Source organism: Vibrio kasasachensis, assembly GCF_050337565.1.
GTDB classification, from domain to species: domain Bacteria; phylum Pseudomonadota; class Gammaproteobacteria; order Enterobacterales; family Vibrionaceae; genus Vibrio; species Vibrio kasasachensis.
Genome location: NZ_JAKJTB010000021.1, coordinates 1 through 57671 on the forward strand (window position 1 = coordinate 1; position 57671 = coordinate 57671).

A 57671-nucleotide genomic window follows, 5' to 3' on the forward strand; every position below is an offset into this window, starting at 1 on the left:
AGAGGTACTCTATCCAGCTGAGCTAAGGGCGCACTAGGTTTCGATATCAAACTAACTCAGTGAAACACTAAATCGTATCAATATCAGGATTAACTAAAACCCTAAAAGTGGTGCGCCCTGGAGGATTCGAACCTCCGACCGCCTGGTTCGTAGCCAGGTACTCTATCCAGCTGAGCTAAGGGCGCACTAGGTTTCGATATCAAACTAACTCAGTGARACACTAAATCGTATCAATATCAGGATTAAYTAAAACCCTAAAAGTGGTGCGCCCTGGAGGATTCGAACCTCCGACCGCCTGGTTCGTAGCCAGGTACTCTATCCAGCTGAGCTAAGGGCGCAGAATGTGAAATATATCACGAATTCTTATATTTGAAACAAAAAAATTGACCTAAGGCCAATTAATGGCGGTGAAGGAGGGATTCGAACCCTCGATACGGTATCAAGCCGTATACTCCCTTAGCAGGGGAGCGCCTTCAGCCTCTCGGCCACCTCACCGTTTTAATCTTTGGTCGTAAAAAATTATGGTGCGCCCTGGAGGATTCGAACCTCCGACCGCCTGGTTCGTAGCCAGGTACTCTATCCAGCTGAGCTAAGGGCGCATAATTTTTTACTGCTTTTCCAAAAGAAAAGTTTCAATGCTAATTGTTCCGAAGAACAGCGCAAGTATGGCGGTGAAGGAGGGATTCGAACCCTCGATACGGTATTAAGCCGTATACTCCCTTAGCAGGGGAGCGCCTTCAGCCTCTCGGCCACCTCACCGTCTTGCGGAGGCACATATTACGATTTACCAAAAATAAGTCAAACACTTTCTTGGCAAAAATAGGAAAAACCCTTTCAACCGTTGGCTATTTAACCAAAGCGATGTTTATTCGTTCTTTCTTAGTAAGTTTTCCGTAATTTGCCCACAAAAAAAGCTGACAACATGTCAGCTTTTTTTAGCAATTAGTAGTTGCCCGGTGCAACATTACCATTACCTTTTTCTGCCTGAATGCGCATGTAGATTTCTTCGCGATGAACAGACACTTCTTTTGGAGCGTTAACACCGATGCGTACTTGATTACCTTTTACGCCCAGTACAGTTACAGTGACTTCATCACCGATCATTAGAGTTTCACCAACACGGCGAGTTAAAATTAGCATTCTGTGCTCCTTGAGTAATCTCTTAAATTTCTTGCTACAAAGCCATTATCCAACAAAAGTTATATTTTCGTAAACTTTATTCTTATTAGAATCTAGTTTAGAAAGGCATGTTTTTGTAGGCAATCGTGTGCTTCGCTAAGTGTTATATAAGCGTGGTGCAAAATATTTGCAGCACTATCTACACAGTCAGGGAACAATGCAATAGTAAACGACTGATTATCGAGTTTTTGATGAATTGTCACTATCTCATTATCAAGAAGTAACTGACATGAAGACTTCGCTAACTCTTCAGCTTTCGCACCAACCGCAGTCAACAAACTAATAGAATGGCGGTCTGCTACTCTTCCTTGTAGAACCAACTCTAGTTTAGAGTAAGCATCTTGCTTGACAACAATACCAACCCAATCTGGGTGCTCAATCACATCCCAAATCTCAATACCGATCATACCGCACTGTTTTTTCACCGTCGGTAACGCTTCAACTGCTATTTTGATCAAACACATATCACGCTGAAGTGCTAGTCCACATAAGGGCAATAGGCATTTGTCACCTTTGACCAAGCTACCTGTATTGGCATTAAAAGTGGATAATACTCGCAATGGAACTTGGTTTTTCCATGCACACAGCACAGAAGGAAGATGCAGTACTTTTGCACCGTGTTTCGCCATGCGAGCCATCGAGGGAAAATCAATGACGGTCAATTTTTTTGCATTTTCTACGACACGAGGATCACAAGTGTAAACACCATCAACATCAGTAAAGATTTGGCACTCATCAGCTTTCAAAGCTCCAGCTAATGCAACTGCCGAGGTATCTGAGCCCCCTCGACCTAGCGTGGTAATATCACCTTTTGCAGTAATGCCTTGGAAACCGGCCACAATGACGATCTGATCTTGCAGCAAAAGTTCGGTGATTGGCGACACATCAATATGCTTGATCACAGCATCATTGTGCTGATTGTCCGTCATTATATTCGCTTGAGCGCCCGTAAGTGAGCGTGTTGGGTAGCCCATCTTATTCAATGTAATCGCCAATAGTGCCATTGATATCTGCTCACCAGAAGATAGCAGTACATCAAGCTCTCGAGCATCAGGCACGCTATCGATCTGCTTCGCAAGACCTAACAAGCGGTTTGTTTCACCAGACATTGCTGAAACCACGACAACCACTTGTTTTCCTTGGTTTTTTGCAGTGATAATGTGCTCTGCTACTTTGTAAATTCTGTCGATAGAACCCACTGAAGTGCCGCCGAATTTCTGCACGATAAGAGGCTTTTTCACCAGTATTCACCTTCCTAAGAGCATCGTCTTATTATGCCATTCGACTAGTTTTCGAATAGCGATTCCACAAACCAGTCAGATCCGATTTGCTACAAAAAAGAACGCTCAATCAAAAATGATTGAGCGTCAGTAAGTTTTTATGGGGTTTTATAGACGCTCAGCAATCCAAGCATCTACAGATTCCAACGCTCCCGGTAGCGCTGATGCATCAGTGCCACCAGCTTGCGCCATATCTGGACGACCGCCACCTTTACCACCAACTTGCTGAGCAACCATATTAACCAGTTCACCCGCTTTCACTTTGCCGACTAAATCTTTGGTTACACCAGCAATTAAGCCCACTTTATCGTCAGCAACGTTGCCTAGCATAATGATGCCGCTACCCATTTGATTTTTAAGCTCATCAACCATACCGCGAAGTGCTTTATTGTCAGCACCATCAAGTTGAGCAACTAGTACTTTAACGCCAGCAATCTCTTTCACTTGATCGGTTAGGCTTGCGCTTGCTTGAGAAGCCAACTTGTCTTTCAATTGTTGGATTTCTTTCTCTAACGATTTCGCTTTGTTTGCCGCTTCTACTAGTTTATCTTCGTATTTCGCCGTTTGAGCTTCGATTACATCTAATGCAGCTTCGCCCGTTACCGCTTCAATACGACGGATACCAGCTGCAATACCACCTTCAGAGGTGACCTTAAACAGACCGATGTCGCCCGTGTTTTCTGCGTGAATACCACCACAAAGCTCTGTTGAGAATTCGCCCATGGTAAGTACACGTACTTCGTCGTCGTATTTCTCACCAAATAGTGCCATTGCGCCTTTTTGCTTAGCTGACTCAATATCCATCACATTGGTTTCGATGTCATGGTTACGACGCACTTGTGCATTTACAAGACGTTCAACTTCTTTGAGTTCAGCGGCTGTGACACCTTCTAAGTGAGAAAAGTCGAAACGTAAGTTTTCTGCTTTAACTAGAGAACCTTTCTGCGTCACATGCTCACCCAGTACTTTACGCAATGCTGCGTGTAGTAAATGTGTTGCCGAGTGATTCAACGTGATCGCAGCACGACGAGCGGCATTCACCAATGCTTGCGCTTTATCGCCTTTCGCTACAACACCTTCAGTAAGCTCGCCATGATGAGCAATTGCGTTGCCTAGTTTTTGCGTATCTTCTACTTTGAACAGACCTGACTCAGTTTTGATCAAACCTGCATCACCACACTGACCGCCAGATTCCGCGTAGAATGGTGTTTGCTCTAGAATAACAATCGCTTTATCGCCTGCAGATAGTGATTCAACTTCTTCACCTTCAACAAACATCGCAACAACGGCACTGTCACTTTCTGTACCTGTGTAACCACAGAACTCAGTTTGTGCATCTGTCTTAATAACTGCATTGTAATCGGTGCCGAATTGACCCGCTTCACGTGCACGTTGACGCTGCTCTTCCATTGCTTTCTCGAAACCTTCTTCGTCGATAGCAAATTCGCGCTCGCGTGCCACATCATTCGTCAAGTCAGCAGGGAAACCGTAAGTATCGTAAAGTTTAAATACTGTTTCACCGTCAAGCATTTTGCCGTCTAGATTATCTAATGCTTCATTTAGAATTGTCATGCCACGTTCAAGTGTACGTCCGAAGTTCTCTTCTTCAATACGCAGTACTTTTTCAACCACAGCTTGTTGACGCTTAAGTTCATCACCCGCAGTCCCCATGATCTCAGCAAGAACGCCAACCAATTTGTGGAAGAACACGCCTTGCGCGCCAATCTTGTTGCCGTGACGAACTGCGCGACGAATGATACGACGTAATACGTATCCACGACCTTCGTTTGATGGCATAACACCATCGACGATTAGGAATGAACATGAACGAATGTGATCAGCAATAACACGTAGAGATTGGTTAGAAAGATCGTCGTAGCCGATCACTTCTGCTGCTGCTTTAATTAGCGCTTGGAATACGTCAATTTCGTAGTTGGAGTGAACACCCTGCATGATGGCTGAAATACGCTCAATACCCATACCCGTATCAACAGAAGGCTTAGGAAGAGGTTCCATTGTGCCATCAGCTTGACGGTTGAACTGCATAAATACGTTGTTCCAGATCTCGATGAAACGGTCACCGTCTTCTTCAGGTGTTCCAGGACGACCGCCCCAGATATGCTCACCATGATCATAGAAAATCTCAGTACATGGACCACAAGGACCAGTATCACCCATTTGCCAGAAGTTATCTGACTCATAAGGCTTACCACCTTCTTTGTCGCCGATACGGATGATACGATCCGCAGGAATACCTACTTTTTCATTCCAAATAGCAAACGCTTCATCATCTGTCTCATAAATCGTTACAAGCAGGCGATCTTTTGGTAGTTGTAGAGTTTCAGTCAAGAATTCCCAAGCGAAAGCAATCGCTTCTTCTTTGAAATAATCACCAAAGCTGAAGTTACCTAGCATTTCGAAAAAGGTATGGTGACGAGCAGTGAAACCAACGTTCTCAAGATCGTTGTGTTTACCACCGGCACGTACACAGCGTTGAGACGTAGTGGCTCGAGTGTAGGCGCGTTTTTCTAAACCTAGGAAACAATCTTTGAATTGGTTCATACCTGCGTTAGTGAAAAGCAAGGTTGGGTCGTTATGCGGTACTAACGATGAACTTTCTACGATTTGGTGTCCTTTGCTTTCAAAGAACTTAAGGAACGCGTTACGAACCTCATCTGTGCTCATGTACATGCAGCTCTTCCTGAAAATAGTCGAGATAGAATTTTGCTGTATTGTACACATAAGCTAGTACTAGATGCTAGCGTGGTAATTGCTCTATTTGGTCGCTTTTTGAGATCACTTTTCGCTCAATCGGATAAAAGCGAACCAATGTACGATAAAACAAACCATTAACTGGGTTTTCCGTTACTCAATATCGCCTTGTGACACTCGCTTTCCCACTGGCTCTTGATGTATTCATCCCCAACATGCCCTTTATAAAAAGGCTAGTGAATAATCTTTAACAGTCCGTTTGATTTAACTCATTCCATGGGTTTTAGACATAAAAAAAGCCCCCCTAATAAGGGAGGCTTAATAACCAAACTAGACTATGCTAATTATGCTTCAATGTACTCGAAACGAGAAGTGAAGAAACGTAGCTGTTTTGGCTCGTATACAAAGTTTAGACCTTTGATTGAATCACGGTTTTTGTATAGCTCGATGATGCCGTCAGCAACTGCGTCCATGTGTGCGTAAGTGTAAACACGACGTGGGATAGTTAGACGGATTGTTTCTAGAGCTGGACGGAAGTGATCGCCAGTCTCACGGTTACGTCCAGCAGAAACGATACCACGTTCCATTGTACGTACACCTGTCTCGATGTATACAGACGCAGCTAGAGTTTGAGCTGGGCACTGATCTTGAGTTAGGTGTGGTAGGAAACGACGTGCGTCAACGAATACTGCGTGGCCACCGATTGGTTCAATCATTGGAACGCCAGCTGCACGTAGCTTGTCACCTAGGTAACGGATTTGCTTGATACGGTGGTCAAGGTAAGGGAACTCAAGAGCCTCTTCTAGACCAAGTGCTAGTGCACCCATATCACGACCAGCAAGACCGCCGTATGAAGGCATACCTTCGTATACTACAACTAGTTCTTTTGACTCTTCGAATAGGTGCTCGTCACGTAGTGCTAGGAAGCCACCGATGTTTGCAAGACCATCTTTCTTAGAAGACATTGTTGCGCCGTCAGCGTAAGAGAACTGTTCTTTACAGATTTCTTTGATTGTCTTGTCAGCGTAACCAGCTTCTTGCTCTTTGATGTAGTAAGCGTTTTCTGCACAACGAGTTGCATCGTAGAATACTTTGATGCCAGCTGCTTTACAGATTTCGCTAACGTCACGCATGTTAGCCATAGATACTGGCTGACCACCTGCAAGGTTAACAGTGATTGCTAGACATACGTAAGCGATGTTTTCAGCGCCTTTCTCAGCGATAGCTGATTGTAGTTTGTCTAGGTCGATGTTGCCTTTGAATGGGATATCGATTTCAGCGTTGTGAGCTTCGTCACGGATGATATCGATGAATTTAGCGCCATTGTGCTCTTGGTGGAAACGTGTAGTAGTGAAGTACATGTTACCTAGAACGTATTGCTGACCTTTGTCTTTAGGGATAGCGATTTGAGAAAGGATGTTCTCAGCGCCACGACCTTGGTGCGTAGGAATTAGGTATGGGAAACCGTATAGACGCTGAACAGCTTCTTCTAGTCTGAAGAAATCTTTAGAACCAGCGTAAGCCTCATCACCAGTCATAAGAGCAGCCCACTGCTTGTCAGACATTGCAGATGTGCCTGAGTCAGTTAGTAGGTCGATGTAAACATCAGCACTATTTAGAAGGAAGGTATTGTAACCAGCTTCTTTCATTTTTTCAGCACGCTCTTCGCGACCAATCATTGATACGTTTTCGATAGTTTTAATACGAAACGGTTCAGCAGGATAACGTTTATCCATTTTAACTTACTCCAATTTATTTAATGGTCATATACTTTATTTAATTGGGTGTATTCCCAAACTTCGAAGCTATTAAAGTCTTTTTTTTGATGCAATGGAATAGCTAGCCAATCGGTATACATCCTAATTTTTGTATAGAAAAATAGACGCCCACTTTATTGCCAAAATTAGATATTGGAGGGTATGTTTATTTCAATTGTTTGATTGACTGGTATTGCACAAGACAATTCATTTTGATAGCAAGAAGCCATAATGGGAGATGGTTAACACTTTAATATGTACATTTGACTGTGCATTTAATTTTACACCTAGGCAATTTGAGTCAAAAGTCGTTCAAATGCCACCCCCTTTTACATAAAACTAACAATAACAACCTATATATTTAATGATTAATGCCGCAATAATTACATTGAAAAGATGGAAATTATGCGTTTTCTTTTGTAACTAGGTTAAAACTCTACTAACTAACTGGTCACACAACTCTAATTTATAAATTAAAGGTCAACTTATAAGGGGCTCCAATCAGGTTCTGTTGCACCGATGTTGCACCACATCGCATTGGTATTTATTATTTAAGTGAAAATAAATACCAATGCATTTATTTTACGATTGTTATTAACAATAATATTAACCCTAAACAATCCGCAAAGTTCTACGACTACTTTTATCTTAGATATTTGCCGTTCATTCCATTAAAAATAAAAACTCAAATAACAAACTGCGTATTTTATTCACTGAAAAGTTCGGTAAATAAATGCTTAAGATCACAGAAACAGTTCAATATATATACGTAAGAACTTGAAGGTGCAGGTTGGCGGCAGTAAGAAAGTCCCTGAGCATAGGTGAACTATGTGATTGGGGCGCACGAACACAGCCAACACCGCTGCAACTTCAAGTAGTAGAAAGGAATAGATTTGGCGTTGTCACTTCAAAATTCACTTGCCATGGTAGCGACTAAGGTGTGTAAGTCCATTGCTGTTAGTAAGTGATAGGAGTTAAAGAAGGTATCTAGTGATGGCAGCAGTTCTAATTGTCGTAGGGAATACCATTGAAGATGTCATGCCATACCGCTCTAGGCTTAATTTGGATCTCGGAGGTGACGAAAGGATAGTGATAGAGTTAGTGAGGCTGTTTTCAGTCGGTGAGTGAATAGTTTCGCTACCAAGCCAACTAAACGTACAACGATCTACTCTTTTGAGTTTAAGCAGATGAAAAAAAGCCCCACTTAATTAGAGCAGGGCTTTAAAACAATAAATAGAACGTATTAGAATTCTTCTTGAGGCAACTCACCCGTTTCTGGTTCTTCAGGCTGAGCTGGCGTGAGTAACATTTCACGCAACTTGCTATCAATAGTCTTAGCAGCTTCAGTATTCTCTTTTAGATACTTACAAGCATTCGCCTTACCTTGGCCAATCTTATCACCATTGTAGCTGTACCATGCACCGGCCTTTTCTACCAACTTATGTTTTACACCTAAGTCGACAAGTTCACCTTCTCGGTTAAAACCCTGTCCATACAGAATTTGAGTTTCAGCTTGCTTAAATGGCGCTGCGATCTTGTTCTTAACTACTTTAATACGAGTTTCGTTACCAACGACCTCATCACCATCTTTAATAGAACCTGTACGGCGGATGTCAAGACGTACTGAAGCGTAGAACTTAAGCGCATTACCACCAGTTGTCGTTTCTGGGTTACCAAACATCACACCAATCTTCATACGGATTTGGTTGATGAAGATACACATACAGTTAGACTGCTTTAGGTTACCCGTTAGTTTACGCATCGCTTGAGAAAGCATACGGGCTTGAAGACCCATGTGGCTATCACCCATCTCGCCTTCAATTTCTGCTTTTGGTGTTAATGCCGCTACCGAGTCAACAACAAGAACATCAATTGCACCAGAGCGAGCTAATGCATCACATATTTCTAATGCTTGCTCACCTGTGTCAGGCTGAGAAACAAGTAGCGCATCAATATCTACACCAAGTTTCTTGGCGTAGATAGGATCTAGCGCGTGCTCTGCATCGATAAACGCACAAGTTTTACCTACTCGTTGTGCAGCAGCGATTAATTCAAGAGTCAGTGTTGTTTTACCTGATGATTCTGGACCGTAAACTTCTACGATACGACCCATAGGTAAGCCACCAGCACCTAATGCGATATCTAGAGAAAGTGAGCCAGTAGAAATTGTTTCTACGTCCATGGTGCGGTTGTCACCAAGGCGCATGATTGAGCCTTTACCGAATTGCTTTTCAATCTGACCTAGCGCAGCGGCGAGGGCTTTTTGTTTGTTCTCGTCCATCACTTTCTCCAAACTACTCGCCTTAACTGACGAATAAAAAATTTGTATCGTCCTGCTCAGTGGTTACTGAACAATTAATGAATGTCATTATACTGTTGATTCATACAGTGTCCATACCTGTGTGAATTTTTTTTAAATATCTAACGATAGAGTACTGATCTCTCGACGCTTTTAAAGTTGGATAGATAAAATCACGCAGCTTCACTCATATATTCACACAAGATTTTGATCGCATGTTCAACTGCTTGCGATCGAACTTGGCTTCGATTGCCATCAAAGCAATGAGTACTGACTTTAAGCCACCCTTCTTTATTAGCCCAAGCAAAGCAAACCGTCCCTACAGGCTTATCATCACTGCCACCGGAAGGTCCCGCTATACCACTAATTGAAACTGCAATTGTCGCATTTGAGTGACGTAGCGCACCGAGTACCATCTCTTTAACGACAATATCACTCACCGCACCATAAGATTCTAAACTCGAAACTTGTACACCAAGCATTTCCATCTTGGCTTCATTGCTGTAGGTCACAAAAGCACGATCAAACCATGCCGAACTGCCTGAGATATCCGTCACCGCAGTCGCCACGCCGCCACCAGTGCAGGACTCAGCCGTTGCCAAAATTTGCTGATGTTTTAACAGCAGTTTACCTAACGATATACTCAATGTTTGATGTGATTCCATGTTCAAAATCCTTAATGTGACTTTTCGCCCGAGATCGATTCACGTATCCTAAGCCGCAATTGTCATAAACGAAAGAAGTTAGCCGTGAAAGCCGAACAAAAACACACACCAATGATGCAGCAATATCATAAGTTAAAAGCGGAAAACCCAGATATTTTATTGTTTTATCGTATGGGCGACTTCTACGAACTTTTTTATGATGACGCCAAACGCGCTTCACAATTGCTTGATATCTCGCTGACCAAGCGCGGCTCTTCGGCTGGCGAGCCAATCCCTATGGCTGGTGTTCCTTATCATGCCGTTGAAGGTTACTTAGCTAAATTAGTACAACTTGGAGAATCAGTCGCCATTTGTGAACAAATTGGCGACCCTGCTACCAGTAAAGGTCCTGTCGAGCGTAAGGTTGTACGTATTGTTACGCCAGGAACGGTCACTGATGAGGCTCTCCTGTCAGAACGCGTCGACAACTTACTCGCCGCTATTTATCATCATAACGGCAAATTCGGTTTTGCTACGCTCGATATTACTTCTGGTCGTTTCCAGTTAAGCGAACCAGAAAGTGAAGAAGCTATGGCGGCGGAGCTACAACGTACTTCTCCTCGTGAGCTACTATTCCCAGAAGATTTCGGACCTGTTCATCTGATGTCTTCACGTAGTGGCAATCGTCGTCGCCCTATCTGGGAATTTGAAATTGACACTGCAAAACAACAGCTTAATCAACAGTTTGGTAGTCGAGATTTAGTTGGCTTTGGCGTTGAACACGCCGAGTTGGGGCTTTGCGCCGCAGGTTGCTTAATTCAATATGTCAAAGACACGCAGCGTACTGCACTACCCCACATTCGCTCTTTAACGTTTGATCGCCAAGACCACTCTGTGATTCTTGATGCCGCGACTCGTCGTAATCTAGAGATCACCTATAACCTTTCCGGTGGATTAGACAACACGCTCGCTGATGTTCTTGATAAAACAGCAACGCCAATGGGTAGCCGAATGCTTAAACGCTGGCTGCATCAACCAATGCGATGCATAGAAACACTAAATCAACGTCTTGATGCGATTTCTGACATCAAAGAGCAGAGCTTGTTTTGTGAGTTACAACCCGTACTAAAACAGATTGGTGATATTGAACGTATTCTAGCGCGCTTGGCACTGCGCTCTGCTCGCCCACGTGATTTAGCTCGCTTACGCCATGCAATGCAACAACTACCCGAACTTGCGAGTGTATTGTCAGCATTGAAGCACCCATACCTAACTAAGTTAACTCAGTATGCCGCACCAATTGAAGGTGCTTGTGAGCTATTAGAGCACGCAGTAAAAGAAAACCCACCAGTCGTAATTCGAGATGGTGGTGTTATTGCTGAAGGTTACAACGCAGAGCTCGATGAATGGCGTGCTCTTGCTAATGGTGCAACAGAATACCTTAACAAGCTTGAACGTGAAGAACGTGAGCGTCACGATATTGATACGCTCAAGGTCGGTTACAACGCGGTACATGGTTTCTTTATTCAAGTTAGCCGAGGTCAAAGTCATTTGGTTCCGCCACACTATGTGCGCCGCCAAACACTGAAAAACGCTGAGCGTTATATTATTCCTGAGCTTAAAGAGCACGAAGACAAAGTACTAAGTTCAAAATCAAAAGCTCTCGCGATTGAGAAAAAGCTTTGGGATGAGTTATTTGACTTATTGATGCCGTACCTTGAACAGATGCAAAATCTTGCCTCTTCGGTCTCTCAACTTGATGTACTACAAAACCTAGCCGAACGCGCAGATAGCCTAGATTACTGTCGACCAATAATGAGCGAAACGCCGGGGATAACCATCCAAGCAGGTCGCCACCCAGTGGTTGAACAGGTTATGGATGAACCTTTTATTGCCAACCCGATCGAGCTAAATCATCAACGTAAGATGCTGATCATTACCGGTCCTAACATGGGCGGTAAATCGACTTACATGCGCCAAACCGCTTTAATTGCCTTAATGGCACACATAGGTTCTTATGTTCCAGCGGAATCTGCGCACATTGGGTCTATCGACCGTATCTTTACTCGTATTGGCGCATCAGACGATCTGGCTTCTGGTCGCTCAACCTTTATGGTCGAGATGACTGAAACTGCAAACATCTTGCACAATGCCACCGAACGCAGCTTAGTGTTAATGGACGAAATCGGTCGTGGTACTAGTACCTATGATGGCTTATCACTCGCTTGGGCAAGTGCCGAATGGCTAGCGAAACAGATTGGCGCTTTGACGCTATTCGCAACTCACTATTTTGAACTGACAGAACTACCGAGCCAAATTGAACACTTGGCGAACGTTCATCTTGATGCTGTTGAGCATGGTGATAGCATCGCCTTTATGCACGCGGTACAAGAAGGTGCGGCGAGTAAATCTTACGGTTTAGCCGTAGCGGGCTTAGCTGGCGTACCAAAAACTGTAATCAAGCACGCTCGCGCAAAGTTAACGCAACTTGAACAGCTTGCTCATGCGGGTAGCAGCGTATCTTCAGTAAGTAGTAGCGCGGTTGACATAGCCAATCAACTCAGCCTTATTCCTGAACCCAGTGAAGTGGAAGAAGCGCTCGCGAATATTGACCCCGATGACTTAACTCCTCGTCAAGCGCTCGAAGAACTCTACCGCTTGAAAAAGCTACTCTAAATTAGAAGCCGCATCCATGATGCGGTTTTTTTTACGAAACGAATGAGACTTGGCGAGCTGGGTCAAATGTCCAAAGGATTGGTCTGCAATAGTAGATTTAATTAACGAACAACCTCTCGGAATAAATTCATCTGCCCATTCATCCCCATAACGCTGCACCCTATGCTAGTTGCGAATAAACTCACTCAAAATTGAGGATTGTTATGAACAACTATTCTAGGAACTTACAACGTGGCTTTACTCTTATTGAACTGATGATAGTGGTGGCAATTATTGCCATATTAGCTGTTTTCTCAGTGCCGGCTTATCAGGACTACACCAAGAAAGCCACGCTTGCCGAGTTTCCAACGCTTGCTGCTGGGGTAAAATTATCTGTCGCTGTTTGCGCTCAAGAGAAAGCAACCGACAGCGCTTCATTTACAACCAACTGTATAACGTCCGCAGGAAATGTACCAAGCGCATCGATCAACAATGTAAATATAGTGGCGAAGATCATCTCATCGGCAGTAACCATAGAAGCTGCTGCATCAGCAGATAAAGGACCGATAAAGTCAGGTGAAAAATACCTTTTAACTGCAAAATATACTTCCAGCGGTGTCACTTGGAAGGCAAGTTGTGAAGATGCTGGTGGTACAGCACAAACAGACTACTGCCCAGACTAGTGAACCCAGCACTATTAACCGTATTGATAGAAAGCGGTGAGATTGATAGCAAACTCTCCCAGCAAATTTCGCAACTTTTAAAAATGCCAGAACTGGATGAGGAAACGGTTTTGGCAACCATTACAGCAGCAGATTTAGCACAAACCACCAGCCAGCTATTGGGGCTCCCACTCGTTAATCTTCATGAATATGATTTTAACTCTCTATGCCATAGTTTGGGGTTGAGCTCTCTTGTTCAAAAATACCGCACCATTCCGATAGATCGTGATTCTCAAACACTCACTCTCGCAACCAGTGACCCAGTTAATAATGAAATTGAAGATGAGTTTCGTTTCGCAACAGGTCTAAACATTGAGCTGGTGATTGCTGACATCAACTCGATAAAGAAAGCAATCCATTCACTTTATGGACGCAACATCCCATCAGCAGGGTCCCATAAAAAGGAAATCAACGCCCTTGATCTGGCAAAATTGGTAAACCTATCTGATGAAGAGCTGAGCAATGTTGAAAACTTAAGTCAAGATGATGCGCCCGTTAGTCGCTATATTCATCAAATACTGCTTGAAGCGATACGCAAGGGTGCCTCTGATATTCATTTTGAGCCTTACGAAGACCACTATCGAATACGCCTGCGCTGCGATGGCATACTGCTAGAAACCCATCAACCTGCCGCGCAATTGGGTCGGCGCCTTTCTACTCGAGTTAAAATTCTATCTAACCTTAATATTGCCGAAAGACGTTTGCCTCAGGATGGTCGAAGTAAGATCAAACTCAATGACGAACTCTCCGTTGATATGCGGGTATCAACACTGCCTACATTGTGGGGAGAAAAAGTGGTTCTAAGGCTGTTAGAAAGCAGCTCAGCCCAGCTCGATATCAATAAGTTAGGCTATGACGACAGACAGAAGCAGCTTTACTTAGATGCGTTAAAAAAACCGCAAGGGCTTATCTTAATGACGGGACCGACCGGCAGTGGCAAAACCGTGTCGCTATACTCCGGGCTGGCTATCCTCAACACAGCAGAGGTCAATATCGCGACCGCCGAAGACCCGGTCGAAATCAATTTACCAGGAATCAATCAAGTTCAAATTCAACCACAAATTGGGTTTGGTTTTGCTACCGCACTCCGCTCATTTTTACGACAAGATCCCGACATCGTAATGGTTGGTGAAATTAGAGACTTAGAAACGGCAGAAATTGCAATTAAAGCCTCCCAGACCGGGCACTTAGTTCTTTCTACATTACATACCAATTCAGCAGCAGAAACTTTGGTAAGACTACAAAATATGGGGATACAACCTTACAACCTCGCCTCTTCACTTAGCCTCGTGATTGCCCAAAGACTAATCAGGCTCTTATGTCCCAAATGTAAACTGAGCTACCAAATCAGCACAGAGTTAAGCCAACAAATAAGCCTGCCATGCGAGCAAACCTTGTTCCAAGCTCACAAATTGGGCTGTGAGGACTGCAACAGTGGTTATTCTGGTCGAATTGGGTTGTTTGAAGTCATGACGATCAACAGTGAACTCCATCAAGCGATACTGACTGGCGCGAGTGCACGCAACATTGAAGGCATTGCGATTAAACAAGGGATGACGACATTAAAAAACGCAGGCATAGAAAAACTCAGCCAAGGCTTAACCAGTTTCGAAGAACTACAACGAGTTCTTTATATCTCTTAAGGAGCAATGAATGATGGTCAACCGCCTAATTGAGCTGAGGAATTACCGCTGGAAGGGAGTCAACAAGCTTGGTCGCCCAGTCTCTGGTCGCATTTTAGCCCTGAGTGAGATGGAGGTGCGCGATAAACTCAAACAGCAAAAGATAACCGTCAAAACTCTTGTCCCCAAAAAAGTATCAACGCTTCGCATGCAGTTAGAGCGCGTGAAACGCAAAGATATTACCTTACTCACTCGTCAATTGGCGACCATGCTTACCACCGGAATTCCGATCGTCCAAGCGATTAAATTAGTGAGTGATAACTATCGTAAAGCAGAAATAAAGTCTCTATTACTTTCGCTAAGCAAAAACATTGAATCAGGCACGCCTTTATCCGTCGCCCTCAAAGCGAGCCGCCATTTTGATTCATTGTATGTCGACCTAATTGCCTCCGGTGAAGCCGCAGGTAACCTCGCCGATACTTTTCAACGTATTGCCGACTATCGCGAAAAATCAGAACAATTAAAATCCAAAGTTATTAAAGCAATGATTTACCCATGTATGATTTTTCTCGTCGCCATTGTCGTCAGCTATTTAATGCTAACACTGGTTATTCCTGAGTTTGAAAGCCTGTTTACTAGCTTCGGGTCTGAACTACCTTGGTTCACTCAACAGGTATTGACCGTTTCCCACTTTACTCAATCGCACAGTTTTTCGATTGCTATCGCAACTATCGGGCTATTCTTGCTAATTAAATTATTAATAACTCGTTCATTTCGATGGCAGCTCTATTTCAGTCGCCTTAGCCTTCGCATTCCTATTGTCGGATCCATTATATCAAAGGCATCCATAGCAAAATTTAGTCGTACTTTAGCAACCAGTTTTTCTGCGGGCATCCCTATTCTTGCATGTATACAAACTTCAGCTAAAACAGCCAGTAACCTCCATTACCAAACTGCGCTCGAATCTGTCTACAGGGAGACCGCAGCAGGAATGCCACTCTATTTAGCGATGCGTTATACTGATAGCTTTCCTGAAATGACATTACAAATGGTGATGATTGGCGAAGAATCAGGTCGATTAGATGACATGCTTCACAAAGTCGCGACGATCTATGAAGTCGAGATTGATGACACGGTCGATAATCTTGGAAAGATCATCGAACCCTTGATTATCATCTTTTTGAGCTTGATCGTAGGTAGCTTGGTGTTCGCTATTTACTTACCCATCTTTAACTTAATGAATGTTATAGGCTAAGATAGCCGTTCAATCATCAATTCCACCTCTTGCATATTACTGAGTTTTTTATGGCTGTCTTTCTTCACTACCCTTGGTTATTCCCGTTGTTAGCGACTATTTTTGGTCTGATCGTGGGTAGTTTTCTCAATGTCGTCATCCATCGCCTGCCCATTATGATGGAGCGTGAATGGCGTAAAGAATGCCAAGAAAGTTTTCCAGAATGTAAGCTTGAAATTGATAACAGCACCTATAACCTCAGTGTTCCTCGCTCAACTTGCCCTAGTTGTGATACTCAGATCCGAGCAATAGACAATATACCGGTGTTGAGTTGGCTAATGTTAAAAGGCAAGTGTCGCCAGTGCCACGCAAGCATTGGTGCTCGTTATCCGCTAATTGAAACGCTAACAGCCGTACTCTGTCTAGTAATGGCTTTACAGTTTGGTTTCAGTTACTTCTCTATCGCACTGCTGTTTTTCACTTTCGTTCTGATTGTCGCCACCTTTATCGATTTAGACACCATGCTATTGCCGGATCAACTGACTCTGCCATTAATGTGGGCAGGTATCAGCTTATCGTTATTTGGTATTAGCCCTGTAAGCCTTCAAGACTCAGTTATTGGCGCTATTGCTGGGTATCTCTGCTTATGGAGTGTCTACTGGGGATTCAAACTACTGACAGGTAAAGAAGGAATGGGTTATGGTGATTTTAAATTACTTGCCGCCCTCGGCGCTTGGCTTGGCTGGCAATATTTGCCAATTATTATTTTGCTTTCTTCACTCGTTGGACTGGTTTTTGGCATTATCCAACTTCGCATGCAGCAAAAAGGCATCGACAAAGCCTTTCCATTTGGTCCTTACTTAGCAATAGCCGGTTGGGTTACGCTCTTATGGGGACAAGATATCTTACAACACTATTACCGTTTCCTACTTGGAGCTTAAAATGGCTTTAGTTATTGGCTTAACTGGCGGGATTGCCAGCGGCAAAACGACTGTAGCAAATTTGTTTCGCGATCAGTTTTCGATTGATATCGTTGATGCGGATGTTGTCGCTCGTGAAGTCGTAGAACCAAATAGCGAGGGGTTAACGTATATTGCCCAGCGCTATGGGCAGAAAATTTTACAACAAGATGGTAGTTTGAATCGATCTGCTCTACGAGAGATCATCTTCGCTAATAGAGAAGAGAAGCAGTGGCTAGATGCGCTCCTTCATCCAATGATACGCAGCGAACTGAAGCGACAACTCAAACAAATTACTTCTGATTACGCACTGCTGGTAATCCCTCTTATGGTAGAGAACAACTTACAACAGCTAGCCGATCGCGTATTAGTTGTCGATGTTGACGAAGAAATACAAATTGAACGCACCATGAATCGCGATGATGTCTCCCGTCAGCAAGTTCAATCCATACTACAATCTCAAGCTAGCCGTGAGCAACGCCTAGCGATCGCTGACGATGTGATTAAAAATCATTCACAAAACCAGCAACTTTTGCCCCAAATCACAGAATTACATAAAAAGTACCTAGAAATGTGTAGGGTAAATCTGTGAGAATGAAGCTATCAATTTTCAAGGCAGCAGCTTAATGACCACGCAATATTTCGAACATCCGCTGAATGAGAAAACTAGAATCTACCTGCGAGTAGAGGCTTTGCTACATCAGCTGGATGTATCATCGAAATTTAATGGTGATTTACAGCATCTAAACTTCTTTCGCGCCTTATTCGATTTGCTCGAAATATTTGAACAAATCCAATTAAAAAGTGAATTGGCAAAAGATATCGAGAAGCAAAGATTATCCTATCGCACTTGGATTAACGTCGAAGGTGTTGATCAAGACATGCTACAAAGCATTCTGCAAGAAGTTGATCAGGCACATAGTGAATTGATGTCAGCGGAACGTTTTGGACAGAGTTTAAAAGAAGACCGCTTTCTAAGCGCTATTCGCCAACGCTTCAACCTACCAGGTGGGGCATGCTGTTTTGATCTTCCTGCACTGCATCACTGGCGTCATTTACCCAACGAAACAAAACAGCAAGATGCTCGCGATTGGATGGAAACACTAAGCTCACTGTCTAACGCACTTAAATTATGGCTACAACTCACTAGAGAGACTGGGCGATTTCAGGCAGTAGTTGCCCTAAATGCCTTCTTCCAAAGCGATGCGGAAGAAGCGAACATTCTGCGGTTAAATATTCCAATGCACTACAGTGTTTATCCCATGATTTCCGGTCACAAAAACCGCTTTGCCATTAAGTTCATTGATTTTAAATCAGGTCAAGCCTACATCGGGGATGTTGAGTTTGATCTTGCCGTATGTTGCTAACTTACCGAGTAATAGCAGAATTGCTATACTACCTTTAAATTTTTCTATTCAGATAGTGTTATGACTAAATTAACCAAAGTAGCCTGCCCTCAATGTGGCACGCAAGTTATTTGGGGTGAACAAAGCCCTTTCCGCCCGTTCTGTAGCAAAAAATGTCAAATGATCGATTTTGGCGAGTGGGCAGATGAAGAAAACAGTATAGCTGGTGCGGAAGATATGTCAGACAGCGACGGGTGGTCAGAAGATCAGTACTAGGCTATCAGATACTAATGAGAGAGGTTGATACGAAAGTGTCAGCCTTTTTTATTGGTCGGATACCAATTGCCTAAATGCCGACGAAAAAAAACGGAGCCGATTTCTCGACTCCGTTTTTTACTATGAGAACGCTAGTTATAGCATTACTTCTTAGTAAGTTTCTCTCTGATACGAGCTGACTTACCAGAACGCTCACGTAGGTAGTACAACTTGGCACGACGTACTGCACCACGGCGTTTAACTTCAATGCTATCAACAACTGGAGAATGTGTTTGGAACGTACGTTCAACACCTTCACCGTTAGAGATTTTACGAACAGTGAATGCTGAATGCAGACCACGGTTACGGATTGCGATTACAACGCCTTCAAAAGCCTGTAGACGCTCACGTTCACCTTCTTTTACCTTAACTTGAACTACAACAGTGTCACCTGGTGCAAATTTAGGTAGGCCTTGCTTCATTTGCTCATCTTCAAGAGCTTTGATGATGTTACTCATTTTAATAAATTCCTAGATTAAACTGATACTAATAAAATTAGGTTACTGTACCTGATATTCTTTAATGAATTCAGCCAGTAATTGTTCCTGATCGTCAGTCAGAGCTAGGTTTTCCAGAAGCTCTGGTCTTCTTAGCCAAGTACGGCCCAACGACTGTTTTAGTCGCCAGCGACGAATGTCCTGGTGATTGCCTGACATGAGTACCGTGGGTACTTCTTTGCCATCCAACACTTCTGGACGCGTATAGTGAGGGCAATCCAACAAACCATTTGCAAAAGAATCTTCTTCTGCTGATGCAAAGTCTCCAAGCACTCCAGGTATAAACCTAGAGACCGAGTCAATAAGCGTCATGGCTGGGATTTCTCCTCCCGTCATCACAAAATCCCCGATTGACCATTCTTCGTCAACTTCGGATTGGATGATACGTTCATCTACCCCTTCATAGCGACCACAAATAAGAAGCAAATTCTCATTAGTCGCCAGCTCTTCAACTCCTTTTTGGTCGAGTTTACGACCTTGAGGAGATAGGTAAATAACTTTCGTCTTACCCGGTGAGGTCTGTTTGGCTGCGTGAATGGCATCGCGCAAAGGCTGAACCATCATCAACATACCTGGACCACCACCGTAAGGTCTATCATCGACAGTGCGATGTTTATCATGAGTGAAATCACGAGGATTCCAAGTCTCAATAGACAAAAGACCTTTTTTAACCGCTTGACCTGTTACTCCAAAATCAGTAACGCTACGGAACATTTCAGGAAACAGGCTAATTATGCCAACCCACATTGTTCAATCGCTCCGTTACTTAGAGTTAGAATCCAGGATCCCAGTCAACTTCGATCCGTTGAGCTTCGCGATCAACTTTAATGATCACTTGCTCTTCAAGGTACGGGATTAATCGTTCCTTTTGTCCGAAAGCATCTTTAAGATTTGCTTTAACTACTAAAACATCGTTTGAGCCAGTTTCTAGTATGTCTAAAACGACACCTAGATCGTAACCTTTAGTGGTTACGACTTGCATACCAAACAATTCACGCCAGTAGAACTCATCTTCTGACAATTCTGGTAGTACTGCAGGGTCAATAGCAATTTCAAAATTGGTCATCAGTTGCGCGTCTTCGCGAACATCCAACCCTGCTAGCTTACATACATAGCCTTGACCATGACGTTTCCAGCTTTCTACTTTATGTTCAACCCACTTGCCTTTTTGGTCCAAAAACCAAGGGCTATAATCGAAAATGCTTTCAGCATTGTCTGTGTAGGAAAAAACTTTGAGCCAACCGCGAATGCCATAAGTAGCACCTAACTTGCCTACAACAATCTTGTTCTCGCTCATTGCTTCTTTACCTTTCATCGACATAAGCTAATTTCTACTTCTTAGTAAGAATTAAGCCGCTTTTTGAGCGTCTTTAACTAGCTTAGCAACGCGGTCAGAAACAGACGCGCCTTGACCAACCCAATGGTTAACGCGGTCTAGGTCTAAACGTAGACCTTCTTCTTGACCTTGAGCAGTAGGGTTAAAGAAACCTACTTTCTCGATGAAACGGCCAGTTGCTGCGTTACGGCTATCCGCAACTACGATTTGGTAAAATGGACGCTTTTTAGCGCCGTGACGTGCCAAACGAATGGTAACCATGTCGTCCTCTTTGCTTTCTCAAAAATAAAATTAACCCCAATAACCGTTTAGTTTTGCTATACAGTTTGGGGTCTCGTGCCAAAATAAAGCTCCGGAATTTTACTCTTATTCAGAAGCAATGCAAGGTCTTTAGCTATTTTTTCACCACCACAAATCTGAGAATAAATATGTGATATAGCTAACACCTTGAAAATAGGAATATGAAGGCTGGTCTATCGACCAAATGGATTAAAACCACCACCCATGCCGCCACCGCCGCCACCCATCATGCCTTGCATGTTGCGCATCATGCCTTTCATGCCACCTTTCTGCATTTTTTTCATCATTTTCTGCATTTGGGTGAATTGTTTCAGCAAGCGGTTAACGTCTTGAACCTGCGTACCCGAACCTGCGGCAATACGCTTCTTACGCGAACCTTTTATTAGTTCTGGGCGCTGGCGCTCTTTCATAGTCATCGAGTTAATGATCGCTTCCATCTGGCGGAACATTTTATCATCAACTTTGTCTTTTACATTCGCGGGCAAGTTACTCATGCCGGGTAACTTATCCATCATCCCCATCATGCCACCCATGTTTTGCATCTGACCAAGCTGCTCACGAAAATCTTCTAAATCAAAGCCTTTTTTATCTTTGAATTTCTTCGCCAGCTTTTCTGCTTTTTCGGTATCTACATTACGTTGTAGATCTTCGATCAGCGACAGTACGTCACCCATCCCAAGGATACGGGATGCAACACGATCTGGATGGAAGGGTTCTAGTGCATCAGTTTTTTCACCAACACCTAGGAATTTGATTGGCTTACCCGTGACATGACGAACCGATAGCGCAGCACCACCTCGAGCATCACCATCTACTTTGGTTAAAATGACACCAGTAAGAGGAAGTGTATCGCCAAAAGCTTTAGCTGTATTTGCCGCATCTTGACCCGTCATGGCGTCAACAACAAACAAGGTCTCAACAGGGGTAATTGCAGTGTGCAGATCTTGAATCTCTGCCATCATCTGCTCATCCACCGCTAAGCGACCGGCAGTATCCACGACTAGGACGTCATAGAATTTCTTTTTCGCATGATCTATTGCAGCCGTGGCGATATCAATCGGCTTTTGATCTGCTGAAGATGGGAAGAAATCAACATCAACTTCTGTTGCCAAAGTCTCAAGCTGCTTAATTGCTGCAGGACGGTATACGTCAGCAGACACAACAAGAACTTTCTTCTTATCACGTTCTTTTAATAGCTTTGAAAGCTTAGCGACTGATGTGGTTTTACCCGCACCTTGCAAACCCGCCATTAAAATCACGGCTGGTGGTTGAGCCGCTAGGTTCAATGCCTCGTTCGACTCGCCCATAACCGCTTCAAGCTCAGCTTGAACGATCTTAATAAATTCTTGCCCTGGCGTTAGAGATTTTGATACCTCAACACCTACGGCGCTGTCTTTTACACGCTTAACAAATTCACGCACAACTGGTAAGGCAACATCAGCCTCCAATAGCGCCATGCGCACTTCACGCAGTGTATCTTTAATATTGTCTTCAGTAAGACGTCCTTTACCACTGATGTTTTTCAGGGTACTGGATAAGCGATCCGTTAAATTCTCAAACATCGTTTCTCTTCGCTAAATTCGGCGATAAATTATTATGAGTATACCTTAGCCAACCCTTGCTTGGCACTACCCGATTAAAATTTGATATCTCATCTCTCATAATTCAACATAGATCTCTCATAGCCCAAAAGCTTGATGCAAGGTATAATTTGTTAAAAATCCACCAACTTAAACGAGAGTAATGGACAACTTAGTCGCAGTAAGCGCAGCAATTCTCTATATATTAGCGATTGCAACGATCATCCCAGGCCTTGTTCATCAAACTGGCATTCGAGCAAAAACCGTCATGGTTGGTGCAGCACTTGCGTTGACGTTCCATGCTTGGTCTCTCGGTGCTCTTATATTGTCGGGGTCAGGGCAGAACTTTAGCATCTTGAACGTTGCATCCCTCATCAGCTTTATAATCTCACTAGTGATGAGTGTGGCAATGCTAAAAACTCGAATCTGGTTTCTTTTACCCGTCGTGTACAGCTTTTCTGCCATCAACCTGCTTGCGGCAACGTTATTACCAAGTAGCTACATTACTCACTTCGAAAATGATCCCAAGCTACTTATTCATATTTCGCTGGCACTATTCTCGTACTCTACGCTGACTATCGGCGCACTGTATGCGCTGCAACTCGCATGGCTAGACAATCGTTTAAAAGCGAAAAAAGCACTCGCAATCAATCCTAATGTTCCACCTCTGATGTTGATTGAACGCCAGCTCTTCAAAATCATTCTGATCGGAAACCTACTACTGACCATGACCTTGGTCACCGGTTTCACTTTCGTGCAAGATATGTTTGTCCAAGGTAAAGCCCACAAAGCGATCCTCTCTTTCATTGCTTGGCTTATCTATTCCGTCTTGATCTGGGGACACTATCAGCGCGGTTGGCGAGGTAATAAAGTCACTTGGTTTGCAGTCGCTGGTGCCACATTACTGACAATTGCCTACTTTGGTAGCCGATTTGTACGTGAGATCATTCTCAATTAATTAAGGGGGCATTGGTGCACCTTTTTTTATACCTATGCTACAGACCCCTTACTTACAATTGACTTCCAGTGCCAGTTAGGTCATAAATTAATCTAAACATTAAAAGGAACAGGTCAGTTTTGGACGACATATCAACGGGTATCTTGTTTGCGCTACTCGCGTGTCTGATTGTAATTTCAGGTTATTTCTCAGGTTCAGAGACCGGCATGATGGCTCTTAACCGATATAGATTAAAGCACTTATCCAATAGTGGTCATAAGGGTGCCAAGCGGGTGGAAAAACTACTCGACCGTCCAGATCGATTAATTGGTCTGATCCTTATCGGCAACAACCTCGTTAATATTCTTGCTTCTGCTATTGCTACTATTCTAGGTATGCGCCTCTATGGTGACCTCGGTGTCGCTATAGCAACAGGTGCCCTTACTTTAGTGGTACTAGTGTTTGCAGAAGTCACACCAAAAACACTGGCAGCCCTTTACCCAGAACGAGTGTCATACGCAAGCAGCATCATTTTGATGATATTGATGAAACTGCTTTCCCCGCTCGTCATCTTAATAAATTTCATTACTAATGGGTTTATTCGCCTGCTTGGTGTCAAAGCTCGTCATGGCGATGACAAGCACCTCAGTTCAGATGAACTGAGAACGGTCGTTAATGAGGCTGGTAATCTAATTCCGAGCCGCCACCAAGATATGTTGGTGTCGATACTCGACCTGGAAAACGTTACCGTGAACGATATTATGGTGCCACGAAACGAAATTACGGGTATCGATATAAATGATGATTGGAAGTCCATCGTTCGTCAGTTAACACACTCACCCCATGGTCGAGTCGTGCTATATCGCGATCAAATAGACGAAGCCGTGGGGATGTTGCGCCTTCGTGAAGCCTATCGTTTGATGCTGGAAAAAAACGAGTTCACCAAAGAACGTCTTTTACGCGCAGCCGATGAAGTATACTTTATTCCCGAGGGTACACCTCTCAATGTCCAACTACTAAAATTCCAACGCAAGAAACAACGCATAGGTCTTATAGTCGATGAATATGGTGACATTATTGGTTTGATTACCTTAGAGGACATTTTAGAAGATATCGTCGGTGAATTTACGACTTCTATTGCCCCTAGCCTTGCAGAAGAGATCGTTCCTCAAGGCGATGGTAGTTTCTTAATTGATGGCAGCGCTAACATTCGCGATATTAACAAAGGTTTGAAATGGCAATTGCCTACTGATGGACCTCGCACACTCAACGGGCTTATTCTTGAACACTTAGAAGACATCCCTGAAAGCCATTTAAGTGTGCAAGTAGAAGGGCATCCGATGGAAGTCGTCGCGTTGGAAGAAAACCGAATTAGGTTGGTTAAGGTTTTTCCTAAACTCAAACAAGCTTCTTGAATTTAAGCACCTAAAATTATGGCTCCAAAAACAACAAAACGCCTTGTCCAACAAGGCGTTTTGTTATCTAGCGTAGAAAATTAGTCATCTTCTATACTGAACAGATTTTCCATGCTTAAACCCTGTTTAATCAGGATCTCACGCAGTCGACGTAGACCTTCAACTTGGATCTGACGTACACGTTCACGTGTTAAATTAATTTCACGACCAACTTCTTCTAACGTTGATGGTTCATACCCAAGTAACCCAAAACGACGAGCTAACACTTCTTTCTGCTTAGGGTTTAACTCATCGAGCCAATTGATTAGCGAGTTTTTAATATCATCATCTTGAGTCGATACTTCTGGGTCTGCATGCTTTACATCTGGAATAATATCCAGCAACGCCTTCTCACCATCACCACCAATAGGGGTGTCAACCGAACTAATACGTTCATTCAAACGTAGCATTTTGCTTACATCTTCAACCGGCTTATCTAGCTGAGTGGCTATTTCTTCTGCGGTTGGCTCATGATCTAGTTTCTGTGATAGTTCACGAGCAGTACGTAAATAGATATTAAGCTCTTTCACAACATGAATCGGTAAGCGAATAGTACGAGTTTGATTCATTAGCGCTCGCTCAATGGTTTGACGAATCCACCATGTTGCGTAAGTTGAGAAACGAAAGCCTCGTTCTGGGTCAAACTTCTCAACAGCTCTAATTAGACCAAGATTACCTTCTTCAATGAGATCGAGTAGCGCTAAACCACGATTACTGTAACGGCGAGAAATTTTGACCACTAGGCGTAAGTTACTTTCTATCATACGCTTACGTGCAGCTTCATCTCCACGCAACGCACGGCGAGCGTATAGCACTTCTTCTTCTGCGGTTAATAATGGAGAAAAGCCAATTTCACCGAGATAAAGTTGAGTGGCATCGAGATTCTTATTAGAAACTTCGTATTCTTCTTTTACGGTGTTATTTGATGATGCGGATTTTTTTGGTTTCTGCTCTTTATTTTCGAACGCTTCCATGTTCTCAATATTGAACTCTTCAACTTTTGCTGCTGTGTTGCTGATACCCATAGTGCCTCCCCCTGGCGAGCTAGCAAGACATTTAATACTTCTAATGCCCCTGTTCGTCCTCTTTTAACAAAGATTACGGTAAATAACGCTTCGGATTAACCGACTTACCTCTATAGCGAATTTCAAAGTGCAAGCGAACACTGTTGGTTCCTGAATTACCCATTGTTGCGATTTTTTGACCTGATTTAACACTTTGGCCTTCTTGTACTAGCAACTGGTCGTTGTGCGCATACGCGCTTAAAAATTTATCGTTATGTTTTATTATGACAAGGTTTCCATAACCTCTTAAAGCGTTTCCTGAATAGACGACGGTACCAGCAGCTGTAGATAATATTGATTGACCCCGCTGTCCTGCGATATCAATCCCTTTATTTCCTTGGTCTCCCGCCGAAAAATTCTTGATTACTCTCCCTTTAGTTGGCCATAACCATTTGGTAACTTTAACATTGTTTGGTGTCGTCTTGCTGACACTATTGTTAACATTTTGTTTACCTTTAGAGCCAACATACTCCTTTGGTTTAGATTGTACAACCTCTTTTGTCGCAGTTTTATGTGCTGCTTGTTGAGTATTGGTAGGGGTTTGTTTGGTAAGTTGTTGATTTGAGTTTTTACTCGAAACACTAGGCTTAGCAACTGCAACCGTAGCCGTAGTCGCTACGGCTTTAGTTGATTTTGCGCCAGCTCCTAAGCCCGCATAGGCTGGAGCTTTATAGGCAGGTTGCCACAATTTTAATTTTTGCCCAGGAAAAATGGTGTATGGAACTTGTAAATGGTTGTAACGAACTATGTCACTTACATCTCTATCTGTGACATAAGCGATGAAATAAAGCGTATCACCCTTGGCAACTTCATAGTAACTACCTCGATAGCTCCCACGAGAGATCGAGTCGTAATCTTTATTCAAACTTGATACTGGTGCAGGGGAGTGAGCTGCGCATCCAACAAGTGCGCTACTCAAAGCAAACATCAATAATGAATTAGACTTAATATGCATGATTAAGCGAGATCACCTGCAATCAATGGAACAAAGCGAACCATTTCTACTATTTCAGATAAGTATTCTTGACCTTGGCGTGTAATTTTTAACAACTGTTGTTCGTCCACACCAACTGGAATAACCATAATACCACCGTCACCAAGCTGCTCAAGTAATCCATTAGGGATACTCTCTGCCGCAGCCGTGACAATAATGGCATCAAAAGGCGCTTTAGCTGACCAACCTTGCCAACCATCGCCATGTTTGGTTGAAACGTTATAAATATCCAACTGTTTCAAACGTCGTTTCGCATCCCATTGCAATGCCTTGATACGCTCTATCGAATAAACATGATTGACTAACTGAGCAAGAACCGCCGTCTGATAGCCTGAACCTGTCCCCACCTCTAGGACTTTGCTCTCTTGTTTTAGTTCAAGAATTTCAGTCATTTTCGCCACTATATATGGCTGAGAGATGGTCTGCCCATGACCAATAGGAAGTGCATTATTGTCATAAGCTTGGTGCATCATAGCTTGAGAGACGAAGCTTTCTCGCGGTAGCTTATAAATCACATCAAGCACCGCTTGGTTTTGAATGCCACTCGCGACAAGCAACTGCATCAATTTGTCGGCATGTGGGTTTGCCATTTCTAATTACCTTTTAACCAATGAGACATTGTCGCGATAGATTCATGTGCCGTTAAATCAACTTGAAGAGGCGTTATTGATACAAAACCTGCTTCTATCGCGAAAAAATCGGTACCTTCGCCAGCATCCTGCTCTTTCCCTGGAGGACCTAACCAGTAGATATCATGCCCTCTAGGATCTTTCTGCTTGATCATATCTTCGGCGTGATGACGAGCACCTAAGCGCGTCACTACGGTTCCTGCTAGATCCGAATAGGCACGATCAGGAATATTGATGTTCAACAATCGGTTTGTTGGAATTGGGGACTTTAGATGCTGTTGCACTAGTTCCACTGCAACTTGTGCCGCTGTCTCAAAGTGCTCTTTACCAGCAAGGGAAAGGGCGATAGCTTGTACACCTAAAAAATGCCCTTCCATCGCAGCCGCTACCGTACCTGAGTACAACACGTCATCACCAAGATTTGCACCATGGTTAATACCAGATAGAACAAGGTCAGGTAAGTCTCCTTTCATTAGTTCATTTAAAGCAAAATGAACACAATCTGTTGGAGTGCCTTGTACCGAATAAGTATTCGGTACAATTTCCGTCACTCGAAGCGGCTGCTCAAGAGTTAACGAATTGGATGCACCTGAACGGTTTCTATCTGGTGCAACAATAATAATGTCGGCAATAGGCTCTAAAGCTTTAGCGAGCGTATGAATCCCCTCGGCATGCACACCATCATCATTGCTTAACAGAATCCTTAAGCGAGGTTCACTCATGAATAGCTACGCTCCACTTCAATCTCTTCAATTAGTTCGCGAACAATTGATGTTGCAAAACAACCTGAGTCTAAAGCAAAGCGCAACGTAACTTCGTCTCCGTTCACTTGCCATGATAGGTCTTGCGCTTTTAACGCTATTTCACGGCGGTCATGACGCATACGGTTGCCACGAATCAATGCCATTAAATCAGGTTCAGCATCCAATTGTGGCTGCTCTAGCAACAGAGCTTGCGCTTGCGTCGGCAAAGCATTATCCCCCGCCATCGCAGCAGTGATAAGGTAGTCGCCAGCCTTCACTTTTTCATTTACTTCAGCCGAGTCTACGCTATCCACTAGCAATAGCTCGTTGCTCGCTTGCAGTAAATCACCTTCTAACACTTGTTCAAATGCGCCTTGCTCAATACGAGAAGAAACAATTGCATTAAATATCCACGAACGAGCGGCAGAAAGGTAAAGACTACGTTTGTTTTGATTGCGTGTGCGGACATTATCACGCCCCCAACGACGCGCTTCATCGACGTTATTGCCATCATGACCAAAACGTTGACTACCGAAATAATTTGGCACGCCTGTTTGAATTATTTTTTCTAAACGAGAAACAACTTCTGGCACATCAGTCACTTCAGATAAAGTCACTACAAACTCATTGCCAATCAGATCACCCGGGCGCAGCTTTTTGTTGTGGCGATCTGTCGCCACAATCTCAATCGATGGGTATTGCGCTAGGAAAGCACTGAAATCTGGCATTTCACCTTTCGGCAAATGTACACTCAGCCACTGCTCTGTCACCGCATGGCGGTCTTTTAAACCCGCCCAGCTAACATCTTTTGATTTAACACCACACGCTTTCGCTAACTCGTTAGCAACAAAGGCTGTGTTTTCGCCCGTCTTACGGATGCGCACCATTAGGTGCTCGCCTTCTCCGGTAAAACCAAAGCCTAAGTTCTCGTTTACTTGAAAGTGCTCTGGCTTAAGTTTGAGTTTGCCTTGAGCCGTTGGCTTGCCATTTAAATAAGCGAGCGAAGATAAAATATCTGACATGATTGATTCCATCGCCTTTAACAGCGATCTAAATTAATTTTGTTTGACCAGTAGAACCACCGCTTCACAAGCGATGCCTTCTTTTCGGCCAGTAAAGCCGAGTCGCTCTGACGTTGTCGCTTTGACATTTACATTGCCGATCTCGGTTTCCAAATCTTGTGCTATTGCCGCGCACATACTTTCAATGTGCGGCGCCATCTTAGGTGCTTGAGCGATAATGGTGACATCGGCATTCCCAAGTACGTAACCTTGTTGTTTCACTCGGCGATAAACATCACGTAGTAACATCCGGCTATCAGCGCCTTTCCATTGATCATCCGTATCTGGGAAGTGTCGACCAATATCACCCGCAGCAATCGCCCCTAGCAATGCATCAGCTAAAGCGTGCAATGCTACGTCGCCATCTGAATGAGCAAGCAAACCTTGCTCATAAGGTATTGCAACGCCACCAATAATGACCGGACCTTCACCACCAAACTTGTGAACATCGAAGCCGTGACCAATTCGCATCATGGGTTATCCTTTATTTCGCTCAAGATAGAACTCTGCTAACGCCAAATCTTCCGGCTGCGTAATTTTAATATTATCCGCAGAACCTTGTACCAATGCAGGGTGAAAACCCGCCCACTCAAGCGCAGAGGCCTCATCGGTAATGATAGCACCCGCAGCTAAAGCCTCAGATAAAGTTCGCGTTAGTAGAGTAGTTCTAAACATTTGTGGAGTTAACGCATGCCACAATGCTTCACGATCAACGGTATGTTCAATATTATTATTACCGTTAGCTCGTTTCATCGTATCACGCACAGGTGAAGCCAAAATGCCTCCAACCTCATGCACTTGTGATACTTCGATCAGTGTATTTAGATCAGCTTCACGAACACATGGTCGCGCAGCATCGTGCACCATCACCCATTCACTTGAAAGGTGCTGCTGCACGTATTGTAAACCAGAGAGAACTGAATCAGCACGCTCAGACCCACCGACAACTCTCACCACATCAGGATGCGTTGCTATGACCAAGTTAGGGAAGTAAGGATCACCTTCAGTGATGGCAATTACCACTTTACTTACTCTAGGGTGAGTAAGAAGTTTGAACACTGTGTGCTCTAATACCGTGTATTCACCTATGGTTAAATACTGCTTTGGCTTATCCGCTTTCATGCGGCTGCCAACACCTGCGGCTGGTACAATAGCAACAATCGAGTGAGAAGATTTAACTACCATGACTGATCTTCTTCCCCAATCATACGGTAAAACGTTTCGCCTTCTTTTACCATGCCAAGCTCATGCCTCGCGCGCTCTTCAATGGCATCAAGCCCCTGACGCAAGTCATCAATCTCAGCAAACATTTCGCTATTTCGGGATGTCAGGCTAGCGTTTACTTGTTTTTGTACTTCAATCTCAGAGCTGACCATTTGATAGTCAGACATACCATTTTTGCCCAGCCACCAAGTGTACTGAAGCCAGCCTAAAAGTAACAATAAGATCAGTGCAAAAGCTCGCATAAAATTCTGTTAGAAAAGAGAAAAAGAAAGACCACATATATACCACAATGTCGCGTTTGGCGCGAGATTGGGTTGATATGTGGTCTTAGGCAAATAAGTTGAGTTGGTTAGTTAATCGCTAGAAAAGCAAATAAACCAACACCAAGAATGAGTCGATAAATCACAAATGGTGTCATACCCATGCGAGAAATCATCTTCAAGAAGAAGTGAATGCATATATAGGCGCTGATAAATGAGGTGATGATACCTGTTACTAAAAAACCAAAATGAATAGGGTCTCCACTTGTCACCAGTTTTACACCTAAATAACCACCGGCAAGCAAAATGATTGGGATCGACATTAAGAAGGAGAAACGGGCCGCCGCTTCTCGGGTAAAACCAAGATAAAGCGCAGCGGTAATGGTTGCGCCAGAACGAGACGTACCCGGTATTATCGCCATCGCTTGAGAAAGACCTATAACAAGTGCCTTCTTCCAATTCGCCTGGTACTCATCGTTCACCAACGCTGCGTTTTTATCGACGTACCAAAGTAATAGACCAAAAATAATGGTTGTCGTAGCAATGACCCAAGCACTACGTAAGTAGATCTCGATTATGTCTTTCATCAACAGACCAAAGATACACGCAGGAATAGTCGCAAGAAGGAGCATCCATGCAAGCTTAGCTTCTTTACTTCTATCGCCCTTGAAAATAGAGGCGAAAAAAGCCGTCAGTAGGCTAACAACCTCACTGCGAAAGTAAATCATAACAGCCGCGAGCGTTCCTACATGAACAGCAACATCAAATGCCAAGCCCTGATCCTCCCATCCAAAAACGACTGAAGGCAAGATCAAGTGGGCAGAGCTAGATATAGGCAAGAATTCAGTAAAACCCTGAATCAATGCCAATATAAACGCTTCAAAATAACTCATTTAAAACTCATCAAAGATTGATTGAAAACCATGGCGCGATCTCTTTGAGCGATTCCGAGTGATTCGCCTGTTGGAAAATTTGCGCGATAGTTTGTCCATCATTTGGTACAACCAAATTCGGACATAATTCATTAAGTGGTTTAATAACAAATATATACTTATAAATATCATCACGCGGGATCTGCGGCTTGCATTGTGAAACATGCTCACCAAATAAAATGATATCAAGATCTAATGTGCGTGGTTCAAACTTAGCGGCATCTTCCTTACGCCCCCACTTAAGCTCAATGTTACGAAGGGCGTGTGAAAAATCCGTCAATTCCATTGCGGTTTTAATTTCCACGACGAGATTGTAAAAAGCCTTTCCTTTGAAACCAACCGCTTCACACTCATAAATAGGGGAAAGACGTAAATTCTCTCCAATTTGAGACAATTCAACAACGGCGGCTTCAATATGCTTCTTTCTTTCTAAATTCGTACCAACGCCAATATAGGCGGTGATCATAGTTGTCCTCGCTCGATCACAACTCCTACACCTTTTGCTTGTGGTACAGCACCAGGCTTAGTCAATCGGATCTTGATCCAAGGCACGCTAAAGCGAGACATAACTAATTCTGCAACTTCTTCGGCTACACGCTCTACCAACTGAAAGCGTCCTTCGACAATATAATTGATGATGGCGGTGCTAACTTGCGCATAATCTAGAGCATCATTGACATCATCGCTTTTGCCCGCAGAACGGTTGTCATGAGCCATTTCGATGTCGAGCACGAGTTTTTGTTTGATCTCTTGCTCCCAATCATAAGCGCCAATAGTAGTGATCACTTCTAGTTGTTCAATAAAGACTTTATCCATGTTTAACTGCTTCCTATACAGGTCGGATACCTAATGACGAGGAAAAATAGTACTATTTAGCTATCAAATGCTCGCGGCGAGTAGTTTGCTTGTAGCAAGCGCGATATGATAACAACTACTTGCTTTTTAAACATCTGTTTCATCGAGTTACCTTCTATGACGCCACTAGTACTTGCTATGATCATTTCAGCCTATTTGTTAGGTTCGATCTCTAGTGCCGTTTTGATCTGTCGAATTCTACGTTTGCCTGATCCTCGCAAAGTTGGATCCAACAATCCAGGTGCGACCAATGTTTTACGCATTGGTGGGAAAAAAGCCGCTATCTCAGTACTGCTGTGTGACATGCTAAAAGGAACGATTCCAGTTTGGGGTGGGTATTTCTTGCAGATTGACCCGATCATGCTGGGAATTGTAGCCATTGCGGCATGTTTAGGTCATATGTATCCGCTATTTTTCCACTTTAAAGGTGGCAAAGGCGTTGCTACCGCACTCGGGGCGATCGCACCGATCGGGCTAGACCTTGCTGCAATGGTCATAGTTACTTGGATCGTTGTTGCTTTTATCTCTCGCTACTCATCTTTCGCCGCTATTGTCACCGTATTGCTAGCACCAATGTACACTTGGATCATCAAACCACAATACACCCTACCCGTAGCCATGCTGTGTTGCCTCATTGTCTTTCGTCATCATCAAAATATCCGACGACTTTACGAAGGTTCCGAGCCCAAAATAGGCGACAAGAAAATGAATCAGACCTCGAGAACCGAGACCTAATTCATTTCAAGCGATACTGGTTACTAGCTTGAGTAAACTCGTGCCAAGAAACTCTCCAGCATATTAGTCACAAACTCAGGCTGTTCTAAGTTGGAAATATGCCCAGCATTGGGGATCTGTATCAATTCGGCACCGTGAATACAATCTTGCATTAGGTAAGATTCCAAATACGGTCGCGGAATATCTTCTTGTCCTACCGCGATCAGTGTAGGCAGAGCAAACTTTTCTAATTCTTCAATAAGATCACGGCGTCCAAACACCATACGTCCAATACGAGCAATCTCTTTCGCTTTGTCACCTTCTATCTCAGCCAAACTCTGTTTGAAGTTAGCAACTAACAGCGGGTTATCCTGTAGGGCATTATTAGCGAAAAACAGCGGTACCACAGCATCAGAAATGGCTTCTGGAACACAACGTTCACTTTCAATGGTATTTAACATGGCAAAGTACTTCTTATGAATAACTTCCGGCTCTAGACCAACAAAAGTGTCCATCAAGACTAAGCTTTTAGCGCGCTGAGGTGCTAGAGCGACTAACTCCGCCCCCCACATACCACCAGCAGACAAGCCAACTAAAGTGAATTCATCAATGTCGAGATGATCAAGTAATGCCAGAATTTGCACAGCATAGTCTTTTAGAGAGCGAGTTACCTGTGGAGCAAAATCTGATTCACCATGTCCCCACAACTCAGGAACAATGCAGCGAAATGATTGGCTCAACTGCTCGACTTGTAGGGCCCACATATTGCTATCCCACAAATAGCTATGTCCAAGAACAATGACAGGACCTTGACCAACATCACGGTAAGCCATTTGACGACCATCGATCATAAATTTATTCATGCTTCTATCCATTGATTATTATTTTAAATTCAGAATATTGTTTGAGATCACGTTTGAAACTAAATAAAAAAGGTCGCTTAGATGCGACCTTTTTTATTATACCCAAGAAACTTGAAGGTGCAGGTAGGCGGCAAGTAAGAAAGCCCCTGAGCATAGGTGAACTATGTGATTAGGGCGCACGAACACAGCCAACACTGCTGCAACTTCAAGTATGACGGGTATACATACTAGATTATGCGATAGGATCAAGTTGATCAATTGGCCAGCGTGGAATTGCCTGTACAGAAAGATCCGTTATTTGACCATTTTTCAAACGTTGCATACCGGCATAAGCGATCATTGCACCATTATCTGTACAGAATTCTGTGCGTGGATAGTACACCTCGCCGCCGATTTTCTTCGCCAAGGCGCCTAATTCTGCACGCAAACGCTTGTTAGCACTTACGCCACCAGCGATAACAATCCGCTTGAATCCAGTTTGATCCAATGCACGTTTACATTTGATCGATAAAGTGGCACAAACCGCTTCTTCAAACGCCAATGCAATATCAGCACGCGTTTGTTCATCATCACCATTAGCCCTAATGGTATTGGCAGTAAATGTTTTTAGACCAGAGAAACTCATATCTAGCCCTGGCACGTTAGTCATTGGTCGTGGGAATTTAAATCGACCCGGCGTACCTTTCTCAGCAAGTTTAGATAGAAGCGGACCACCAGGGTAATCGAGCCCCATTAACTTAGCAGTTTTATCAAATGCTTCACCTGCCGCGTCATCAATAGATTCACCAAGGATCTTGTATTCGCCAACACCTTTTACTTCAACCATCATCGAGTGACCGCCAGAAACCAGCACAGCGACAAACGGAAATGGTGGTGGGTTATCTTCCAACATTGGCGCAAGTAAGTGACCTTCCATATGGTGAACAGCCACTGCTGGTATATTCCATGCGTAAGCTAGGCTACGGCCAATTGTTGCACCAACTAAAAGTGCACCAACTAAACCCGGACCAGCCGTGTAAGCAATACCATCTATATCTTTTGGTTCTAGATTCGCTTCTGCCATCGCCGCTTTGATCAACGGAATGGTTTTTTTAACATGATCGCGAGATGCTAATTCAGGAACCACACCACCGTAATCGGCGTGCAACTTTACTTGGCTGTATAGTTGATGTGAAAGCAATCCTTTCTCATCGTCATAAATGGCAATTCCCGTTTCATCACAGGAAGTTTCGATACCGATAATACGCATGGTCTACTCGGGATGTGTCTTTTATAGTGGCAAATTGGCGGCAATCTTAACCCGCCTTCGCTTTGCAAACAAATGTTGTACAAACACCCACCGAACATTGCTTACATTCGTTCTACGCGTTTTTGCCCTAAATCAATGTGAAAAAACGTTATTATTAACCGTTTTTTTCTAGCTCAGATACAGGTAAAGTCAGCCTTGATTCTTTTGCACAATGTGTGTCCTAAGATTCTGATTTAGAAATTAGAACTAACAAAGTAGCCTTAAGCCTTTCCCAGTAAAGCTTGTTACGTAAAACTACACCTTGGCACTACATGGGTATATACTCGACAAAGTGCTTTACAAAGCCCTAGTGATCGGATTAAAATTCCGCACCATTTTTGATCAAGCTGGTTATAGACCGAACAGACTTGTTTGGGCTTCAGATACCAGTATTAACGAATAACCCCTGAGGTGAAAGGCATATGCCAATAGTTAAAGTACGTGAAAACGAACCGTTCGACGTTGCCCTACGTCGTTTCAAGCGCTCTTGTGAAAAAGCAGGCATCCTTTCTGAAGTGCGTCGTCGTGAGCACTACGAAAAGCCAACTACAGTTCGCAAACGTGCTAAAGCAGCAGCTCAAAAGCGTCACGCTAAGAAGCTAGCTCGCGAAAACGCTCGTCGCGTTCGCCTGTACTAATAACTAATTCCTAAAGGAACCTAGTTATGGCTCTAATTGATACTCTCAAAGAAGAGCAAAAATTAGCGATGAAAGCCAAGGATAAATTACGCCTTGGCACTATACGTTTAGCTCTAGCAGCAATTAAGCAACGTGAAGTCGACGAGCGGATCACTCTGAACGACGACGATATTCTTGCCGTGCTGACTAAAATGGTTAAACAACGTCGCGACTCTGTCGCTCAATATGAATCAGCAAATCGTCAAGATCTCGCTGATGTGGAAAGCGCTGAAATTACCGTACTTGAGGATTTTATGCCTCAACCGCTCACTGAAGATGAAGTGGCTCAGCTCATTGAAGCTGCGATTGCTGAATCTGGTGCTGCGGGCATGCAAGACATGGGGAAAGTAATGGGCGTTCTTAAACCACAAATTCAAGGGCGTGCAGATATGGGTAAAGTAAGTGGTTTAGTTCGCACTAAGCTGGCTTAATTACCCAACCTTATTGCAGCAAGCCGTGCACTCCATTGGATCGCACGGCTTGTTTGTATCTGGATGAAGGAATTTCTGAGATACTTATCTATCTTAAATAGTAATCACACTACTCACTTTCTTTTTTGTTAGGTTTTATGGCTGGACACATCCCTCGCAGTTTTATTGATGACCTTCTAGCTCGACTTGATATTGTCGATATCATTGACGCTCGGGTGAAACTTAAGAAAAAAGGCAAGAACTACGGCGCCTGTTGCCCATTCCACAACGAAAAAACCCCATCTTTTAGCGTAAGCCAAGAAAAGCAGTTCTATCACTGCTTTGGTTGTGGAGCTCATGGCAACGCCATTGACTTCATGATGGAGTACGAACGTCTAGAATTTATTGAAGCAATTGAAGAATTAGCCTCATTTCTTGGATTAGATGTTCCTAGAGAACAACGACAAGGTGGCGGTTTTCGTAACGATCAACCACAGGCCAGTAGCGATCAAAAGCGCACGCTATATGATCTAATGGGTAGCATTGGTCAGTTTTATCGTGATCAACTCAAGCAATCCAGTAGCAAGAGCGCTATTCAATACCTAAAAGATCGCGGACTCTCTGGTGAGATCGTGCAAAAATTTGGTATTGGCTATGTAGCTGATGAGTGGGATCTAGTTCGCAAGAATTTTGGTCAACAAAAAAGTGCTCAAGATATGCTGGTAACTGGCGGCATGTTGATAGAAAACGATAAAGGCAATCGCTACGATCGTTTTCGGGGACGTGTGATGTTTCCAATTCGCGATCGACGCGGTCGGGTGATTGGCTTTGGTGGCCGCGTACTTGGCGACGGCACACCAAAATATCTTAACTCGCCAGAAACACCGATCTTTCATAAAGGCAAAGAGCTATATGGTCTTTATGAAGTATTGCAAGCTTATCGTGAACCACCTCGTATCCTCGTAGTAGAAGGCTATATGGATGTAGTTGCTTTAGCGCAATATGGCGTCGATTATTCCGTCGCATCACTCGGTACTTCAACAACAGCTGATCACTTACACGTTTTATTTAGACAAACTAGCACTGTGGTTTGCTGCTACGACGGTGACAGAGCGGGTCGCGAAGCGGCATGGCGGGCAATGGAAAATGCATTGCCTTATCTCACCGATGGGCGTCAGCTTAAGTTTATGTTCCTACCCGACGGTGAAGATCCAGACTCTTATATCCGCCAACAGGGCAAGCAAGCATTTGAGCAACAAATTGAATCAGCAATGTCATTATCCGAATTTATGTTCAGCTCGCTAATGCAGCAAGTTGATACTTCGAGTCGAGAAGGTATGGCAAAACTGACAAGCCTCGCTGTTCCTTTGATAGATAAGGTTCCGGGCGGAACGCTGCGCCTTTACCTGCGAGATTTATTGGGTAAGCGTCTTGGCTTAATGGACGAGCGCCAACTTCAGCAATTAATTAGTAAAGAGACCAAAACAGAAGCGCGCAAACTTCCGCATCAAGAGATAAAACGAACTCCGATGCGAGAGGTAATCGCTTTGCTAATACAAAATCCGAGCTATGCTGATATGGTACCGGATTTAAGTAGTGTGAAGAGTCTAACAGTCCCCGGCCTAAGTTTATTGCTTGAGGTGCTTGATTATTGTCAACTTCACCCCAATATCTCTACAGGTCAATTGCTCGAGCAATGGCGAAATAGTAGCCAATCGGCACTAATGTTGCGTCTCGCGGGGTGGCAAATCCCTCTCGATAACGACAATGAAACAGATATTTTCTTAGACTCACTGGACAGGATTTTGTCTCAGTGTGTTGAAAAACAAATTGAAAATCTGCAGGCTAAAGAAAGAAGCATCGGTTTATCAGCCGAGGAGAAAAGGGAGCTACTAGCATTGATGCTAGATTTAAAAGCGTAACCCTGTTTGTATAGGCCGCAATCATTTAATTTGTTAATATGTATGGTTTGCATCTCGCATACTAATTCCTCCACTAAATACTAAGTTGGATACCGTCTATGGATCAAAATCCGCAGTCACAGCTAAAACAACTTGTCATTAAAGGCAAGGAACAAGGCTATCTGACCTACGCAGAAGTTAACGACCACCTGCCTGCAGAAATCGTAGATTCTGAGCAGGTTGAAGATATCATTCAAATGATCAATGACATGGGTATTCGAGTGGTGGAAACTGCTCCTGATGCCGATGATCTTGCGCTCAATGATGATGATGCTATTACCGATGAAGACGCAGCAGAAGCTGCGGCGGCAGCGCTTTCAAGCGTAGAAAGCGAAATCGGTAGAACCACTGACCCAGTGCGTATGTACATGCGTGAAATGGGTACAGTTGAGCTGCTAACGCGCGAAGGCGAAATCGACATCGCGAAGCGTATAGAAGATGGTATCAACCAAGTTCAAAACGCAGTAGCGGAATACCCTGGCACAATCCCTTATATCCTAGAACAGTTTGATAGAATCCAAGCGGAAGAGCTTCGCTTAACCGATCTTATCACTGGCTTTGTTGATCCTGATTCTGACCAAACCGCTGCACCGACTGCCACACACATCGGTTCAGAGTTACAAGAGAAAGATCTTAAAGACGAAGATGGCAATCAAGAAGACGATAATTCTGACGATTCTGATGATGACGAAGAAGAAGATACGGGTATTGACCCGGAACTTGCGCTTGAGAAGTTTACCGCTCTTCGCAATGCATTCCAAAATCATCAGTTAGCAGCGAACGAACACGGTAAAGAAAGCCCGAAAGCAACGATTGCTCACGCGCTTGTTATCGACGTGTTCAAAGAGTTCCGTCTAACGCCGAAACAGTTTGATTACCTAGTCACTGAACTGCGTACTTCTATGGAGCGCGTTCGTACTCAAGAGCGTCTTGTTATGAAGGCGACGGTTGAATACGGAAAAATGCCGAAGAAGTCATTCATCACTCTATTTACGGGTAATGAGTCAAGCGAAGCTTGGTTAGATGAAGTTCTAGCCTCTGACAAGCCATACGCAGACAAAATCAGACTGAGTGATTCTGACATTCGTCGTTCAATCATGAAATTAAAAATGATTGAAGAAGAGACGTCTCTGACTGTACAAGAAATCAAAGACATCAGCCGTCGTATGTCAATCGGTGAAGCTAAGGCTCGTCGTGCGAAGAAAGAGATGGTTGAAGCTAACTTACGTCTTGTTATCTCTATCGCGAAGAAATACACCAACCGTGGTTTGCAATTCTTGGATCTGATCCAAGAAGGTAACATCGGTCTAATGAAAGCAGTTGATAAGTTTGAATACCGCCGTGGTTACAAATTCTCGACTTACGCGACATGGTGGATTCGTCAGGCAATTACGCGTTCTATCGCTGACCAAGCACGTACTATCCGTATTCCGGTTCACATGATCGAAACGATCAACAAACTAAACCGTATCTCTCGTCAAATGCTACAAGAGATGGGGCGTGAACCGTTACCGGAAGAACTGGCTGAGCGTATGCAAATGCCAGAAGACAAGATCCGCAAAGTACTTAAGATCGCTAAAGAGCCAATCTCAATGGAGACACCAATCGGTGACGACGAAGATTCGCATCTAGGTGATTTTATCGAGGATACGACTCTAGAACTACCACTAGACTCTGCGACGGCAACTAGCCTTCGAGCAGCGACTAAAGACGTTCTAGCTGGTCTTACACCTCGTGAAGCTAAAGTACTGCGCATGCGTTTCGGTATCGATATGAACACTGACCACACTCTAGAAGAAGTGGGTAAGCAGTTCGACGTTACTCGTGAACGTATTCGTCAGATTGAAGCGAAGGCTCTACGCAAGCTACGTCACCCTAGCCGCTCAGAAACTCTGCGCAGCTTCCTAGACGAGTAATTTGCAGTCTCTCAAGTTAAAAGGTGAGCAATAGCTCACCTTTTTTGTATCTAATCGGTTTAACTGGATAAAAACTAAGCGGAATTAACCTATGTAGTGGCTAGACACTACAAGGCGCATCCCCTATAATCATTCACCTAATTCGGCCCCTTAGCTCAGTGGTTAGAGCAGTCGACTCATAATCGATTGGTCCCCAGTTCAAGTCTGGGAGGGGCCACCAAATTTGAAAAGCCCGTAGAGAAATCTACGGGCTTTTTTTATGCTTAAAAGCTATCGACTAAAAATCAGATAAAAAAATGGCTGGCATATAAAGCCAGCCATCTTAGAAAGCTATTTTCTAACTATCTCTACATTCGGATTAAAGTGCCCAACCACCCGCATAGAAGACAACGAGAATCGCTGTCAGTAGCACAATGCCGAAACTTAGCTTCTTCCATTCACCAGCAACAACTCGTCCAACGACCAAGCATAGGAAGCCCAGCATAATACCGGTAACAATGTTTGCCGTTAGAACGATGAACACAGCACATACCAAGCCAGCCAGTGCATCAATCGAATCACCAAAGTCTAACTTACTAACATTACTTAGCATGAGCAAACCAACATACATTAGCGCTGGTGCTGTTGCATAATTTGGTACCAAATAGCTGATTGGTGAAATAAACAGAACCAAGAAGAACAGCAAACCAACCACAACCGCTGTTAAACCTGTTTTACCACCAGCAGCCGTACCAGCAGCCGACTCAATATATACCGCAGCAGGAGCGCCACCCACAACACCTGAGACAATGCTACTTAGCGAGTCAGAGGTAAGTGCCTTACCACCATCGATAATGTTGCCATCTTTGTCTAGCAAATCTGCTTGCCCAGCAACCGCACGGATAGTACCCGTCGCATCAAAAATCGCGGTCATCACAAGCGCTAAGACGCTAGGTAAAACAAGTGGACTAAATGCCCCCATGATATCCATGCTGCCAAAGAGTGAATTCTCACCGCCAAAAGAAGGCATAGCAAACAAACCTTGGTAGGTTACATTTGGATCAAAAATAAGACCAAAAATAGAAATCGCGACAATGACAAATAGGATCCCGCCTGGAACACGGCGCTTCTCTAAACCAAAAATCGCAGCAAGACCCAATACTGACATAATAACTGGCAGTGACGTGAAATCACCAAACTTCACTGGCAGACCTTCAGCAAGGTTTTTCTCAACCAAACCAACGCCATTCGCGGCAATCAATAGCAGGAACAAGCCAATACCAATTCCTGTACCGTGAGCAATACCGATAGGTAGATTCGTCAAAATCCATTGGCGCAAACCCGTTACGGTAATGCCGGTAAACACCACACCCATTAAGAACACTGCGCCTAAAGCCACCGGAATGGAAACACCTTGCCCTAGCACCAAGCTAAATGCCATAAATGCCGTGAGTGAGATTGCACAGCCAATCGCCATTGGCAAGTTTGCCCATAAGCCCATTAGCAATGAACCAAATGCCGCAACCAAACAAGTAGCAATAAACACTGAGCCTTGGTCGAATCCAGCCGCACCCAGCATGCTAGGAACAACAATCACCGAGTACACCATTGCTAAGAACGTTGTCAGACCTGCCAGCACTTCTTGGCGGACATTGCTTCCTCGCTGGGTAATTGAAAAGTACTGGTCCAGCTTACTTCCTGTTGGAGATAAAGCTTGTTGACTATTCTCTGGCTGAGATGGGGTCTTGTCAGACATCATTTTTCCTATTCGATTTTTGAGACTAAATACCATGAAAAGCATTAATGCGTGATTAATTCACATCAACACTTGGTTGGAACGAGTCATTTATGGGTATTTAACAAAGCAGCTATACCCAAGAAACTTGAAGGTGCAGGTAGACGGCAAGTAAGAAAGTCTCCCTGAGCATAGGTGAACTATGTGATTGGGGCGCACGAACACAGCCAACACCGCTGCAACTTCAAGTATGACGGGTATAAATCTGGTTAAAACAGAACACCCACATTAAGTAGGGCTGATTAAAGGCGGGAAAATACAGGGTAATTTTGCTGATGACAAGCGATTTAACCCGTTATAGCAAACGATTCCGTAATCAGTGTCATTGAGATTGTACTGTTCTATTTACAGTCAATTGTTACGCGGGTTTTATTCGCTGAATCGAGGCTCATACAACTCACAACGAACAACATTGAGTAACATGACGCAGAAGCGTTACAATACCGCCCCATTAAAAAATGAAGTAAGTGATGATGCCGCGCGATTACACCTTTGATTACCTATCGACCACACCTCGTGAAGAGCTAGAAGAACTGAGCCTACGTATGATTCAGCGCCTCGTGCCTGAAGAATATTTAACTGAGCTGTTCACGTTCGACAAGGAAGAGACGGAATCAGAAGAGAAGCTGCACGAAGCTCAGCTAGATGCGATGCTGCGTCTTAATGCTATTGCACTAAGTCAGTTACCAGCTTTGTTCCAAGAATCAGAAAATGCACCACAAAATACGCTTCGTATGCAACGGCTGATCCTATGGCACTTCTATGCTGTTTCATTTCACTTGGAACGAGCGATTCCGCTGGAAGTGCATTGCAACCACGTAAACGTCATTTTAAAACAAAGCCCTGAGAGCACGCTTGAGTGGGTGACAACCCTAACGGATTTGCTGCGCCAATACGCGCAAATTGCTCAGGCATAGCTCAAACCCGTCATTGAATCACCTTTACGGCAGAGTTGGCTTACTTTGCCGTGATCTTACCAACAGATATAAAAACGCGATGATTATCTAGCTCAACAGATAACGCCATGACGAACACCATGCCAACTCTTGATGAACAAAATACTCACCTGCACTTTTTCATATTCACCATAGCTTGTACTTAACAACGCTAACGTTTGTTCTATTTTGACTATTGACTGATTAAATCAGAACTTTAACTCTACTGACGATAAAGTAGTCAATACAGGAAGTGACCATAATGAATAAATGGATTAAACAAGCGTTAGTGAGCGTCATAGCTGTGTCGTTCAGCCTTGGCTCAACCAGCGCATTGGCACAAGAAAAAGTCTACCGTTTAAAATTAGCGGAAACTTGGGGAGCGAATACGCCCATCCTTGGCGACGCCTCAAAAAACTTAGCCAAATTAGCAAGTGAGATGTCTAACGGCCGTATACAGATCCGCATCGATTCCGCCAATAAGCACAAAGCGCCATTAGGCGTGTTCGATATGGTCAAATCTGGTCAATACGATTTAGGCCACTCCGCTTCTTATTATTGGAAAGGTAAAGTACCTAACACACTATACTTCTCGGCGATGCCATTTGGCATGATGTCGACTGAGCAGTACGCGTGGTTCTATCATGGTGGCGGCTTGGAGTTGATGCAAGAAGTCTACGCACCACATAACCTACTCTCTTTCCCAGGCGGTAACTCTGATATTCAAATGGGGGGCTGGTTTCAAAAAGAGATTAACAGTATCGATGATCTAAAAGGGCTTAAGATCCGCATTCCGGGCTTTGCCGGTGAAGTGATGGCTCGCGTCGGCGCTAAGCCAACCAATATTGCACCGGGTGAAATGTACACCTCATTAGAGCGTGGCACCATTGATGCGCTTGAGTGGGTGGGACCTGCTTTTGATCTGCGCATGGGCTTTCACAAAATAGCCCCTTACTACTACACCGCATGGCATGAGCCGGGCTCGGAGACTCAGTTCTTAGTCAACAAAAAAGCGTGGGAGAAATTACCCAAAGATATCCAATCGATCTTAGAAACCGCCTTCCGCGTCGCTGCCTTTGATATGTATACCCAAGCAATTGATGCCAATGCCAACAGCTGGGCATCGATGAGTGAAGAATATCCGAACATCAAAGTACTTAATTTCCCGCCTGAGGTAATTGAACGCCTCAACCAAGAAAAAGAAATCCTGCTCGATGAGTTTGCCGCCAAAGATCCACAGGCAAAACGTATTATAGAATCTCAACGTCAATACCTGACCAAGGTTCGCTCTTGGACAGACATTTCAACCAAAGCGTATCTCAACAACAATTAACCGATAATGAAAAGCCAGAGCACGATAGAATCGGCTCTGGCTTTTTTTCGGCAGTTTGTTTTACACTAAAGCGAAATTAGAAAGCGTAAATTACTGTGATACCAGAAAGCGTATCATCTTGATCGCCAGCACTTAGACCTTCTTCTTCTACTTTTCTTACTTCACCAGAGATGATGAAGTTAGGCGCTGCGTGGTAGCTCAAACCAACAGAGTAAATGCTACGCTCGCCTTGAATATCGCCATCATCAAAGTCTACGTTTGATAGGTAAACATATGGGCGAAGACCGATAGCAAAGTAGTACTCAGCATAAATATCCATGCCTTCCGCATCAGAATACACGTTATCGCTGTACGCTAAGTAGCCAGTTTCGTATGCTTTAGTACCGTCAGTATAAGCAGCTGCGACTTTAAACGCTTCGTATGAATACTTAACAGCAACCGTGGTGAGTTTTTGTTCATCACTTGGGTCAAGATTCAGAGTGGCATCTGTCGTCTCAACTTTGTTGACCAAATGTGTCGCACCTAGGCTAACTCCGCTGTCAAAGTCATAGCTTGCTGCAAATGCATAGTTTGATGTACGAGATAGAGCGCCGCCAGGAGCCGTCAGATCAGAAAAAGGCGCATTTTCTTCAAAGCCATGTTGAGCCGAAAGATTCAAGTTATCAAAGCTCTTACGGTAAGTCACTAGGTCATCACCACGAGCCGTTGCCATAAAGCCACCGTCTTTAGTATCGCTAAAGAGTGGTGTTGCATCTGGATCGAATACAATCATGTTATCCATGTAGCCTGCTACATCATGGTATGCAGAGTATTGCTTACCAAAACGTAGGCTACCGTACTCTTCATGATGCACAGAGAAGTAACCTAGACGAGTACGGAATTGATCGCTTGATTTAGATGCGCTTTCCGTAGGGGCACTGGTTAAATTATCCCATTCAAATTTCACATCAGCAGACCAGCCATTACCGAGTTGCTGCTCAACACCAAAACCCAGCGTACTGCGGCTAGTACTGAAATCATGTCCGTCAAACAATGCGACTGGCTCTGAGTAATCCAGCAAAAATGCACCCGAAATATCTACTTTAGTTGTATCATTTTCGTAAACGGTTGCAGCAAATGCTTGGCTTGAAAGCGCCAAGCTGGTTAGAAGTACTAGCTTCTTCTTATTAAATTTCATTCCACGCTCCGATATTGGATATTATTTTGTACCCTTACAAATAGGGCTTTAATTTACAGGCAACAATGTCAAAGTAATGAAATAGCAGCAAATACAAATTAAAAAATCTAAATTAAATAGATAGATTCATTTTGTAGCAAATCATCAAGAGAGTTATTAATTAAATGTTAATAAAATGATAGGGAACTAATTCCTTTTAAATTTGGTATTAACATAAATACCAAACTAGAGACTAGATATTGCGACAAGAAGGCAGGGTAGATAGTGTAAAGTCTTGTGTATACCAAGCTATAGAGCTTGAACACGACCTACTTTTATTTTTACGACCATTATTCATCTCGAATCCCACTGCTATTTCTTTAATATTTTTGACAGGTCGATATTCAAACAAAAAACTTATTAAGTGAATGAAATAAATAAGCAAATGTGATCATACGCGTTATGGATAATAATAAAGCATTCCTATTATCACAAAAAATGGGGGGTTGATGTGCAACTAGTATCTATTGATTTTTTGTTGTTTAGATAAAATTTATTTAATTAATTAATTCGTTTTTTAATTTAGAAGACTAAATTAACTCAAACAAAAAAGAATTGTTTTCTAAACGCCAAATTTTTTAAATGGAAATACACTCATTCATATAAAACAATAATAGTTAATTCAAAGTAATTAATTTAATCGCATAAGAAATARATTACATATAAATAGCTTCTATTTATTATGCTTTCTCACAAAAGCATAACTACTATGTATTTTTTATTTTGTTATCTTGCATTTATGTGTGCATCAGACATGAAAACTCCGGCTAATGCACTCTGCTTCGGTTCTGTTTTGTTCTATGATTTTCAGCTAACATTGATGCGTTGAGAAAATCGTTACCATTTTTAATCAAGACACGTCGCTCAACTATGCTCGATACAGCTTGGGGCTGTCTATCCTTATCTAAATCTGGTCTCGAGATTAAGAACTGAAATAACTGAAGGACCGAGTGGTACTGTTGGTGATCTAAACGGCAATGAATTTAGCTATGCACCTGATTTATCTGCTGGTATTGGTTTCAACCAACAGTTTGAATCCGGCCTGTTTTTGGGCGCACGAGTTAATCACGTTTCCGACTACTATGTTGATCTCGCGAACACAGAAAGCACTACAGCCGGTGATTACACCATTCTAAATCTAAATGCAGGTTATACTGTAGACGAGCTCACAGTACGTGCCTATATAAAGAACGCGACCGATTCAGACTACGTAGTACGTCATAAAAATGATTTAGTCGAAATGGGGGGACCACGCACCTTCGGTATTGTTGCTGATTATCAGTTCTAGATTCTACTGATTTAAATAGTAGAGACTAAACATTAAATACCCTCCAACGAAGTTGGGGGGTATTTAGAATCAAACTTGATGTTCCACCAGCTATCAGCAAACAATAAAAGCTTATTTGATTATTATTCTACAGTAACGGCTTTAGCAAGGTTACGAGGTTGATCGACATCAGTCCCTTTGATCAAGGCAACATAGTAAGACAACAACTGCATTGGAATGGTGTAGTAGATAGGTGCGGTAATATCGCTAACATGCGGTAATGTAATGATTTTCATCGTCTCATCAGCTTCAAAGCCTGCTTCTTCATCAGCAAAGACATACAGTAATCCACCACGTGCTCGCACTTCTTCAATATTCGATTTTAGCTTCTCTAGCAAGTCATTACTTGGCGCCACCACCACTACGGGCATGTCTGCATCAATCAACGCTAGCGGACCATGCTTTAACTCACCAGCTGCGTACGCTTCGGCGTGAATGTAAGAGATCTCTTTTAGTTTTAAAGAGGCTTCCATCGCAATCGGGTAAAACTCACCACGACCTAAAAATAGCGTGTGGTGCTTATCGGCAAAATCTTCTGCTAATGCTTCAATCTGTTTTTCAAATGATAACGCCTGAACAATCTGATTTGGTAATGCATGTAACGCTTGAACAATTTCTTGCTCGCGAGCTCTATCTATACGTCCTTGCTGCTTACCTAGTGCCGTCACCAACATTAATAAAGCCGATAATTGTGTGGTAAATGCCTTGGTCGAGGCCACCCCTATCTCTACACCAGCACGAGTCATAAAGGCAAAATCGGATTCACGTACCAGCGATGAGCCTGCCACGTTACAAATAGTCATCGCCGCCATGTAGCCTTTTTCTTTAGCTAACCGTAGCGCTGCCAGCGTATCCGCCGTTTCGCCAGATTGAGACAAGGTAATCAATAAGCTGTTAGGGCGAGTAACAAATTTTCGGTAGCGGAATTCAGACGCAATTTCCACATCACAGCCTACACCAGCAATATCTTCGAACCAGTAGCGAGCGGTCATACCTGCATTGTATGAAGTACCACAAGCCACGATCTGTACATGTTCAACGCGGCTCAATATATCCACAGCATTAACACCAATTGAATCTGTCACCACGGAATCCGCGGTAATACGCCCTTCCATAGTGTTGATCAAGGCAGTTGGCTGTTCATAAATCTCTTTTTGCATAAAGTGACGATAGTTACCTTTATCACCCGCATCATGCTCTGCATTTGACTCAATAATCTCGCGCTCTACTTGTTCACCATCTTGGTTTAATACTGTTACTTGGCGGCGAGTGATCTCTGCTATATCGCCTTCTTCAAGGTACATAAATCGACGGGTAACACTAAGCAGTGCCAATTGATCCGAGGCAAGAAAGTGCTCACCAACACCAAAACCTATAACAATTGGGCTACCCGATCTTGCAACAACGAGGCGTTCAGGATCTTTTCGATCCATCACAACCGTGCCGTATGCACCATCAAGTTGCTTAACCGTATTTTGCAACGCTTCTAATAAAGAAGGTACGCTACGTCGCTCCCACTCAACTAAGTGAGCAATCACTTCTGTGTCTGTCTGCGACACAAATACGTATCCGCGTTCACGCAGTGTGTTTCGTAATTCTTCGTGGTTCTCGATAATGCCATTATGTACAACGGTAATATCACCTGAAATATGTGGATGTGCGTTAACTTCAGAGGGTTCACCATGAGTAGCCCAACGCGTATGGGCGATACCGGTACCTCCAACAACCCCTGCGCTCTCTACTGCATCAGCCAGTTGTTGAACTTTTCCTAAACGACGAATACGAGTCAATTTTGATTCTGCATCAACAACTGCTACACCCGCAGAGTCATAACCACGATATTCCAAGCGTTTTAGACCTTCAACAAGAATTTCCGCCACATCACGCTGCGCTACAGCACCAACGATTCCGCACATAGAGTTTTCTCCGATTTATTTTTTGTTCATTAGGGCTGCAAGCAAAACCCAAATTTGATTAAGCGAGGATGACACGCACGCCGTATGATTCAATTTTCTTCTGATATTGCGCTGATAAATCACTATTAGTAATGAGCACGTCAATCACATCCCAATTCAATTCTAAATTTGGAATTTTTCTTCCAATTTTTTCAGATTCAACCATGACGATCACTTCTCGTGACACTTCTGCCATCACCTTGCTCAACCCAACAAGTTCATTAAACGTTGTCGTTCCACGTTCTATATCAACGCCATCCGCGCCAATAAATAACTGATCAAAATCGTAAGAGCGCAATACCGTCTCAGCGACTTGACCTTGAAATGACTCCGAATGCGCATCCCAAGTGCCACCCGTCATCAACAAATGTGGCTCACTTTCAAGTTCATTCAATGCATTGGCGACATTGAGGGAATTGGTCATTACAACTAAACCGCGTTTGTCGTTCAGTTGCTGAATCAACGCTGCTGTTGTACTGCCACTATCAATGACAATGCGATTGTGATCGCGAATTAATTTCGCCGCAGCAAGAGACAACTCAACCTTACGAACCGAAACTTTACCATCTAACACTTCATTCACAACTTCAGACGGTAAGGCAATCGCACCACCATATCGGCGCAACAATTGACCATTTTGTTCTAATGAAGAGAGATCCTTTCTAATTGTGACCTCTGAGGTTTCAAACTTAAGTGAGAGTTCTTCAACGCTCACCTCTCTCTTAGTGTTTACCAAGGTTGAAATTGCGTGTCTTCTGAGTTGTGTGTTTCGTTTCGACATGTATTCACTAATTTAAAGTTTCGGTTCGAAAGTTATTATAGTCAAGTTGAAAGTTTTTCGTCTATTTATTTTGACCCATAAAATAAAAATTTAGCGATGAAACCTTGTTCTAAGACAACTCTTAAGCAGTGATATTGAATTGATTCAGTGGTAGAATTCGCAACCGAAAAGAAAAAAAATTACAGAAATCATCGTTATTTATTTGCAACCTAATGCACTTAAAGTGGCATAAATCACAGTTTTGCCTGCATTAGCAAAGTCAAAATGGTCATAAAATGACTAAATTAAACGAAAGACTTTCAAAACTGGAGCAAACAAGAAAGGCGTAACTACACTGATAAGTTGCAGGCACAAAATGCAATTATTCAGCTTTTGCTTCAGGTAGAGAGTGTCGAGTGTAAGCACTGACACTCTGGGAATAACCGAATCTTAAAATGTAACTATATTATTTACCGGAGACTATCTTCCATGAAAAAGACCAAAATCGTATGTACGATTGGCCCTAAAACTGAATCAGTAGAGACGTTAACTGAACTTGTAAACGCAGGCATGAACGTAATGCGTCTAAACTTCTCTCACGGTGATTACGCAGAGCACGGCGTTCGCATTGATAACTTCCGTAAAGTAATGGGAGACACTGGTAAGCAACTCGCTATCCTTCTGGACACTAAAGGTCCAGAAATCCGTACTATCAAACTAGAAGGCGGCAATGACGTTGATCTAGTAGCGGGTCAAGAATTCACTTTCACAACTGATATCACAGTTGTAGGTAACACAGAGACTGTAGCGGTAACTTACGCTGGTTTCGCTAAAGACCTTTCAGCTGGTAACACTATCCTAGTTGATGACGGTCTGATCGAGATGGAAGTTATCTCTACCACTGAAACTGATGTGAAATGTAAAGTACTTAACAACGGTGCTCTAGGCGAAAACAAAGGTGTTAACCTTCCTGGCGTTTCTGTAAATCTACCAGCACTATCTGAAAAAGATAAAAACGACCTTAAGTTTGGTTGTGAGCAAGGTGTTGATTTCGTTGCTGCTTCTTTCATTCGTAAAGCATCTGACGTTAAAGAAATCCGTGACGTTCTAACTGCAAACGGCGGCGAAAGCATCCACATTATCTCTAAGATTGAAAACCAAGAAGGTGTTGATAACTTCGATGAAATCCTAGAGCTTTCTGACGGTATCATGGTTGCTCGTGGTGACCTAGGTGTTGAGATCCCAGCAGAAGAAGTAATCTTCGCGCAGAAGATGATGATCGAGAAATGTAACCGCGCTCGTAAAGTAGTTATCACGGCAACACAAATGCTGGATTCTATGATCAACAACCCTCGTCCAACTCGTGCTGAAGCAGGCGACGTTGCAAACGCAATCATGGACGGTACTGATGCAGTAATGCTTTCAGGTGAAACAGCGAAAGGCAAATACCCAGTTGAAGCGGTAACTATCATGGCTCAAATCGCGAACCGCACTGATTCAGCTCTAAAAGCTGAGTTAGGTTCACGTCTGGATAGCCCACGTCTACGCATTACTGAAGCAGTATGTAAAGGTGCAGTAGACACAGCTGAGAAGCTTGCTGCTCCACTTATTATCGTTGCAACTGAAGGTGGTAAATCAGCTCGCTCAGTACGTAAGTACTTCCCTACAGCAAGCATCGTTGCACTTACAACAAATGCAAAAACTGCTGCACAGCTCGTTCTAACTAAAGGCATTCGTCCAGTTCTTGTTGACTCAATCGACAGCACTGATGAATTCTACAAAAACGGTAAAGAGTACGCTCTAAGCTCTGGTTTTGGTAAGAAAGGCGATATCGTAGTAATGGTTTCTGGTGCACTAGTTGCTTCAGGTACTACAAACACAGCATCTGTACACGTTTTATAACTTAAAAATGTATACCTGCGAATAAACAAAAAGAGGGCTATGCCCTCTTTTTGTTTATACCCGCTTGCCTCACTATTTTTCACGCTGTATTATCCCGCAAAAGTACTACGTACCGTTAAAAATCAGATTCAAGGTTGAATTTAGCTCTGATTGCTGTAGCGAGGATTGTATAGTGCCAAGCCCGACATTAACTGACAAAGTCGCTAAGATGATCCGTCAAGATATCTTAGTGGGAAAATTTGCACCCAGTGAAAAACTGGTTGTTGCTGATCTAAAAAAGCGATATGAAGTTGGTGCATCACCAATTCGTGAAGCATTAGTTCAACTTTCATGGTCTAAGTTCGTGGTTGTTGAACCACAAAAGGGATGCTGGGTTGCCCCTATCTCTTCAGCTGAACTCGATGATCTACACGATAGTTTGCGAGTGATAACCCCTGTGCTTCTTAAGCAAGCAATCAATCATGGTGATGAAAGCTGGGAGCTTGAGCTACTCACTGCTTACCATAGGTTATCACGCTTAAAATCAATGCAAGAAGAGTATGATTGGGTTGAGTGGCAAGATCGTTTACGTCATTTTCATAAATCACTGCTCAATGCAGCAACGTCAAAAACAATGTTATCTTTTTTTGCTGATCTACTGAATCAGATCCAACGCTATCGATTTCATGCGATCAACAATGGGCTTAGCATCAATTCAATTGACATTGATGAGCACGAATCTATCTTGAAATGCGTACTGGCTAAAGATACTGAAAATGCCATGATCAAATACGAACGTTACCTATCAAATATGATTCTGCAACTGGGCCAAACTGTTAGCCCAGCAGCATAACACATTGAGTTATTCGGCTTGCTGATTAATCTTCAAGCCGGAAAACGACATCAACTCGATCACGAATCACGATAGTTGAATCTTGATAGCCATTGGATTCTGTTTTCATATCCATACTCATCGCACGCATCAGTACCGGCTTCGCACTGTGTGAGTTGTAGTTTATTTGCCAAACATGTCCCAACTCTTGCCCAAACCCTTGAGCTAAAGATTCAGCTTTACTCTTCGCATCATCTATCGCCGCCATTCGTGCTTTTTGCTGATATTTTGCTTCATCTTTAACTTTAAGCGTGATGTTATCTATTTGATTAATGCCTGACGTCAATGCAGTATCAAGGTAACGATTTAGCTTGGCAAGTTCCTCGACTGTAACGGTAATAGAGCGACTTGCTCGATAGCCTACTAACTCAGGCTGTCCTTTTTTGGGATAGTGATATTGTGGGGCCAAATACAAATTGGTACTCGTTATGTCTTCCGCATCAACACCTTGCTGTTCTAACGTTGTCAGAAATACCGCAACAGCTTTATCGACGCTTTGCTTAGCTTGCTCCGCCGTCATGGTCGTCTCGACCACTTTAACCGAAAACTCCGCCATATCAGGTTTTGCAACTACCTCGCCATAGCCGGCGGTAGAAAGGTGGGGAAAACTCAACTCATTTGCCATAACACCAAAGCTAACGCTGCTAGAAAGCGCGATTAACGCCAAGGATAACTTGTTCATATCTATCACCTTATTCATGTAGTTGACCAATACATAATAAGTGAATACTGCACTTTAACCAGCCATCAAGCTGTAAACTGACACAATTTTAACTCTGTTAGCTCGGCAATATTGCCCGTGAGTGAGTGATGATTGCATCTGATATTGCTTTTAAAATACCCGTTTCAAGCTGCCAATGATGCCAGTAGATACGATGAGACAAAAAGAATCCGGGGGTAATATCGACCAGAAGTCCTGAGGCTAACTCCTCTTCTATTTGCAACTTTGGTATCAAACAATATGCCACCCCAGTCAAAGCCAATTTTACAAACGCTTCAGAGCTTCTTACCGTATGTTTTATTACGCTGCCTTTCGGTAAATTAAAGTGCTGATGTATAAAACGATCATTCATATCATCATGATGATCAAAAGCGACTGTCGGGGCATGTAACAGAGACTCTCTATTCACACCATTGGGAAAATAGTGTTGATAGAATTCGGGGCTTGCAACACACAGGTAATCAACCCGCCCTAAATAATCAGCATCGCATCCCGAAATAGATTGTGAATCTAAACAGATCGCCCCAGCAACTTCACCGTTTCTCAGCTTCTCTAGTGTTCGACCTTCATCATCAACCACAAGATTGAGTGCAACTCGCTCCCGCTTAAGAAGCTGAGTTAAGGCTGGTAATAACCAGGTAGCCAAACTATCGGCGTTAGTTGCCAATGACAGCTGTAATGGTTTAAAACTGGCATCATTCATCAGCTCTGGAACCAGTTCACTCTCCAATAGCCTGACACGACGATATAAACCAAGTAATTGTTTACCGACTGGGGTCAATTTAGGTGGTTGCTCTCGCACTAACGCGGGTTGGGCAAGAAATTTTTCCAGTTGTTTTATGCGTTGAGATACTGCAGATTGCGAGATACATAGCTGCTCAGCCGCTCGTTCAAAACTGCCAAATTGGACGATGACATCGAGCGCCTCAATCCATTTATAGTCTAATCCTCGCATTCATTTTCCTTTCGATAATCCATTATAAGTAAGACTTATAATGGATTAAAATCATTAAATATACTTATTTAGTGCACAGCGTTATCTTCTCCACAATTATTACGCTTCACTTCGGAGAGAAACCGTGAATTTTTGGGTTTTACTACAGGGTTTTGGGCTTGGTGCAACCATGATCATTCCTATCGGCGCACAAAATGCGTATGTACTTAATCAAGGAATTAAACGCCAGCACCACCTCACTACGGCTATTACCTGTAGCATCCTAGATACTATTTTTATTTCTCTTGGGATCTTTGGTGGCGGGGCGCTGCTATCACAAAATGAAACCTTGTTAGCTGCGGTGACAATCGGTGGGATAGTATTTCTAACCATCTATGGTGCTTTAGCGCTAAAGAGTGCATTTCGTGATCCTGCAAAACAGGAAAATGCACAACATGTATTGGCTCGTGGTCGTCGTACCGTTATTTTAGGTGCACTCGCCGTTACCGTGCTCAACCCACATCTATATTTAGATACGGTGGTAATTTTAGGCTCAATCGGCGGACAGTTTGAAGGACAAGATAGGATCTCTTTCGCCATTGGCACAATGATGGCTTCATTTGTTTGGTTTCATGCTCTTTCATTCGGTGCGGCGAAACTTGGTCCGACACTATCTAAACCAAAAGTGAAGAAAGGTATCGATATTCTCATTGCTTTGATGATGTTTACCATTGCCTGCCTACTTACCAATCAGCTAGTCACGTTATATTGGTAACTTCTCGTCATAAAAAAGCGAGGCTAATAAAGCCTCGCTTTTTACTTCCCACTTATTTACACATCCACTTTGTTAAAGTGAACGTCCATTTGCGGAAATGGAATCTCGATACCGTTAGCATCTAACGCCTCTTTGATTGCTAGGTTTGAATCAAAATAAACATCCCAGTAATCTGCTGTTTTACACCAAGGGCGTACCACGAAGTTTACTGAAGAGTCGGCAAGTGCAACCACACCGATAGTGATATCGTGATCTTTCAAAATGCGTTCATCTTTTGCCAGTACGTCATGGATCACCTGCTTCGTCAGTTTAAGATCTGAGCTGTAAGAGACACCAATGGTTAAATCTACACGACGCGTATCATGGCGAGAATAGTTAGTAATTGGCGAACCAATAACACCTGAGTTAGGCACAACAACCATTTTGTTGTCTGGTGTTTTTAGTACAGTTTGGAAAATTTGGATTGCTTCAACACTACCCGCTACACCACCAACTTCGACATAATCACCTGACTTGAATGGGCGGAACCCCACAATCAGTACACCTGCGGCAAAGTTAGATAGTGAACCTTGTAGAGCTAGACCAATAGCTAAACCAGCCGCACCGATTACCGCGACCACAGAAGCAGTTTGTACACCAATTCGACTTAGTGCCGCGATTAAAACAATCACGAATAGAGTATAACGAACAATACCATGGAGAAACTCAACAACCGCTTTATCCATCTTCTTCTTGCCGAGCACCTTTGCGACGCTATTAGCGACCATCTTGGCGACGATATTACCGATGAATAAGATCAGTACTGCTGAAATGATATTAACACCGTACTGGATCAATAGTTCTGAGTTGCTGTTTAACCAAGTCTCAACTTTTGCTAGACCGTCTACCAATGGAGCTTCAACGCCCACAGACTCACCTGCCATATAATTTTCCTCTCAAATACATGTGACTAACTAGTCATGCTGCTTTACAAAAAACGACAATGTTCCTATCAATTTACTGAACGAGCGTCAGTTTGCCGGCAAGATAGCCCAGTTTCGAACTTTAGCAAAGTAAAGATTCTGCAAAGAAAATCAAAACAATAAGTTATCAGACCACTGTGATATTGAACGGTTAAAGCGTACGCATTCAAATAACATTTAGCTACAAATTTTTACCTAAACACGAAAGTGTCTTACTTTGAAGGCATAAAAAAACCCGCTCAAAGAGCGGGCTTTCAAATATCTAATTCTAAAACAGAATTATAGTACGTCGATTGCGTTAAGGTCAGCAAATGCTTTCTCAAGACGAGCAACCATAGAAGCTTGACCAGCACGTAGCCATACGCGTGGATCGTAGTACTTCTTGTTTGGCGCAGATTCGCCAGTTGGGTTACCGATTTGACCTTGTAGGAAATCACGGTTTTCAGCTTCGTATTGACGAACGCCATCCCAAGATGCCCACTGTGTATCAGTATCGATGTTCATCTTCACAACACCGTAACCGATAGATTCTTGGATTTCAGCTTCAGAAGAACCAGAACCACCGTGGAATACGAAGTTTAGAGCGTTAGGTGCAATACCGAATTTCTCTGCGCAGTATGCTTGAGAATCACGTAGGATAGTTGGAGTCAGTACAACGTTACCCGCTTGGTAAACACCATGTACGTTACCGAAAGATGCAGCGATAGTGAAACGTGGGCTGATAGCCGTTAGTTTCTCGTATGCGTATGCAACATCTTCTGGAGAAGTGTAAAGCTCAGATGCGTCCATGTGAGAATTATCAACGCCATCTTCTTCACCACCAGTACAACCCAATTCGATTTCTAGAGTCATACCAATTTTCGCCATGCGAGCTAGGTATTGACCAGAAATTTCGATGTTCTCTTCCAGTGACTCTTCAGAAAGGTCAATCATGTGAGAAGAGAATAGTGGCTTACCAGTTTGAGCGAAGAACTCTTCACCAGCATCAAGTAGACCGTCGATCCATGGTAGTAGCTTCTTAGCTGCGTGGTCAGTGTGAAGAATTACAGGTACACCGTAAGACTCAGCGATAGCATGTACGTATTTTGCACCCGCTACAGCGCCAAGAATTTGCGCTTCTTGACCTTCAAGTTTTAGACCTTTACCACCAAAGAATCCAGCACCGCCGTTAGAGAACTGCACAACAACAGGCGCTTTAACTTTTGCAGCCGCTTCTAGAACACCGTTGATAGTGTCAGTGTTAACAACATTCACTGCTGGAAGAGCAAACTTATTTTCTTTAGCTACTTCAAAAACTTTTTGTACGTCATCGCCAGAGATTACACCTGGTTTTACGAAATCGAAGATCTTAGACATGGTATGGAGTCCTATTTATCTGTCGTTTTAAAAATTAAAACTTACTAATTTAAAATTTTGCAAACGTTTGCTCACAACTGTCGCCATTCTAACAGAGAATAATGTGACATGCAGCAAACAACAAAGCGGGAGATTTCTCTCCCGCCTTCTATATTCTTACTTCGCGCGTGCTTCTAACATTTCAACCGCTGGAAGCGCTTTACCTTCAACAAACTCAAGGAAAGCACCACCGCCAGTAGAGATATAAGAGACGTCAGCTTTGATACCGAACTTGTCGATAGCGGCTAGCGTGTCACCACCGCCAGCTACAGAGAAACCTGCAGACTCAGCGATTGCTTTAGAGATACCAGCGGTACCCGCTTCGAAGTTTTTGAATTCGAATACGCCAACAGGGCCGTTCCAAAGGATAGTTTTTGCGTTGCTGATGATTT

The 57671-nt window shown here is 43.3% G+C and carries 55 protein-coding genes and 6 tRNA genes (1 of these 61 running past the window's edge); 23 read left to right on the forward strand and 38 right to left on the reverse strand.

Going from position 1 to position 57671, the window contains the following annotated elements; translation table 11 throughout:
* Nucleotides 1–108: 108 nt before the first annotated feature.
* The 9 genes from L4C38_RS16920 to L4C38_RS16960 all read right to left on the reverse strand — a co-directional run bounded on the left by L4C38_RS16920 (nucleotide 109) and on the right by L4C38_RS16960 (nucleotide 6907).
* Nucleotides 109–185 (reverse strand) — tRNA-Arg (locus tag L4C38_RS16920).
* A 76-nt stretch (nucleotides 186–261) separates the two neighbouring features.
* A tRNA-Arg gene (locus L4C38_RS16925) sits at nucleotides 262–338 on the reverse strand.
* Nucleotides 339–402: 64 nt separating this feature from the next.
* Nucleotides 403–495: transfer RNA gene (locus L4C38_RS16930), tRNA-Ser, on the reverse strand.
* A 27-nt stretch (nucleotides 496–522) separates the two neighbouring features.
* Nucleotides 523–599: transfer RNA gene (locus L4C38_RS16935), tRNA-Arg, on the reverse strand.
* Between the two features lie 67 nt (nucleotides 600–666).
* Nucleotides 667–759 (reverse strand) — tRNA-Ser (locus tag L4C38_RS16940).
* Between the two features lie 183 nt (nucleotides 760–942).
* Entirely contained in the window at nucleotides 943–1140 is a 198-nt protein-coding gene (gene csrA / locus L4C38_RS16945) for a carbon storage regulator CsrA (protein WP_009847619.1), read from the reverse strand.
* A gap of 92 nt (nucleotides 1141–1232) precedes the next feature.
* Complete coding sequence (locus L4C38_RS16950; RefSeq protein ID WP_428798738.1) at nucleotides 1233–2420, reverse strand: aspartate kinase; 1188 nt, start codon at nucleotides 2418–2420, stop codon at nucleotides 1233–1235.
* Nucleotides 2421–2567: 147 nt separating this feature from the next.
* The gene (gene alaS / locus L4C38_RS16955) at nucleotides 2568–5150 is read right to left on the reverse strand and encodes an alanine--tRNA ligase (RefSeq protein ID WP_428798739.1); all 2583 of its coding nucleotides are present in this window, start codon (nucleotides 5148–5150) and stop codon (nucleotides 2568–2570) included.
* A 365-nt stretch (nucleotides 5151–5515) separates the two neighbouring features.
* A complete protein-coding gene (locus L4C38_RS16960) occupies nucleotides 5516–6907 on the reverse strand; it encodes a tyrosine phenol-lyase (protein WP_428798740.1) in 1392 nt (463 codons plus the stop codon).
* A gap of 1014 nt (nucleotides 6908–7921) precedes the next feature.
* Between L4C38_RS16960 and L4C38_RS16965 the strand changes: the two genes are divergently transcribed.
* Nucleotides 7922–8056: a hypothetical protein gene (locus L4C38_RS16965; RefSeq protein WP_428798741.1), complete on the forward strand. Its 135-nt coding sequence runs from the start codon at nucleotides 7922–7924 to the stop codon at nucleotides 8054–8056.
* A 115-nt stretch (nucleotides 8057–8171) separates the two neighbouring features.
* Here L4C38_RS16965 and recA read toward each other — a convergent pair whose 3' ends face one another.
* Together recA and pncC are read right to left on the reverse strand one after the other, a co-directional pair.
* Nucleotides 8172–9209: a recombinase RecA gene (recA, locus tag L4C38_RS16970; RefSeq protein WP_428798742.1), complete on the reverse strand. Its 1038-nt coding sequence runs from the start codon at nucleotides 9207–9209 to the stop codon at nucleotides 8172–8174.
* Between the two features lie 191 nt (nucleotides 9210–9400).
* Nucleotides 9401–9892: a nicotinamide-nucleotide amidase gene (gene pncC / locus L4C38_RS16975; protein WP_428798743.1), complete on the reverse strand. Its 492-nt coding sequence runs from the start codon at nucleotides 9890–9892 to the stop codon at nucleotides 9401–9403.
* 84 nt (nucleotides 9893–9976) lie between these two features.
* Here pncC and mutS point away from each other — a divergent pair, with 84 nt between their 5' ends.
* The 8 genes from mutS to yacG all read left to right on the forward strand — a co-directional run bounded on the left by mutS (nucleotide 9977) and on the right by yacG (nucleotide 18685).
* Nucleotides 9977–12547, forward strand: a complete 2571-nt coding sequence (gene mutS / locus L4C38_RS16980; RefSeq protein ID WP_428798744.1) for a DNA mismatch repair protein MutS — start codon at nucleotides 9977–9979, stop codon at nucleotides 12545–12547.
* 203 nt (nucleotides 12548–12750) lie between these two features.
* Nucleotides 12751–13209 carry a pilin gene (locus tag L4C38_RS16985; RefSeq protein WP_428798745.1) on the forward strand — a complete coding sequence of 153 codons (459 nt, stop codon included), beginning with the start codon at nucleotides 12751–12753 and terminating at the stop codon, nucleotides 13207–13209.
* Complete coding sequence (gene pilB, locus L4C38_RS16990) at nucleotides 13209–14891, forward strand: type IV-A pilus assembly ATPase PilB (protein ID WP_428798746.1); 1683 nt, start codon at nucleotides 13209–13211, stop codon at nucleotides 14889–14891. Before L4C38_RS16985 ends, pilB begins: the two co-directional genes overlap by 1 nt.
* 10 nt (nucleotides 14892–14901) lie before the next feature.
* Nucleotides 14902–16125: a type II secretion system F family protein gene (locus tag L4C38_RS16995; protein ID WP_428798747.1), complete on the forward strand. Its 1224-nt coding sequence runs from the start codon at nucleotides 14902–14904 to the stop codon at nucleotides 16123–16125.
* A gap of 50 nt (nucleotides 16126–16175) precedes the next feature.
* Nucleotides 16176–17045, forward strand: a complete 870-nt coding sequence (locus L4C38_RS17000) for a prepilin peptidase (RefSeq protein WP_428798748.1) — start codon at nucleotides 16176–16178, stop codon at nucleotides 17043–17045.
* A 1-nt stretch (nucleotide 17046) separates the two neighbouring features.
* The gene (coaE, locus tag L4C38_RS17005; RefSeq protein WP_428798749.1) at nucleotides 17047–17655 is read left to right on the forward strand and encodes a dephospho-CoA kinase; all 609 of its coding nucleotides are present in this window, start codon (nucleotides 17047–17049) and stop codon (nucleotides 17653–17655) included.
* Between the two features lie 34 nt (nucleotides 17656–17689).
* Nucleotides 17690–18430: a cell division protein ZapD gene (gene zapD / locus L4C38_RS17010; protein WP_428798750.1), complete on the forward strand. Its 741-nt coding sequence runs from the start codon at nucleotides 17690–17692 to the stop codon at nucleotides 18428–18430.
* 60 nt (nucleotides 18431–18490) lie between these two features.
* Nucleotides 18491–18685, forward strand: coding sequence for a DNA gyrase inhibitor YacG (gene yacG / locus L4C38_RS17015; protein WP_428798751.1), 195 nt, complete (start codon nucleotides 18491–18493; stop codon nucleotides 18683–18685).
* Nucleotides 18686–18828: 143 nt separating this feature from the next.
* Here yacG and rplS read toward each other — a convergent pair whose 3' ends face one another.
* The 5 genes from rplS to ffh form a co-directional block, all read right to left on the reverse strand.
* On the reverse strand, nucleotides 18829–19182 hold the full coding sequence (rplS, locus tag L4C38_RS17020) for a 50S ribosomal protein L19 (RefSeq protein ID WP_428798752.1): 354 nt from the start codon (nucleotides 19180–19182) through the stop codon (nucleotides 18829–18831).
* Nucleotides 19183–19224: 42 nt separating this feature from the next.
* The gene (gene trmD / locus L4C38_RS17025; protein WP_428798753.1) at nucleotides 19225–19968 is read right to left on the reverse strand and encodes a tRNA (guanosine(37)-N1)-methyltransferase TrmD; all 744 of its coding nucleotides are present in this window, start codon (nucleotides 19966–19968) and stop codon (nucleotides 19225–19227) included.
* Between the two features lie 25 nt (nucleotides 19969–19993).
* A complete protein-coding gene (gene rimM / locus L4C38_RS17030) occupies nucleotides 19994–20542 on the reverse strand; it encodes a ribosome maturation factor RimM (protein ID WP_428798754.1) in 549 nt (182 codons plus the stop codon).
* Between the two features lie 27 nt (nucleotides 20543–20569).
* The gene (rpsP, locus tag L4C38_RS17035) at nucleotides 20570–20818 is read right to left on the reverse strand and encodes a 30S ribosomal protein S16 (protein ID WP_004742593.1); all 249 of its coding nucleotides are present in this window, start codon (nucleotides 20816–20818) and stop codon (nucleotides 20570–20572) included.
* A gap of 212 nt (nucleotides 20819–21030) precedes the next feature.
* Nucleotides 21031–22419, reverse strand: a complete 1389-nt coding sequence (ffh, locus tag L4C38_RS17040) for a signal recognition particle protein (RefSeq protein ID WP_428798755.1) — start codon at nucleotides 22417–22419, stop codon at nucleotides 21031–21033.
* Between the two features lie 181 nt (nucleotides 22420–22600).
* On the opposite strand from ffh, the gene L4C38_RS17045 reads away from it, so the two are divergent.
* Both L4C38_RS17045 and L4C38_RS17050 read left to right on the forward strand, forming a co-directional pair.
* Entirely contained in the window at nucleotides 22601–23395 is a 795-nt protein-coding gene (locus tag L4C38_RS17045; RefSeq protein WP_428798756.1) for a cytochrome C assembly family protein, read from the forward strand.
* 119 nt (nucleotides 23396–23514) lie between these two features.
* On the forward strand, nucleotides 23515–24789 hold the full coding sequence (locus L4C38_RS17050) for an HlyC/CorC family transporter (RefSeq protein WP_428798757.1): 1275 nt from the start codon (nucleotides 23515–23517) through the stop codon (nucleotides 24787–24789).
* A gap of 80 nt (nucleotides 24790–24869) precedes the next feature.
* On the opposite strand, the gene rpoS is transcribed toward L4C38_RS17050, so the two are convergent.
* The 11 genes from rpoS to folB form a co-directional block, all read right to left on the reverse strand.
* Entirely contained in the window at nucleotides 24870–25853 is a 984-nt protein-coding gene (gene rpoS / locus L4C38_RS17055) for an RNA polymerase sigma factor RpoS (RefSeq protein ID WP_428798758.1), read from the reverse strand.
* 73 nt (nucleotides 25854–25926) lie between these two features.
* Entirely contained in the window at nucleotides 25927–26847 is a 921-nt protein-coding gene (locus L4C38_RS17060) for a peptidoglycan DD-metalloendopeptidase family protein (protein ID WP_428798759.1), read from the reverse strand.
* Nucleotides 26848–26849: 2 nt separating this feature from the next.
* Complete coding sequence (locus L4C38_RS17065; RefSeq protein ID WP_428798760.1) at nucleotides 26850–27476, reverse strand: protein-L-isoaspartate(D-aspartate) O-methyltransferase; 627 nt, start codon at nucleotides 27474–27476, stop codon at nucleotides 26850–26852.
* A gap of 2 nt (nucleotides 27477–27478) precedes the next feature.
* Nucleotides 27479–28237 carry a 5'/3'-nucleotidase SurE gene (gene surE / locus L4C38_RS17070; protein WP_428798761.1) on the reverse strand — a complete coding sequence of 253 codons (759 nt, stop codon included), beginning with the start codon at nucleotides 28235–28237 and terminating at the stop codon, nucleotides 27479–27481.
* Nucleotides 28234–29280 (reverse strand): tRNA pseudouridine(13) synthase TruD, encoded by a 1047-nt coding sequence (gene truD, locus L4C38_RS17075; RefSeq protein ID WP_428798762.1) that lies wholly within the window; start codon nucleotides 29278–29280, stop codon nucleotides 28234–28236. The genes surE and truD overlap by 4 nt, the downstream gene beginning before the upstream one ends.
* Before the next feature lie 33 nt (nucleotides 29281–29313).
* The gene (gene ispF, locus L4C38_RS17080) at nucleotides 29314–29793 is read right to left on the reverse strand and encodes a 2-C-methyl-D-erythritol 2,4-cyclodiphosphate synthase (protein ID WP_428798763.1); all 480 of its coding nucleotides are present in this window, start codon (nucleotides 29791–29793) and stop codon (nucleotides 29314–29316) included.
* A 3-nt stretch (nucleotides 29794–29796) separates the two neighbouring features.
* On the reverse strand, nucleotides 29797–30504 hold the full coding sequence (gene ispD / locus L4C38_RS17085) for a 2-C-methyl-D-erythritol 4-phosphate cytidylyltransferase (RefSeq protein ID WP_428798764.1): 708 nt from the start codon (nucleotides 30502–30504) through the stop codon (nucleotides 29797–29799).
* A complete protein-coding gene (ftsB, locus tag L4C38_RS17090; protein ID WP_428798765.1) occupies nucleotides 30498–30785 on the reverse strand; it encodes a cell division protein FtsB in 288 nt (95 codons plus the stop codon). Before ftsB ends, ispD begins: the two co-directional genes overlap by 7 nt.
* 107 nt (nucleotides 30786–30892) lie before the next feature.
* The gene (locus L4C38_RS17095) at nucleotides 30893–31696 is read right to left on the reverse strand and encodes an undecaprenyl-diphosphate phosphatase (protein WP_428798766.1); all 804 of its coding nucleotides are present in this window, start codon (nucleotides 31694–31696) and stop codon (nucleotides 30893–30895) included.
* 10 nt (nucleotides 31697–31706) lie between these two features.
* Nucleotides 31707–32201: a 2-amino-4-hydroxy-6-hydroxymethyldihydropteridine diphosphokinase gene (gene folK, locus L4C38_RS17100; protein WP_428798767.1), complete on the reverse strand. Its 495-nt coding sequence runs from the start codon at nucleotides 32199–32201 to the stop codon at nucleotides 31707–31709.
* Nucleotides 32198–32551: a dihydroneopterin aldolase gene (folB, locus tag L4C38_RS17105; RefSeq protein WP_428798768.1), complete on the reverse strand. Its 354-nt coding sequence runs from the start codon at nucleotides 32549–32551 to the stop codon at nucleotides 32198–32200. The genes folK and folB overlap by 4 nt, the downstream gene beginning before the upstream one ends.
* A 156-nt stretch (nucleotides 32552–32707) precedes the next feature.
* Between folB and plsY the strand changes: the two genes are divergently transcribed.
* The gene (gene plsY, locus L4C38_RS17110; RefSeq protein ID WP_428798769.1) at nucleotides 32708–33325 is read left to right on the forward strand and encodes a glycerol-3-phosphate 1-O-acyltransferase PlsY; all 618 of its coding nucleotides are present in this window, start codon (nucleotides 32708–32710) and stop codon (nucleotides 33323–33325) included.
* Nucleotides 33326–33348: 23 nt separating this feature from the next.
* Here the strand turns inward: plsY and L4C38_RS17115 are convergent, their stop codons facing one another.
* Both L4C38_RS17115 and tsaD read right to left on the reverse strand, forming a co-directional pair.
* Nucleotides 33349–34167: an alpha/beta fold hydrolase gene (locus L4C38_RS17115; RefSeq protein WP_428798770.1), complete on the reverse strand. Its 819-nt coding sequence runs from the start codon at nucleotides 34165–34167 to the stop codon at nucleotides 33349–33351.
* 232 nt (nucleotides 34168–34399) lie between these two features.
* Complete coding sequence (tsaD, locus tag L4C38_RS17120) at nucleotides 34400–35416, reverse strand: tRNA (adenosine(37)-N6)-threonylcarbamoyltransferase complex transferase subunit TsaD (protein WP_428798771.1); 1017 nt, start codon at nucleotides 35414–35416, stop codon at nucleotides 34400–34402.
* Between the two features lie 461 nt (nucleotides 35417–35877).
* Between tsaD and rpsU the strand changes: the two genes are divergently transcribed.
* The 5 genes from rpsU to L4C38_RS17145 all read left to right on the forward strand — a co-directional run bounded on the left by rpsU (nucleotide 35878) and on the right by L4C38_RS17145 (nucleotide 40639).
* A complete protein-coding gene (gene rpsU, locus L4C38_RS17125; RefSeq protein ID WP_004396009.1) occupies nucleotides 35878–36093 on the forward strand; it encodes a 30S ribosomal protein S21 in 216 nt (71 codons plus the stop codon).
* Between the two features lie 26 nt (nucleotides 36094–36119).
* Nucleotides 36120–36563, forward strand: coding sequence for a GatB/YqeY domain-containing protein (locus L4C38_RS17130; RefSeq protein WP_428798772.1), 444 nt, complete (start codon nucleotides 36120–36122; stop codon nucleotides 36561–36563).
* A gap of 137 nt (nucleotides 36564–36700) precedes the next feature.
* Complete coding sequence (dnaG, locus tag L4C38_RS17135; protein WP_428798773.1) at nucleotides 36701–38464, forward strand: DNA primase; 1764 nt, start codon at nucleotides 36701–36703, stop codon at nucleotides 38462–38464.
* A gap of 98 nt (nucleotides 38465–38562) precedes the next feature.
* A complete protein-coding gene (rpoD, locus tag L4C38_RS17140) occupies nucleotides 38563–40419 on the forward strand; it encodes an RNA polymerase sigma factor RpoD (RefSeq protein WP_428798774.1) in 1857 nt (618 codons plus the stop codon).
* A 144-nt stretch (nucleotides 40420–40563) separates the two neighbouring features.
* Nucleotides 40564–40639 (forward strand) — tRNA-Ile (locus L4C38_RS17145).
* A gap of 138 nt (nucleotides 40640–40777) precedes the next feature.
* Here L4C38_RS17145 and L4C38_RS17150 read toward each other — a convergent pair.
* Nucleotides 40778–42154: an NCS2 family permease gene (locus tag L4C38_RS17150; protein WP_428798775.1), complete on the reverse strand. Its 1377-nt coding sequence runs from the start codon at nucleotides 42152–42154 to the stop codon at nucleotides 40778–40780.
* 512 nt (nucleotides 42155–42666) lie between these two features.
* Here L4C38_RS17150 and L4C38_RS17155 point away from each other — a divergent pair.
* Together L4C38_RS17155 and L4C38_RS17160 are read left to right on the forward strand one after the other, a co-directional pair.
* The gene (locus L4C38_RS17155; protein ID WP_428798827.1) at nucleotides 42667–43110 is read left to right on the forward strand and encodes an exoribonuclease R; all 444 of its coding nucleotides are present in this window, start codon (nucleotides 42667–42669) and stop codon (nucleotides 43108–43110) included.
* 280 nt (nucleotides 43111–43390) lie between these two features.
* On the forward strand, nucleotides 43391–44461 hold the full coding sequence (locus tag L4C38_RS17160; protein ID WP_428798776.1) for a TRAP transporter substrate-binding protein: 1071 nt from the start codon (nucleotides 43391–43393) through the stop codon (nucleotides 44459–44461).
* Nucleotides 44462–44537: 76 nt separating this feature from the next.
* Here L4C38_RS17160 and L4C38_RS17165 read toward each other — a convergent pair whose 3' ends face one another.
* On the reverse strand, nucleotides 44538–45638 hold the full coding sequence (locus tag L4C38_RS17165) for a porin (protein ID WP_428798777.1): 1101 nt from the start codon (nucleotides 45636–45638) through the stop codon (nucleotides 44538–44540).
* Between the two features lie 916 nt (nucleotides 45639–46554).
* Between L4C38_RS17165 and L4C38_RS17170 the strand changes: the two genes are divergently transcribed.
* Entirely contained in the window at nucleotides 46555–46965 is a 411-nt protein-coding gene (locus tag L4C38_RS17170; RefSeq protein WP_428798828.1) for a TonB-dependent receptor domain-containing protein, read from the forward strand.
* 122 nt (nucleotides 46966–47087) lie between these two features.
* On the opposite strand, the gene glmS is transcribed toward L4C38_RS17170, so the two are convergent.
* Complete coding sequence (gene glmS / locus L4C38_RS17175; RefSeq protein ID WP_428798778.1) at nucleotides 47088–48920, reverse strand: glutamine--fructose-6-phosphate transaminase (isomerizing); 1833 nt, start codon at nucleotides 48918–48920, stop codon at nucleotides 47088–47090.
* A gap of 58 nt (nucleotides 48921–48978) precedes the next feature.
* Nucleotides 48979–49740 (reverse strand): DeoR/GlpR family DNA-binding transcription regulator, encoded by a 762-nt coding sequence (locus tag L4C38_RS17180; RefSeq protein ID WP_428798779.1) that lies wholly within the window; start codon nucleotides 49738–49740, stop codon nucleotides 48979–48981.
* 468 nt (nucleotides 49741–50208) lie between these two features.
* Between L4C38_RS17180 and pykF the strand changes: the two genes are divergently transcribed.
* A complete protein-coding gene (gene pykF / locus L4C38_RS17185) occupies nucleotides 50209–51621 on the forward strand; it encodes a pyruvate kinase PykF (RefSeq protein ID WP_428798780.1) in 1413 nt (470 codons plus the stop codon).
* Nucleotides 51622–51793: 172 nt separating this feature from the next.
* Complete coding sequence (locus L4C38_RS17190) at nucleotides 51794–52453, forward strand: GntR family transcriptional regulator (RefSeq protein WP_428798781.1); 660 nt, start codon at nucleotides 51794–51796, stop codon at nucleotides 52451–52453.
* A gap of 25 nt (nucleotides 52454–52478) precedes the next feature.
* Here the strand turns inward: L4C38_RS17190 and L4C38_RS17195 are convergent, their stop codons facing one another.
* The gene (locus L4C38_RS17195) at nucleotides 52479–53192 is read right to left on the reverse strand and encodes an oxidative stress defense protein (RefSeq protein WP_428798782.1); all 714 of its coding nucleotides are present in this window, start codon (nucleotides 53190–53192) and stop codon (nucleotides 52479–52481) included.
* A 79-nt stretch (nucleotides 53193–53271) separates the two neighbouring features.
* Nucleotides 53272–54168, reverse strand: coding sequence for a LysR family transcriptional regulator ArgP (locus L4C38_RS17200; RefSeq protein ID WP_428798783.1), 897 nt, complete (start codon nucleotides 54166–54168; stop codon nucleotides 53272–53274).
* Nucleotides 54169–54292: 124 nt separating this feature from the next.
* Between L4C38_RS17200 and L4C38_RS17205 the strand changes: the two genes are divergently transcribed.
* Nucleotides 54293–54922, forward strand: coding sequence for a LysE/ArgO family amino acid transporter (locus L4C38_RS17205; protein WP_428798784.1), 630 nt, complete (start codon nucleotides 54293–54295; stop codon nucleotides 54920–54922).
* A 56-nt stretch (nucleotides 54923–54978) separates the two neighbouring features.
* Here L4C38_RS17205 and mscS read toward each other — a convergent pair whose 3' ends face one another.
* The 3 genes from mscS to L4C38_RS17220 all read right to left on the reverse strand — a co-directional run.
* Nucleotides 54979–55845 (reverse strand): small-conductance mechanosensitive channel MscS, encoded by an 867-nt coding sequence (gene mscS, locus L4C38_RS17210; protein ID WP_428798785.1) that lies wholly within the window; start codon nucleotides 55843–55845, stop codon nucleotides 54979–54981.
* Nucleotides 55846–56163: 318 nt separating this feature from the next.
* Nucleotides 56164–57240, reverse strand: coding sequence for a class II fructose-bisphosphate aldolase (gene fbaA / locus L4C38_RS17215; RefSeq protein WP_428798786.1), 1077 nt, complete (start codon nucleotides 57238–57240; stop codon nucleotides 56164–56166).
* A gap of 156 nt (nucleotides 57241–57396) precedes the next feature.
* A protein-coding gene (locus L4C38_RS17220) for a phosphoglycerate kinase (RefSeq protein WP_428798787.1) crosses the window boundary here: on the reverse strand, nucleotides 57397–57671 show its 3' portion. It continues 886 nt past the right edge of the window; 275 of the gene's 1161 nt are visible here — the last part of the coding sequence; the start codon falls outside the window, past its right edge; its stop codon occupies nucleotides 57397–57399.

Excerpts from the sequence above, each read along its gene's own strand:
- csrA (WP_009847619.1), bottom strand. The coding sequence starts at position 1,140 with ATGCTAATTTTAACTCGCCGTGTTGGTGAAACTCTAATGATCGGTGAT.
- alaS (WP_428798739.1), bottom strand. The coding sequence starts at position 5,150 with ATGTACATGAGCACAGATGAGGTTCGTAACGCGTTCCTTAAGTTCTTT.
- L4C38_RS16960 (WP_428798740.1), bottom strand. The coding sequence starts at position 6,907 with ATGGATAAACGTTATCCTGCTGAACCGTTTCGTATTAAAACTATCGAA.
- L4C38_RS16965 (WP_428798741.1), top strand. The coding sequence starts at position 7,922 with ATGGCAGCAGTTCTAATTGTCGTAGGGAATACCATTGAAGATGTCATG.
- recA (WP_428798742.1), bottom strand. The coding sequence starts at position 9,209 with ATGGACGAGAACAAACAAAAAGCCCTCGCCGCTGCGCTAGGTCAGATT.
- pncC (WP_428798743.1), bottom strand. The coding sequence starts at position 9,892 with ATGGAATCACATCAAACATTGAGTATATCGTTAGGTAAACTGCTGTTA.
- L4C38_RS16985 (WP_428798745.1), top strand. The coding sequence starts at position 12,751 with ATGAACAACTATTCTAGGAACTTACAACGTGGCTTTACTCTTATTGAA.
- L4C38_RS16995 (WP_428798747.1), top strand. The coding sequence starts at position 14,902 with ATGATGGTCAACCGCCTAATTGAGCTGAGGAATTACCGCTGGAAGGGA.
- L4C38_RS17000 (WP_428798748.1), top strand. The coding sequence starts at position 16,176 with ATGGCTGTCTTTCTTCACTACCCTTGGTTATTCCCGTTGTTAGCGACT.
- coaE (WP_428798749.1), top strand. The coding sequence starts at position 17,047 with ATGGCTTTAGTTATTGGCTTAACTGGCGGGATTGCCAGCGGCAAAACG.
- zapD (WP_428798750.1), top strand. The coding sequence starts at position 17,690 with ATGACCACGCAATATTTCGAACATCCGCTGAATGAGAAAACTAGAATC.
- yacG (WP_428798751.1), top strand. The coding sequence starts at position 18,491 with ATGACTAAATTAACCAAAGTAGCCTGCCCTCAATGTGGCACGCAAGTT.
- rplS (WP_428798752.1), bottom strand. The coding sequence starts at position 19,182 with ATGAGTAACATCATCAAAGCTCTTGAAGATGAGCAAATGAAGCAAGGC.
- trmD (WP_428798753.1), bottom strand. The coding sequence starts at position 19,968 with ATGTGGGTTGGCATAATTAGCCTGTTTCCTGAAATGTTCCGTAGCGTT.
- rimM (WP_428798754.1), bottom strand. The coding sequence starts at position 20,542 with ATGTCGATGAAAGGTAAAGAAGCAATGAGCGAGAACAAGATTGTTGTA.
- rpsP (WP_004742593.1), bottom strand. The coding sequence starts at position 20,818 with ATGGTTACCATTCGTTTGGCACGTCACGGCGCTAAAAAGCGTCCATTT.
- ffh (WP_428798755.1), bottom strand. The coding sequence starts at position 22,419 with ATGTTTGAGAATTTAACGGATCGCTTATCCAGTACCCTGAAAAACATC.
- L4C38_RS17045 (WP_428798756.1), top strand. The coding sequence starts at position 22,601 with ATGGACAACTTAGTCGCAGTAAGCGCAGCAATTCTCTATATATTAGCG.
- rpoS (WP_428798758.1), bottom strand. The coding sequence starts at position 25,853 with ATGGGTATCAGCAACACAGCAGCAAAAGTTGAAGAGTTCAATATTGAG.
- L4C38_RS17060 (WP_428798759.1), bottom strand. The coding sequence starts at position 26,847 with ATGCATATTAAGTCTAATTCATTATTGATGTTTGCTTTGAGTAGCGCA.
- L4C38_RS17065 (WP_428798760.1), bottom strand. The coding sequence starts at position 27,476 with ATGGCAAACCCACATGCCGACAAATTGATGCAGTTGCTTGTCGCGAGT.
- surE (WP_428798761.1), bottom strand. The coding sequence starts at position 28,237 with ATGAGTGAACCTCGCTTAAGGATTCTGTTAAGCAATGATGATGGTGTG.
- truD (WP_428798762.1), bottom strand. The coding sequence starts at position 29,280 with ATGTCAGATATTTTATCTTCGCTCGCTTATTTAAATGGCAAGCCAACG.
- ispF (WP_428798763.1), bottom strand. The coding sequence starts at position 29,793 with ATGATGCGAATTGGTCACGGCTTCGATGTTCACAAGTTTGGTGGTGAA.
- ispD (WP_428798764.1), bottom strand. The coding sequence starts at position 30,504 with ATGGTAGTTAAATCTTCTCACTCGATTGTTGCTATTGTACCAGCCGCA.
- ftsB (WP_428798765.1), bottom strand. The coding sequence starts at position 30,785 with ATGCGAGCTTTTGCACTGATCTTATTGTTACTTTTAGGCTGGCTTCAG.
- L4C38_RS17095 (WP_428798766.1), bottom strand. The coding sequence starts at position 31,696 with ATGAGTTATTTTGAAGCGTTTATATTGGCATTGATTCAGGGTTTTACT.
- folK (WP_428798767.1), bottom strand. The coding sequence starts at position 32,201 with ATGATCACCGCCTATATTGGCGTTGGTACGAATTTAGAAAGAAAGAAG.
- folB (WP_428798768.1), bottom strand. The coding sequence starts at position 32,551 with ATGGATAAAGTCTTTATTGAACAACTAGAAGTGATCACTACTATTGGC.
- plsY (WP_428798769.1), top strand. The coding sequence starts at position 32,708 with ATGACGCCACTAGTACTTGCTATGATCATTTCAGCCTATTTGTTAGGT.
- L4C38_RS17115 (WP_428798770.1), bottom strand. The coding sequence starts at position 34,167 with ATGAATAAATTTATGATCGATGGTCGTCAAATGGCTTACCGTGATGTT.
- tsaD (WP_428798771.1), bottom strand. The coding sequence starts at position 35,416 with ATGCGTATTATCGGTATCGAAACTTCCTGTGATGAAACGGGAATTGCC.
- rpsU (WP_004396009.1), top strand. The coding sequence starts at position 35,878 with ATGCCAATAGTTAAAGTACGTGAAAACGAACCGTTCGACGTTGCCCTA.
- L4C38_RS17130 (WP_428798772.1), top strand. The coding sequence starts at position 36,120 with ATGGCTCTAATTGATACTCTCAAAGAAGAGCAAAAATTAGCGATGAAA.
- dnaG (WP_428798773.1), top strand. The coding sequence starts at position 36,701 with ATGGCTGGACACATCCCTCGCAGTTTTATTGATGACCTTCTAGCTCGA.
- rpoD (WP_428798774.1), top strand. The coding sequence starts at position 38,563 with ATGGATCAAAATCCGCAGTCACAGCTAAAACAACTTGTCATTAAAGGC.
- L4C38_RS17150 (WP_428798775.1), bottom strand. The coding sequence starts at position 42,154 with ATGTCTGACAAGACCCCATCTCAGCCAGAGAATAGTCAACAAGCTTTA.
- L4C38_RS17155 (WP_428798827.1), top strand. The coding sequence starts at position 42,667 with ATGCCGCGCGATTACACCTTTGATTACCTATCGACCACACCTCGTGAA.
- L4C38_RS17160 (WP_428798776.1), top strand. The coding sequence starts at position 43,391 with ATGAATAAATGGATTAAACAAGCGTTAGTGAGCGTCATAGCTGTGTCG.
- L4C38_RS17165 (WP_428798777.1), bottom strand. The coding sequence starts at position 45,638 with ATGAAATTTAATAAGAAGAAGCTAGTACTTCTAACCAGCTTGGCGCTT.
- glmS (WP_428798778.1), bottom strand. The coding sequence starts at position 48,920 with ATGTGCGGAATCGTTGGTGCTGTAGCGCAGCGTGATGTGGCGGAAATT.
- L4C38_RS17180 (WP_428798779.1), bottom strand. The coding sequence starts at position 49,740 with ATGTCGAAACGAAACACACAACTCAGAAGACACGCAATTTCAACCTTG.
- pykF (WP_428798780.1), top strand. The coding sequence starts at position 50,209 with ATGAAAAAGACCAAAATCGTATGTACGATTGGCCCTAAAACTGAATCA.
- L4C38_RS17195 (WP_428798782.1), bottom strand. The coding sequence starts at position 53,192 with ATGAATAAGGTGATAGATATGAACAAGTTATCCTTGGCGTTAATCGCG.
- L4C38_RS17200 (WP_428798783.1), bottom strand. The coding sequence starts at position 54,168 with ATGCGAGGATTAGACTATAAATGGATTGAGGCGCTCGATGTCATCGTC.
- mscS (WP_428798785.1), bottom strand. The coding sequence starts at position 55,845 with ATGGCAGGTGAGTCTGTGGGCGTTGAAGCTCCATTGGTAGACGGTCTA.
- fbaA (WP_428798786.1), bottom strand. The coding sequence starts at position 57,240 with ATGTCTAAGATCTTCGATTTCGTAAAACCAGGTGTAATCTCTGGCGAT.